Genomic DNA, 52,023 nt, shown 5'->3' on the forward strand with positions numbered 1-52,023 from the left:
CGCACAGGCGAACGCCGCCCTGGCCGCCGCCAGCGCCGTGCTGCGCCCCTTCGTCGAGGGCCTGCGCCGCCCCAGCGGCGGCACGATCCCCCTGTACACACCCTCGGCCGGCGAGCACCCCGTCCTGCTGTCTCCGGGCCGGGTGTCGCCGGACGTACGCCGCTACCTGCCCGACGAGATGATCGAACGCATCAACAGGCCCCGCCACCCGCGCGCATGATGGCCGACATGAACGACCTCGTTGAGTTCCTTCTCGAACGGCTCGGCGAGGACGAGGCGGCGGCACGGGCTTGGCCAGAGGATCAGCAACTCTGGGAAGAGCGCGGCCCACGCCACCTCAGCTACGCTTCCGGCAGCGGAGAGCAGGTCTCGGCGGTCAGCGTGGGCGGGAATGGCCCGCTCGGCTGGGAACGGATCTACATCAAGCGCGATGGCGTAGGACTCGCCGCCCACGTGGCCCGCCACGCTCCGGCCCGCGTGCTCGCCGAGGTCGACGCCAAGCGGCGGATCGTGCAAGGGATCGCCGACGCCGACCCGTACGGCGCGCACATCACCGGCGTCTTCACCGCCTGGGACGCGCTTCGTCTGCTGGCCCTGCCGTACGCCGACCACCCCGACTACCAGGAGGAGTGGCGGCCCCGATGACCTACCACCCGGTGATCTACCTGCACTGCGCCGCCCCCGTCGGCCAAGACACCGCCCAGATCCAGATGCCCGTCTCCCGGGAGCTGTGGGAATCCGGCGCCGAGATGCAGCAGACGCTGCGCGACCGGGCCCGAGCCGAGCTCGAGAACTTCGTGTACTCGGAGACCGGTATACGCCTCCCGGACGACCACGTCGCGGCGCTCGATGTCACCGTCGACGACCCCGCTGACCGACCGCCACCTCCGACACGCAGCACCGTCGAACTTGTGGGCGGCCCGGCCGATGGCCAGCGCATGGGGTGGGACACCTACCCGCCGCCGCCAGCCATTGAGCACTACCAGACAAGCGGGCTCGACATCACCGACACGGAACCTCGACCCCTCCGCAGGCTCTTGTACCTGCCCATCCTCGACGACATGGGCTTTCAGAGCCGCAGCGACGACGGAGCCTGGTTCTACCGCTTCCGCCCCGACAGCGCCCGGGGATAGCGGCCCGGACAAAGCCGGTTGAGCACGAAACGATGGTCATGCACGGCCCGTCCCGCCCCCAGAGGTCCCCCGTTCCTCTCCGCGGGCAGGGCGGGCCGTGTCACCTCCGCCCACCGCCGAGGAGCGACCACCGTGCGACCCACCCACCCCGCCCCCGCCGACACCCCGGCCGACGACTACGAGTGGCCCACCTGCACGACCCCCACCTGCCGCCGCCCCCTCTGGCACGAAGAACTTCATCGCCACGCCTGCCGGCCCTGCCAGATCAAAACCCGCACCCGGCTCACCGAACTCCCCGCCCTGTTCACCCAGCTCAACACCACCACCCAGCACATGCGCGGCACCCGCCCCGGCTCCGGTACGCCCAGCGGAACGAAAACCCCGCCCCTCCCGCTCCGCCTCGACGTCGTCAACCTCACCGGCCCCGGAGGCATAGCCGCCCGCCTCCAAGCCATCGAAGACGCCTGGCGCCACGCCCTCGGCCGCCGCATCGGCACCTGGCCCGGCTCACCCGCCCAGGCCATACCCATCCACATCGACTTCCTCGTCATCAACCTCGAACGCGCCTGCGAAACCTACGACAGCGTCGGCCAGGACATCGACGACATCCGCCGCCTCCACGCCGAAACCCTCACCGCCCTCAGCGGCGAAACCCGCCCCGGCCGCATTGACATCGGCCCCTGCCCCACCCCCGACACCACCGGCACCCCCTGCGGCCAGCCCCTCACCGCCGCCACCAACAACCACCGCATCCACTGCCACACCTGCGGAACCCGCTGGGAAACCCTCAACGACTGGCGACGCCTCCGCACCGACCAGCAGAACCTCACCGGAGCCGCCGCATGAAGACCACCGCAAACCCCGCCCACCTAGAACCCTCACCGGCCCTCACCGCGGCCCGCGCCCTCGCCCAGCACGGCAACCACGTCCACTACGTCGCCGACAGCGAAATCCGCTGCCTCAGCCGCCACTGCCGCCGCCGCGGACGCCCCACCACCGCCCTCAACCGGCACGGCCTGCTATGACCGGCCCCGGCCGCACCCCCGCCCGCCGCCACCAGCGCCTCGCCGTCCCCCTCGACGAACTCTCCGCCGCGATCATCCGCCGCTACCGCCGCGAAGGAACCGACGCAGACACCATCCGCCGCGCCCTCCGCCTCCTCGCCCAAGCAGACGGACACCTCACCCCCGCCGGCCGCCTCATCGCCGACCGCGCCCAAGGACAGCGCCCATGACAGACCCCACCCGACTCAGAAGCCTCCTCGGCCAATGGGTTACCGTCACCAACCCCCACCGGCCAGCCTCCTGGCACGGCAAGCTCATCGGCCTCGCCGACGACCCCAGCGTCATCCTCCAAACCCCCACCGGCCAGCAAGCCTGCCTGCCCCAGTCGTTCACCATCGAACCCGCCGAAGAACCACCCCCACCACCCCCGAACGACCTTGCCGCCCAAGTGGACCTGTTCACGAAACAGGCGGCCGAGCTCCGAGACCTCCGCGCCCAGCTCAAGGCATCCAAACAGCGCGAGTGCGACGCCCTCTGCCGCGACGCCCAGGACGACCGAGACGACCTCCAGCGGAAGCTCACCGAAGCCCAGAACGAACTCGCCGCCCTCCGTATCGAACACGGCCACCTGCGCGAGCAGCTCATCCGCACCTCCCAGCGGGCACACCGCTGGTGGAACGCCTGGCGCTCCGCCCGAGCCCGGGCCCTCACCCACGCTGACCAGCGCGACGCTTGGCGCCACCTCGCCCGCCAAGACGGCCCCACCGACGACACCTGCGTCCGGCACGCAGACCTCCTGGCCGGCATCGGCTACCCCGTCCGCTGCCCCCACTGCCCACCCGACGCCACACCCATCCCGCCCACCCACTGGACCAAGCACATACAGCGCCACCACCCGGAAACCCCGATGCCCGAGCCCACCCCCGCCGAGCACTGCGGCGACGTCGTGGACCTTCCCGTCAGCGGCGGCACCACCGAATGCATCCTCCGCCCCGGCCACTCCGGTAGTCATGCCGACGAGAACGGCACACGCTGGCGGCGCCACACACCCGCCCCCACCACAGCCGACCTCCGCGGCCAGGTCGCTGAGTCGATCGCCACATGGGCCGACCACGACAGCGCCGACATCTTCCAAGCCGTCACCGCCGTGCTGCGAGTGCCCGCCATCGCCGAAGCCCTCACCGCCGTCGACCGGATGCGAGCCCTGCACCAGCCCGTAAAGGACTGGAGCTGGAACATCTTCGGCTGCAAGCACGACGGCAAACACGACCAGCTCTGCGCATGCTGCCGCACCTGTTACCCGTGCCCCACCCTCGCCGTTCTTGACCCGCAGGGGCCGTCGTGACCGACCTCCACGGCTGGATCACCCAGCAAGTCGACCAGGTCGAGCAGCTCCTCGCCGAAGGCGAATGGCCGCCGAGCCAGGACGACGGTGTCCGGCTCCGCTGTGAAGCCGACCGGCGCATCCTCGCCCGGCACCGCCTCGCCACCGAATGGTCGTGGGCCCACGGAGCCCCATGCCACGGCTGCGGCACCGAAGGCGACTGTGACGACCCCGTCACCGAGAACCTGAACGACTGCCCCGAGCTCCTCGACCTGGCTCACGCCCACGGCATCACCGACGAGATCCTCGCCAGCCTCGACCGACCCCAGCCGCCGGAGCGGCAGGTGCGCGACAGTGACCTCCTTGGACCCCAGTGGCGCCTCATCGGCACCCCCATGGCCGACGTACCACCCACGCTCCGCGGCCCCAACTGGAAGGCAGACCAATGAGTGAGACCGTGGAGGGACTCATCCTCAGCGCGCTGGTCCTCCTCCTGGTGGCCATCGTCTGCCGTCAAGACCGACGCATCCGCTACCTGCAGCACATCGCAGGCAATCGCGACGACTGGAAGACCCGCTGCCACCACTGCGGCAAACCCATGCGCGACACCGCAGCACTCGTCAGATCCCAGCCCGGGCCCGACAGCACCACCCGAGCCGTCTTCCACCTGGAACGCCCCGCATGTGCAGCCGCCGCCAACACGACTGAATGACCGAATGACTTGACACATGGCAGCTGTAACGGTATTCCTTGATCGTGGCACTCTTGTCACACCACGCTCCCTCAACTCTCACCGACTTCATTCCGGTGGGGGTTTTCGCATGCTCGGGGGAGGTGACGTGGTCGCCTTCCCGAACCCCGACACGCTTGAGCTTCACTTCGACCAGCTCGAGCACGGCAGCCAGCTCGGTGACCGCCACGAAGCCGCCCGCGCCGCCGGCGTCAAGCCCGGCACCATCAGCGTCTGGGTCAGCCGCGGCAAGATCGAGCCCGTCATCGCTGGCCCTGAGCCGCTGTTCCACATCCCCACCGTCCAAGCCGCCGCCCGAGCCGGCCGCAAGTACACCCCCAGCGACCCGGCTGCAAACAGCCGGCGTCCCCACAGGCACACAGCGGCCTGACCCTCAAGCGCCTGTGCTGGTGGGCACAGGCGGGGCCTCGACGCGCCCACCGCGCTCGGCCCCACGTCCGCCCGGTAAGGGCGTACCGGGCGGACACAAATCCTTCCCCACCCCGCACCAGAAGGGAGGCCCAGCATGGCGCTCGTCGAGATGACCGTCGCCGACGAACTCCTCCCCGACCTCCCCGACGTCCTCCTGCTGCTCCGCGCCCGCGAACGAGACCGGCACCCCGCCACCACCAGCGGCTGCACCATCGTCACCCTCGAAGTCGACAACGCCCCCGACGGCTGCCGCCGCGTGAAGCCGACGTTCCAGCGCACACCCCACGGCGTACGACTCATGTCCGTCACCTGGTACACCGACTAACCCCCACAGGCTCCGGTGCCGGACCAGCGGCGCCGGCTGTCTCGCAGCCTCTCCGCACCCACGCCAGGCAGCGAGACACCCGCTCCGGCCAGACCTGCCAGCGCGGCCGGAGCGGCCCCCAGCACCCACACGCATCCACCAAGGAGGGCCCGCCGTGGCATCTCTCAGCGACACCGCCGAGGACCGGGCCCTCAACTGGCTCACCGGCAACTCCACGACCGCCCCGACCCTGCCCCTCAAGGTCGCACTCGTCACCGCCAACGGCACCGACAGCGCAGCAGGCACGGAGGTGACCGGCGGCTCCTACGCCCGCCAGAACGTCACCTTCGCCGCCGCCTCCAGCGGAGCCACGGCCAACGCCACCGACGTCCTGTTCACCGGCATGCCCGCCGCCACGATCGTCGGCGTGGAGATCTGGGACTCCGCCGGCAGCCCCGTCCGCTGGTGGCACGGAGCGCTCACCGCGAACCGCACCACGCAGGCCGGTGATGAGCTCAAGCTGGCCGCGGGTGAGCTGGATCTGTCCTGCTCCTGACGACGCGAGGTGAGGTGAGCGATGCCCGGCTTCGACACCCTCACCGACGACTTCAACGACGGGACTCTCGACACCACCAAATGGTCCCAGTCCTACGGTGACCCGATCGAAGCCGACGGCCGGGCAAAGATTCCCTGCACGACCGGCTACGCGGGCCTGCGCTCCGCCAGCAGCTACACCCTCACCGGCTCCAGCGCCTACATGCGGATCTACCCCCCGGCCGCCGCCGGCGCCGCGTCCGCCGCCGCGAGCATCTTCGTGCAGACCAGCACGGGCGGCACCGACGCCGGGTTCCTCATCGACACCGCAGGCAACGCCGTCGGTCTCTACCTCCGCGAAGGCTACGCAGACCCTGGCGCGATCTTCCTGACCTACGACCCGGTCGCCCACGCCTGGATCCGCATCCGCGAAACCGCAGGCACCCTCTACTGGGACACCAGCGCGGACGGCCTCACCTGGACGAACCGCCGCACCGCGACCAGCCCCGCCTGGGCAGGCAATAGCGACTTGTCGATCGTCATCGAAGGCCACCGCGACACCGGCACCGACAACTACGTCGAAGCCGACAACTTCAACGTCCCGCCGTTCTCGACGATCGAGGCGTCCGCGTCCCTGACCGCGACGAGTTCCCTGGCCGCCGACGCCACCCGCACCGCCCTCACCGCAGCAGCTTTGACGGCCGACAGCACCGCGCAAGCCGCCGCCGTACGCACCGCCCGGGCCTCAACCACCCTCACCGGCGCCAGCGCCCTAACAGCGGCCGCAACCCGCACCGCCATCGCAAACAGCACCCTCACCGCGATCAGCGCCCTCACCGCGGCCGCCCTGCGCACCACCAACGCCACGGCGACGCTCAGCAGCGGAACCAGCCTCACCCCCACAGCCGTACGCACCGCCCGCGCCACCGCGGCCCTCACAGCCGTCAGCAGCCTGACCGCAGCCGGCGCCGTCACCGTCCCCGTCGACGCAGACGTCACCATCAGCGAGCCCTTCAGCCGGTGGAAGGTGAGCAAGCCGTGGATCTAGCCGCCTCCAGCAGCGAATACCTCCACATCACCGTCACAGCCACCGCCGACGGCGACCCCCTCACCCTCTCCACCCCGCCACAGATCGCCGTCATCCCCGGCAACGCCAACCCCGACAGCGACGACTGGCAGACCGCGACCTGGGCCGGCAGCAACGCCCGCCTCCGCCTCGGCCCCTCAGGCCTGCAGCTCACACCCGGCACCTACTGGGCATGGGTCAAGTTCACCGCCGGCTCCGAAACCCCCGTACGCCGATCAGGCCGCATCCGCATCTACTAGCCCAAGGGAGCCCGCGCCATGGCCAGCGACGACCTGCTGATGATCGTGCCCACCCGCGGCCGCCCCGACAGCGTCCCCGCCATCCTCGACTGCTGGCGACAGACCGGCGCCACAGCCGACCTGCTGTTCGCCGTCGACGACGACGACCCCACGCTGCCCGGCTACCGCCAGCACATGGAGACCCTCAACGACCCGCGCGTCCACTGGACGACAGGGCCACGGCTCCGCCTGTGCGGCACCCTCAACCAGGTCGCCGTCGACATGGCGCCCCACTACCGGTTCCTTGCCTTCATGGGCGACGATCATCGCCCCCGCACGGCTGGCTGGGACGAACGCTTCCGGATCTGCCTCTCCGGCGGCCCCGGAGTCGTCTACGGCAACGACCTGCTGATGGGCGAACGCATGCCCACCGCCGTCGCCATGACCAGCGACATCGTCCAAACCCTGGGGTACTTCAGTCCGCCGAGCCTGGTCCACCTGTGCCTCGACCTCGTCTGGCTCGACTGGGGCCGCGGCATGGAGCGGATCACCTACCTGCCCGACGTGGTCCTCGAGCACATGCACCCCGCGAACGGCAAAGCCCAGCTCGACGCCGGCTACCTCGAGTGCAACAGCTCAGAACAGTCCACCGCCGACGCGACCGCCTACTACGACTACCGCGACAACGGCGGCCTCGAAGCCGACCTGGCCAAACTCCGAACCCTCGTCGACTACGCCCACTACCAGCCCCGGCACGTCATGGGCATCGAGGAGGGAGCAGCATGAGCGCCGACGACATCATCGCCGCCTGGAACGAAGCCGACCCCGCCGCAATCCACCCCACCCGCAGCGTGTCCGAAGACGCCTACCGGGCCTCCGGCGAAGCACAGGCTGACCTCCTCGCCACCGTCCTCCCCAAGGGCTGCAAGGTCGTCGACTTCGGCTGCGGAGACGGCCGTGTCGCCATCCCCCTCCGCCAGCTCGGCTACGACGTCACCGCCGCCGACGCCTCCCCCGCCATGCTCACCCGGCTCACCGACCGCGACCCCGACATGCCCACCGTCCTCAGCGTCGGCACCGACCTCGCCCAGCAGCTCGGCAAGAAGACAGACGCCGTCGTCTCCCTCGCCGTCCTCATCCACCACGACTACGACGCGTGCGAACAGATCATCGAAGGACTCCGCGCCGCAGTCAGGGCCAACGGGCTCCTCATCCTCGACTGGCCCGAATCAGACCAGCCGGCCGAGGCAGGATCGTGGATCGGCGTCACCACCTGGTCCCGCGAACAGCAGGACACCATCTGCAAGCGCATCGGACTCAAGCGCCTCGACACCGACCTCCCCTGGCCGGTGTTCCGCGCGGTCAAGGCGGGCTGATGCGCGTCCTCCTCACCGGCGCCTCCGGCTTCGTCGGCCGCCACCTCCACCGCGCCCTCCTCACCCGAGGCGACGACGTCACGGCGATCGACATCAAGCCCTCCAAGGACGTCCAGTACACCGACGCCCTCGACTACTTCCGGAACGCCGACAGCCGCTACGACCTCGCCATCCACTGCGCCGCCCTCGTCGGCGGCCGCGCCAGCATCGACGGCTCACCGCTCGGCGTCGCCACCAACCTCGCCCTCGACGCCTGGTACATGCGCTGGCTCGCCCGCAACCACATCCCCCGCGCCGTCTACTTCAGCTCCTCCGCCGCCTACCCCGTCGCGCTGCAGCAGCCCGGACCCATCCACCGGCTCACCGAGACCGACATCGACTACGCCCAGCCCGGCCGGCCCGACGCCACCTACGGACTCGCCAAGCTCACCGGCGAACAGCTCTGCCAGCACACCGCCTCCGAAGGCACCCGCATGACAGTCCTTCGCCCCATGTCCGGCTACGGCGAAGACCAAGACCCCGCCTACCCCTTCCCCGCCTTCATCGAGCGAGCACTCGACCTCAAGGACCCGTTCGAGATCTGGGGCCACGGAGACTCCACCCGCGACTGGATCCACGTGAGCGACCTCGTCGCAGCCACCCTCACCGCCGTCGACCAAGGCATCACCGGCCCCGTCAACCTCGGCACCGGCCGCGCCACCAGCTTCGACGAACTCGCCCACCTCGTCACCCAGGCCGCCGGCTACACACCCGAACTCAAGCACCTCGCCACCGCCCCCCAAGGCGTCCACCACCGCGTCTGCGACCCCACCCTCATGCACACCTTCTACGAGCCCCGCATCACGCTCGAAGAGGGCATCGCACGCGCACTCACCACCTGACCGAGAGGCCCGCGCCCATGGCCCGCATCCAGATCCTCGAGCTCCCCGAAGGCGCCGGAGACGACCGCCCGCCCTTCGTCCTTGTTATCGACCAAGTCGACGACGAACTCGCTGAAGACATCACCCGCTGGCCGGAGGACATCGCCACGCGAATCGGCGCTCGCCAGCTCCTCTGCTTCCCCGGCACCATCAACATCCCCGCCAACGAGGTCCCCGTCGACCCCGACGGATACCCCCTCAAGCTGCGCATCGAGCCCGACTTCGAAACCTTCCGCGAGCAGGTGCAGCAGGAGATCCACACCGCCCAAGAGAAGATGGCTCACGCCATGCGCGACATCCTCCGAGCCCAGCGCCAGGCACGGAGCGCAGACCATGGCTGAACAGAAGATCGGCCAGTTCCTCGACTCCCTCGGAGTCACCGCCGACCTCGACGACGAAGACATGGTCGCCGACGCCCTCGTCATCCTGAAGGTCATCCAGCCCGACGGCTCCATCGCCATGTCCATTGGCGCCACCGACAGCCAGGACTGGATCAACCAGCGCGGGCTCATCCACAGCGCCCTCGAAGCTACCCAAGGCGGCTTTACCCGCAGCGCCGACGAGGGAGACCGATGAGCGGCGGATGGAAGGGCTCCAACCGCGTCCAACGCCTCCCCTCCAACTGGCGGCGCATCAGAGCCCGCGTCCTCGAACGCGACCCGATCTGCAGGATCTGCGGCGTGCGACCCTCCACACACTGCGACCACATCAAAGCCAAGACCGACGACCACACCGAAGCCGGCCTCCAAGGCGTCTGCGCCGAATGCCACGCCCAGAAATCCAGCGCCGAAGGTCACGCCGCCCGGCAAGCGAACCCCCGCCCAGGACGCGCCCGCCCCGAAGAAGACCACCCCGGACGCAGGTGACCCCATGCCGGCCTACCTCATCCAGCACCCCGCCCAACAGCGCCGCGAAGACATCCTCGTCGAGGACCCCAACCTCACCCTCACCTTCCACGGCGCATGGGCAGTCTTCACCGACACCCACGGAACCTGCCTTGCCATACCCAGCGCGCAAGGAGCCCACATCCAGCGGGTAGACGAACACCAGGACCACGAGCCCGCGCCACCGAAGGAGTGATCAGCGTGGCCAAGGCACGAGGCAGTCGGGGCAACGCCAGCACCCTCAAGCGGTACTGGGGACAAGGCGCCGGCGCAGCCCGCATCCGATGGGGCACACCCGGAGACTTCACCAGGTGCAGCCGGCAGCTCGCCAAGTACCTGGGACCCAGGGCCAAGGGGTACTGCGCACAGCTCCACCGACAGCGCACCGGAGTATGGCCTGGAGACCGGAGGAACGTCGGCCGGCGCCGACGCTAGCCACCACCCAGGGCAGCCAGCACGCCAGGAGGGAGGACAGTGGCAGCCACCAGCACACTGCATGTCCACTGTCCCGAGTGCGACCAGGTCATACCGATCACCATCCAAGCCGAGCTCGCACGCGACCAGGACAACGCGCTCACCGTCAGCGTCGAACCCGACCTCACCGAACTGGCCGCCCACGCCTGGACCCACGCCAGCGACTGACCACCACCTCGCAGGCCAGCGGCCGGCCAGCGCCCCGAGGCTACCCGGGGGTGTACCCCCCTCCCCGCCGGCCTGGACATCGGGGCCGTATAGCACCTGAGGATCCGCCCGGGTTTCCAAGGCCCTGACCTGCGGCTTCTCGCGACCCCGCCCGGCCCGCTCCCGCCGTATCCGACCAGTCAGTCTCATTTCGCCTGGTCAGAAGCTTGTAGCCGTAACACGTGGGCCGGTAGGATGGAGGCATGCCCGCCACCCAGACCGCCCGCCGCACCCGGTGCGAGCGCTGCGCCGGCCCGCTGCCTGTGCTGGCTCGGGCCGACGCGCGGTACTGCAGTGGCCCTTGCCGCCAAGCCGCCTACCGGGAGCGCCGTGCCGAGCGGTCGTCCCGTGTGAAGGCCGAGCAGGTGGAGCGGATCCCAGCCGAGCTGACTGGTCGTGCGCGGTGGGTGCGGCATGCCGCGAAGCGCCCGATGCGTACGGACGGCAAGTGGGCGTCCGTTACGGACCCGTCCACCTGGTCCGACTACGCAACCGTCGCGGCTTGCCAGCTCGGTGAGGGCGTCGGCTTCGTCCTCACCGCTGGGGACCGGATGCTGGTGGTCGACCTGGACCACGCCGTCGAGGACGGGCAGGTGCTGCCCTGGGCACAGCGGATCATTGACGCGCTGCCTCCGACATACATGGAGCGCGGCCGCTCTGGTAGCGGCTTGCACCTGTGGTTCCGCGGCACCCTGCCGGCCGGTCGCCGGGTCCGGCGCGGAGAACTGGCGGTCGAGGCGTACGCGGACGGCCGCTACATCATCGTCGGTGACCGGGTTCCGGGTACGCCGCTTGAGCTTTCCGAGCTGCCGGATGCAGCCGGTGTCATCGCCTCGCTGATCTGACGCCCGGGTGGCGTCGCAGCAGGCATTCGTCTGTCTGCGGCGCCCTGGAGGCGCTGCGTGTTCGCGCCTGAAAGACCCGGGAGGTCGTCATGGGTGCTCGAGGTCCCATCGGGAAGCGTTCCGAGGAGCGCATGGGGCACCGGTCCAAGGAGGAGAAGGACTCCATCACCAAGGTCCCGGCAAACGTCGACATCGACTTGCCGGATCTTCCGGAGCCGGAGTCGACGTGGCATCCGATCGCTATCGACTGGTATCTGTCGCTGCGGCAGTCGGGTCAGGCGGTGTTCTACCAGCCGTCGGACTGGGCGACCGCGCGGTATGCGGCTGAGCTGATGTCGCGGGCCCTGGACAGTGAGAGGGCGCCGAACGGGCAGCTGATCGCCGCTCTCAACAGCGTCATGGGCAGTCTGCTGACGACCGAGGGAGACCGTCGTCGGGCCCGGGTTGAGCTGGAGCGGAGGAAAACCAAGCGGGACTCGCCGGCGAAGGTGACGGCGCTTGATGACTACCGCTCCGCCTTCGGTGGTTGACCGGGGGACGGTCGAGGAGGTCCCGGAGAAGGTCGAGCCGTTCGTCATCGGCCCGACGTGGACCCGCGGGGACGACGGCCTGTTCGTCCGCCCGGCGTTCACGCTCGGCTGGCATGTCCTGGTGTGGACGTCGAAGTACCTGCAGCTTGGGCGAGGCAGGCCGTGGCGGTACACCAACGAACAGGTCCGCCTGATCCTGTGGTGGTTCGCGATCGATCCGGACACGGGCGAGTTCCTCTATCGGGACGCGGTGCTGCAGCGCCTGAAAGGCTGGGGGAAGGACCCGTTCGGGGCGACGCTGTGCGCGGTCGAGTTCGTGGGCCCGTCGCGCTGGTCGGGTCAGACAGCCGGCCCTGACGACGAGGACGGCATTCCGGAAGGGCAGCCGGTCGGGCGGCCTCACCCAGACCCGTGGGTGCAGGTAGCGGCGGTCTCCAAGGACCAGACCCGCAACACGATGACGCTCTTCCAGTCGCTGTTCACCCCGGCAGCGTTTGCCGAATACGGCATCGACGTCGGCAAGGAAATCGTCTACGCCCACAAGGGCCTGGCCCGGATCGAAGCGGTCACCTCTTCGCCCCGAGCGCTTGAGGGTGGCCGTACGACCTTCACCCTCCTGAACGAGACGCACCACTGGATCGAGGCGAACCAGGGCCACGAGATGGCCGCCACGATCGAGCGGAACGCCACCAAGTCCGCCGACGGCGCGGCCCGTACCTTCGCCATCACCAACGCCTTCGAGCCGGGCGAGGACAGCGTCGCGGAGCAGACCCGTGACGCCTACGAGGCTTTCGAAGCTGGCCGAACCGAAGACCCGGGCATCCTCTACGACTCGCTGGAGGCGCCGCCGGAGGCCAAGCTGACCAAGGCGTGGATCCCCAAGGTCCTCGAGGCGGTCCGCGGGGACTCGGTGTGGCTGAACATCCCCCGCATCATGAAGTCCATCCTCGACGTGCGGAATCCGCCGAGCCGCTCTCAGCGGTTCTGGTACAACCGCGTGGTCGCCGCGGAGGACTCGTGGATGGCCCGCTACGAGTGGGACGCCTGCAAGCGGGAAGACCTGGCCCTGGCCGACGGCGACGAGATCGTCATGTTCTTCGACGGCTCCAAGTCCGACGACGCCACCGGGCTTGCGGCCTGCCGAATGTCCGACGGGCTGGTCGTCACGCTCGGGGTGTGGCAGAAGCCTCCGAACTGGCCGGCGCCGAACACGCCGGGCTACGTGCCCTGGTCGGTTCCCCGGGACGACGTCGACGGCGTCGTCGATAACGCCTTCGCCCACTACCGGGTACTGGCGTTCTTCGCCGACCCAGGATCTGGGCAGGACGACGACGGAGAGCTGTACTGGGACGCCTACCTCGATCGGTGGGGCCAGACCTACGGCAAGAAGCTCCTGCAGCGGGCCGTCACCACCGGCCCGAAGCAGCACGCGGTCCGCTGGGACATGCGCGCCAAGACGCACCAGGAACAGTTCACCGACGCCGTCAAGCGCACCCACAAAGACGTCCTCGAACGGACCCTCATCCACGACGGCAACCGCGTCATGCGGACCCACGTCATCAATGCACGGCGCCGCACCAACCAGTGGGGCATCACGATCGGCAAGGAGCACCGCGAGAGCGCCCGGAAGATCGACCTGGCCGTGTGCATGATCGGCGCGCGGATGCTGCGCCGCCTGGTCCTGAACTCCCCAAAGCACGCGAACCGGCCGAAGGGCCGCGGTAAAGGACGGGTGGTGGTGCTGCGGTGACTGTCTCCATCCCCGAGCTGCCGCTGGTGACGCTGTCGGACGACGAGCTGGCGCTCATCAGCGTCCTGCGCGCCGACATGCTGCAGGACCGGTGGCGCCTTCAGCTGCTGGACGCGTACTTCAACGGCGAGCAGCTGGTCCGCGATCTCGGAATCAGCATCCCGCCGCAGCTCAAGAGCCTCCACACGGTCATCGGCTGGCCGAGGATCGGCGTGGAGTCCCTCGAGGAACGCCTCGACCTGGAAGCGTTCCGGTGGGCGGACGGCCGTTCCGCGGCCGACCTGGACGAGATCTCCGCGGCGAACGACCTGTTCGACGAGTCGAGCCTGGCGCATCTCGACGCGCTGACCTACGGCCGCTCCTATCTCACCGTCGGTTCAGGCGAGGACGACGGCCCGCCGCTCATGTCGATCGAGTCCCCGCTCGACATGACCCTGCTGTGGGATGCGCGCCTGCGCATGGCACGCGCTGGGCTACGCGAGTGCCAGCCCGACAGCCTGGCGGAGTCGTGGCCTGATGACCGGATGGTCGTGCTGTACCTGCCCGACCAGACGATCCAGGCGATCCCTACGGATTCGGGTGGCTGGGAGGTCGTGGACCGGGACATGCACGGCCTGGGCGTGGTGTCGGTGCTGCGGCTGGCGAACCGGCAGCGCGCCGCTGACCGGGTCGGCCGGAGCGAGATCACCCCGGAAGTCATGTCCATCACGGATGCCGCATGCCGCCGGCTGATGGGCATCGAGGTGGCAGCCGAGTTCTTCGGCGCGCCGGCCCGCTACATCCTCGGCGCTTCCGAGTCCGCCTTTCAGGACGCAGAGGGCAACGCAAAGAGCGCGTGGGAGACGTACATCGGCCGCGTCCTGGCGCTGGAGCGGGACGAGGACGGCAACGTCCCCACGGTCGGCACGTTCCCCGCGCACGACCCGTCCGGCCAGACAAAGATCATCGACCTGTACGCCAGGATCATGGCGACACAGTTCGGGCTGCCGCCGCACATGCTCGGCTACACCACGGACAACCCGGCCTCCGCGGACGCGATCCGCTCGACCGAAGCCAAGCTGGTGAAGAAGGCTGAGCGGCGGATCCGCCGGTTCGGGGCCACGTGGCAGCAGGCGATGCGGCTGGCGCTGTGGGTCCGTGACGGGGAGCCGCCGGACAAGTCCCGCCGCATCGAAACCGTGTGGCGTAACCCTGCAACCCCGACGCTTGCCGCTCAGACCGACGCCGCCGTGAAGCTGGTGGAGGCCGGTGTCCTTCCCAGAGACAGCGACGTCGTCCTGGAAATGGCAGGCCTGACCGAGGGACAGCGGCGCCGGGTGCGCGCCGAGCGACGTCGCGCCGCCGGCACCGCGCTCCTGAACCGTCTGGCCGGCCCGGACAACACGACGGCGGACAGCGCGCCAGGACCGGAGGCTGCCGATGGCCTCGAGGGTCTCTGACAGCGACGACGGCGCGGCCCGTCTGCGCCGAGCCCAGCAGCAGGTGGGACGCAACCTGGTCCGCGACATGCGGGCCCTGCGCCGCCTGATCCGGCCCGGCCGTCTCCAAGCGTCCGTCCCCGCCTGGATAGAGGCGGTCCGCGCGCTGGTGGGGGAGTACTCGACCGCCTCAGCGACGCTGGCCGCCCAGTTCTACGAAGGCCAGCGAGACGACGCAGGCATCACCAGCCGCTTCACCGTCCCCATCCCGGATCCCGCGCCGGACGAGCAGATCGACCAGACGCTGCGCTGGGCCACCAAGGACCTGTGGCCCCGCGACCCTGAGGCGTCGACAACGACCGACGCGCAGCGCCAGACCCTGGAGGTCCGCCTGGACCAGGCAGAGAAGAAAGCGGAGGGCGCCATGGAGCGCCTGGTGCTGAACTCCGGACGGCAGACCATCCGCGAAGCCGTCGACCGTGACCCCGGCGCGGTCGCCTACGCGCGGGCCGCTGCCCTCGGCGCCTGCTCCTTCTGCAAGGTGCTCGCGTCCAGAGGCGCCGTCTATGGCGATCTTGATCGGGCTGGACGTGACGCTAACGAGCTGTTCACCGGCGACGACAGCGTCATCAAATTCCACAATTCGTGCCGGTGCCAGCCCATCCCGGTCTTCCGCGGGCAGCGCTTCGAGCTGTCACCGCACGCTGCGGAGTGGGACCGCATCTACCGCGAGTACGCCGCCCCCTACCCCGGCGAACAGCTCCTGCGGTTCCGGCATGCGCTCGCCGAGCACGACCGGCACCCGCTGCCGGCCGGCCACTGACTGACCCCCTTTCACGGGCCGCCCTGGTGGCGGCCCTTCGTCATTCCCAGCCCCTGGAGGGCCGCACCGTCATGCCCGAAGAGACCGAGACCCACACCAGCGAGCACACCGACGCCGAGGAGACCACCACTGCCGTGGCGGCCGCCGAGGACGACGCCGGCACAGACGAGCCCACCGAGACCGAGGACGACGCCCAGGAGGCGCAGCCCGAGGCCACGGACGAGCCGTTCGACCCGAAGCGGTTCGAGGCGGAGCTTCGCAAGAAGAACAGCGAGGCCCAGAACCTCCGGCGCCGCCTGAAAGAGCTTGAGCCGCTGGCTCGGAAGGCCAAGGAGCTCGAGGACGCGCAGAAGTCGGAGGCCGAACGGCTCGCCGACCAGCTGCGTGCCGCCCAGGAGCAGATCGCGTCTACTCGCAAGCGCCTTGTCCGCAGCCAGGTGACGGGCCTGGCTGTCGGTTTCGCCGACCCGGAGGACGCGGTCGGCGCGCTGGACCTGGACTCCTACATCGACGACGAGGGCGAGATCGACGAGGCGGCCATCCAGGCAGACCTCACAGCCCTTCTCGAACGCAAGCCGCACTGGGCCAAGGCCCAGCCCCAGGAGGGCCCGCGGCGCCCCGCACCGGACCGCACTCAGGCATCCGGCGCCAAGCAGACACGGACCCTCACCCCGGAAGACGAGTTCTCGGGGTGGCTGAAAACGCAGCTGAAGTAGCTGCGGGAAGGACAACCCATGGCGGTCACCGCCCCCCTCAAGCTCAGCGACGTCAATGACGCGCTACTGCCCCGGACCATCACCGGCCCGATCTTCGAGAAGTCGGTGGAGCAGTCGGCCGTCATGTCGCTCGCGCAGCGCGCTCCGCTCGCGATCGACGCCAACACCTCCGTCCCGATCCCGATGGACGTGCCGACCGCCGACTGGGTCGGCTCGGCGCAGGCCAAGCCGCTGAGCTCCGGCTCGGTCGGTATCAAGACGATGCAGCCCCGCAAGATCGCTGTTCTCATCCCGGTCTCCGAAGAGGTCGCGATGACGAACGCGGGCGGTCTTTTCACCCAGCTGCAGCGGGACCTTCCGACCGCGTTCGCCCGGGCCTTCGACATGGCCGCCATCCACGGCAAGACGATGAAGGGCGCCGCCGGCCCCTTCTCGGACTACCTGGCGATGACGACCAACGCTGTCGCGCTCGGCACGGCCACCCAGGCGCAGGGCGGCGTGTGGGCGGACTTCGTCAACGGCATGGGCCAGGTCGTCGACCAGGACTGGGACTACACCGGCACCGTCGCCGACCACCGGCTCAAGCCGACCCTCCTGCTGGCCACCGACACCACCGGCCGGCCGATCCTCGTCGACACCACCCAGCCCGGCAACCAGATGGCGTCCGCCGGCACCCTGATCGGCGAGCCGCTTGCCTACTCGCGCAGCGTGTCGGGCAAGCAGCGCCGCCAGTCCACCTCCTCCGACACCGGTCTTCGGGCCATCGGCGGCGACTGGTCCCAGGCGGCGTACGGCGTCGGCATGGACATCACCGTCCGCATCAGCAAGGAAGCGACCTACATCGACGAGGAAGGCGGCGTCCACTCCGCGTTCCAGGAGAACCTGGTGCTGATCCTCGCCGAGGCGTTCTACGGCTACGTCCAGGGCGACGCCGAGGCCTTCGTGAAGTTCACCGGCACGCCGTCCGGGTCGGCTTCCTGATGGCGGGGGCTGTCCCGGCTTCCGCGCCGGGCGGGACGGCCACCCCGCTTCGTATCGTGGTCCGTGTCCACGCCATGCCGCCCGAGCACAACGCGGGGGCCGAGCACATGCTCGTCTCCATGCTGCGGCCCCTGGCAGAGCGTGGACACCACGTCTCGGTGTGGCTGTCGCGGTACGGCAAAGCCCGCGAGGACTACACCTACCGCGGTCTGCAGGTCGTGCCGCTCGAGGCACGCCTGGACTTCCCCACCGCGGTCCGCAGGGCCGACGTGCTCGTCTCCCACCTGGAGTGCGTGCCGTCGACAGCGGCGCTGGCCCGCGGCTACGGCAAGCCGGTCATCGTCGTTTGCCACAACACGCACGCCGCCACGTTCCGGAACGTGGCCGCCGGCGACACCGCGCTGGCGGTCTACAACTCCCAGTGGATGGCCCGTGAGGCGGAGCTGTTCTTCGCCGAGTACCCCAAGGGTGTCCGGCCGCGCAGTGAGCTGATTGTGCGGCCGCCGGTGTTCGCCGCCGAGTACGCCACCAAGCCGGGCAAGAAGATCACCCTGATCAACTGCAATCCGGAAAAGGGCGGGCACGTTCTCGAGCAGCTCGCCCGGCGGATGCCCGACGTCGAGTTCATGGCCGTCACCGGGGCCTACGGACAGCAGGTCCTGCCCGACCTGCCGAACGTCGAGATCGTCCAGCACGTCGACGGGCAGCAGATGCGGGAGCACGTCTACGGCCGTACCCGGATCCTGCTGATGCCGTCCTCCTACGAGTCGTGGGGCCGCGCCGGCGTCGAGGCCCTGGCGAGCGGCATTCCAGTGGTGGCTCACCCCACCCCGGGCCTGACCGAGTCCCTTGGCGAGGCCGGGATCTTCGTCGACCGGAACGACGTCGACGGCTATGAGGCCGTGCTGCGCAAGCTGCTGACGGCACCGGAGTACCGGCTTGCCGCCAAGCGGGCCAGAGCCCGCAGCGCTGAACTGAACCCGGCCGACGAACTGGCCGCGTGGTGCGACGCCGTGGAGGGCCTCACCGGCCGATAGGAGGTGCGCGATGGCGTTCCAGTCCCCGACCGCCGAGGACCTGGCTCTCTTCCTCGACCTTGAGGAGATCAACGGCGCCAGGGCCGACCTCCTCATCGCGAAGGCGATCGAGCTGTGCGAGACCGTCGTCAAGCCTCTTCCCGACGGCGCCGGCGCGGTCGTGCTGTCCGCCGCCGGAAGGGCCTACGTCAACCCCCAGTCCGTCTCCTACGAGACCATCGGCCCCATGTCGGTGCAGCGCCCCCAGGGATCCGGCGGCCTGTATCTGACCAAGGCCGACAAGGCTGCGCTGAAGTCCCTGGCCGGCAGAGGGGGAGCGTTCACCGTCGACCCCACGCCGGCGACAGCTGACCCGTCCCCGACGTATCCGGTCGACGCCGACTACGGCTACACCGAGGAGTACGAACCGGGCTGGGGGTGGCCGTAGATGCCGGCCCCCTACCCGTTCGGCGTCACCGTCCGCGTCCTGCGCACTGGCCCCTCACCGGGCCGGGACCCGCGCGGTCAGCCGCTGCCCGGGCCGGACGAGTCGTTCGACGTGCCCGGCTGCGTCGTCACTCCGCGCGAGTCCTCGCCCCAGGTGGGCGGCGACCAGCAGCAGGGCCGCGACACCGTCATCGTCGGCATCACCGTCTACGCGCCGCCCGGCACCGACATCCGCACCACCGATGAAATCCGGGTCAGCGAGGGCCGCTACCAGGGCGTGACCTTCAAGGTCACCGGCGAGCCCGGCGACTGGGGGAGGAACGTCTTCACTGGAACCAAAGGCCCCGTGCAGTTCGCGGCCGACCGCGTCAAGGGCTAACCGCGCGCCTGCTCCACGGCCGCCAGCAGCTGCTCGGCAGCCTCGTTGCTGCGGCGCGGGATGGACAGGCTGTGCGGGTCGCTCTGCGGCGGCCTGCCGCCGGCGACCAGCCCGGACTGCTCCCGGGCAGGCAGGCTCCCCGGCAACAGGAACTGCACATAGCCGTGGAACAGACGGCTCGCCGGTTTCATCCGCGTACCGGTCACGTCCGCTGCGCGCAGCCGGAACTCCTGCGGCCGCTGACCAGCAGCCTTCTTGGTGATGGTGATCCATTCGCCGTCGAAGCTGACGCTGCCCTGCACGCCTCGCACGTCCATACCGCCCCCAGTAGTGAAGAGGTGGTCATGATGCCCGCAAAGTTCAAGATGTCCAACCGGGGTGTCGGGCAACTGCTGCGCAGCGACATGGTCCTTGCGGAGATGATGCGCCGCGCCGAGATCATCAAGAACATCGCCGAGGCCATCGCCCCGGTCGACCGCGGCCAGTACAAGACCAGCTTCTACGTGCAACCCGTACGCCGCGGCGGGCGCCGCAAGGACCGCGCGGTCGCCATCGTCGGTAACCGCGCTCCGCACGCCGCGCACGTTGAGTACGGCACCGAAAAGGTCACCGCCCACCACGTCCTGCTGCGCGCAGCACAGGCGGGAGGACGCTGATGGCTGATGTCGGATCGGTCGACGTCGAGCTTGAGCTGATCGGCTGGACCCAGGCCCGTCTCGGCGCCGGAGTCGTCGTGCGCGACGAGCTCGACAACAACCTCCTTGAGGAGCTGCCCACGGTGCAGATCGAGGTCGTCGGCGGTGACGACGACGGCTTCCGCCTGGACCGGGCCCTGGTCGACCTCAACGTATACGCCGCGACCCGCGCCGCCGCTATCCAGCTCGCTGCCCAGGTCCACGGCCTGTACCTCGCCGACCTTCCCGGTTCGAAGACGACGAGCGCGGTGTTCGGCCGGGTCACCACGATCTCCCGGCCGGCGATCCGGCCGTACGAGAACACCGGCCTCCGCCGCGTCGGCGGCACCTACGCCATTCACAGTCACCCGGTCGCCTGACCGGACCCGAGGGTCCGCGCCAGCCCCTCAGTTCCCGCCCGAGCGCGGGCTCCCTTCCATGTCTGGAGAGACATCATGGTCAACATCACCCGCGCCGCCGACCTCACCATGGTCGGCGCCAATGGCGGGGCCTGGGTGGCGCCGGTGGGAACCGCCGCCCTCGCCGACCCGACCACCCAGCCGCTTTCCCCGTGGAAGGCCCTGGGTGCCATCTCCGAGGACGGCCTGACCAACGGCTGGGACGAAGAGTCGCAGCAGTTCACCCCCTGGGGGCTGACCAGCCCGTTCCGCACCCAGATCACCCAGTCCATCCGCACGTTCGGCCTCACGGTGTGGGAGACCTCCCGCCTGGCGGTCATGTCCCTGCACTACCGGCTCGACGAGTCGGAGTTCACCCCCACCGGCGGCATCACCCAGTACGCCGAGACGGCCAGCCCCGTCCCGGACCGCCGCGCGTTCTGGTTCCTCGTCGTCGACGGCGACAACTACCGCGGGTTCTACGTCCCCGAGGGCGAGATCAACGACCGCGGTGACGTCACCTACAAGCAGGACGAAATGTCTGGCTTCGAGTGGACGGTGACCACCTACCCGGACGCCGCCGGCAACACGGTCTACCACGTCGACAAGATCCCGACGACACCGTCCGACCCGCTGAGCTAACCCCTCCGAGCTGGATGGGCGGGTCACATCTGCTGGCGCGGGCCCGGCCCGCCCATCCTTCACCCCTCACACCCGCGCCGAAGGAGTCCGCGCATGCCGCCCGCAGTCAGCGGGCCGTGCTTCGACGACCTGCACGACCTGTGCTCCTGGCCCACCACGCCAGGAACCGCCCTGTTCCTGTACTGCTCATGCGAATGCCATCAGGAGGCCCGCGCCATGGCCGACAAGCCCCGCGCCACCACCCGCCGCACCACCACATCCCGCCCCGCGTCACGTAGCCCGCGTGACCTGGCTCCCGCTGTCCAGGAGCCGGACGACACCCTCGACGCTGATGCGGCCGAGGCCCAGGAGCTCGAGGCCGAGGGTCACTACGTGACCGCCGAGCTCGACGGCGAGGAGCTCCGCCTGGTCCCGCCCGGTGCTTGGCGCCAGTCCTGGCAGAAGGCACTGGCCAACGGCCAGTTCGACTATTTCGCCGAGCAGGTCATCCACCCCGACGACCTCGACCTCTACCAGGAGATCGACCCCACAAACGACCAGTTCGAGGAGTTCGTAGCCGAGGCGGCCCGCCGGTCCGGTGAGAGCCTGGGGAAATCGCGTGGACCCGCTCGGTCGTCCAGGCGCACCCGGAGGCGGTAGAAGCCGACCTCCTCGAGCGGGGATTCGATCTCCTCGACGTCTACCGCGGCGACATGACGTGGCGGCGGCTGCGGGTCATCATCCAGCACCTGCCGCCCGAGTCCCACACCATGACCGCGCTCCGCAACGCCATGAGCGCCGAGGACTTCGACAAGCAGGCCACCGCAGGCGAACCGTCGGAAGACCGCTGGTCCAAGCAGGAACAGCTCCTGGCCGGCATCTACGACGCGCTGCGGGACCTGCAATACATCACCGTCGTCGCCAATTCCGACGGCAAGGGCCGCAAACCCAAGCGGCCCGCACCCCTGCCCCGGCCCGGCGTCAGTAAGCCGAAACGCCGTGAGCCGATGTCGGAGCAGGCCGCGAACAAGCTGTTCGAGCTGATCAACGGAGGCGCGGCCTGACGCGCGAGAGGGGGTCCTCTCGTGGCGATCCAGGTCGGCTCCGTCGAGGTCGATGTCGTCCCCAACACCCGCGGCATCTACGCCCGGCTGCGCTCCGGTCTCGAGCCTGCCGCAACCCGGGCGGGCCGCGACGCGGGTGAGGCCGCAGGCCGGTCCTTCGGCCCCGCCATGCAGGGCCAGGTCGACGGCATCGGCCTGCAGATCGGGCAGCAGATCGGCCGGCAGATAGCCGCCCGCATCACCGCCGAGATCCGCAGCGCGATGCGCGACGGCATCACCCAGGGCGGCGGCCCAGCCCGTACCGCGGCCGCCCGCCAGGGACAGCAGAGCGGCTCCGCGTTCGCCCGCTCACTGCGCACCCAGCTCCAGGCCGCGCTGCAGGCGCTGCCCGAGGTACGTCTGCACGCGAACTCCACCGATGCCCAGCGGGAGATCTACCAGATCCGCTCCCAGCTGATGGCCATCCAGGACGCCCGGATCGGCATCGACATCTCGTCCGCCGACGCGGTCGCCGCCCTGTCACACATCGAGGCCAGGCTCGCCGCCCTGTCGGCGTCCGACGCTGACGTCGCCATCCGGGTAGATGCGGCCGCAGCCGCGACCCAGCTCGCCGCGATCCAGGCCCAGGTCAACCGCCTGGACGGCGACACCGCCCGCGTGGACGTCGACACCTCCGGCGCACTGGGCGCCGTCCTCCAGCTCGGCGTCGCAATCGCCGGCCTCGCGGCGATCCCCGCAGTGCCGGTCCTGGCCGCAGGGATCGGCGCCATCGCCTCTGCCGGTGTGGCGGCCGCGGCCGGTGTCGGCGCGATCGCCGCCGTCGCGGCCCCGGCATTCGTCGGTATCGCCGGCGCGCTGCAGGCACAGAAGGCCGCCCAGGACGCGGCGACGGCATCGACCCTGAAGGGCGGCCAGGCCGCGTCCCAGGGAGCGTCCCGCGCCCTGCAACTTGCCGGCGCCCAGCAGGCCCTCTCCACCGCAGAGCGGAACGGGGCCCGGCAGGTCGCCCAGGCCCAGCAGCAAGTCCGCCAGGCCAGGGTCGCGGCCGCCGACGCGGTCGTCCAGGCCGGGCAGCGCAACGCCGCCGCAGCCCGCGCCATCGAGGACGCAGAGCGGTCCCTGGCCCGATCCCAGCAGGACGCCAAGCGCGCACAAGAAGACCTCACCCTCGCCCGCCGCCAGGCGGCCCTCGAGCTGGAGGATCTGAACACCCGTCTGGCTGGGGCCGAGCTCTCCCAGCGGGACGCCGCCCTCGGGGTGCAGGAAGCGCAGGCCGAGCTCAACGCTGTACGCGCTAAGGGATCCAAGGCGACCCAGCTCGACATCGACCGGGCCCAGCTCGCCTACGACCAGGCCGTCCAGCGCCTGAAGGAGCAGACGACCGAGACGACCCGCCTGAAGGCGGAGACGGAGGCCGCGAACAAGGCCGGCGTCGAGGGGTCGAACACGGTGCGCTCCGCGCAGGACCGCCTGGCGCAGGCGCAGGAGCAGGTCGCCGACCGGTCCCGCGCCGTACGCGATGCGCAGGAAGAGGCGGCCCGTACGCAGGTCGAGACGGCCCGCCAGATCGCGCAGGCCCAGGAGCGGGTCGGGGAGGCCACCGCGAACGTCGCGGTCGCTCAGCAGTCCGCCGCCGACGCGGTTGCCTCCGCGCAGCGGCAGATCGCCTCCGCGTCGCTGTCAGCGGCCGGGGGCGTCGATCAGGCTGCGATAGCGCAGGGCAAGTACCAAGCCGCCCTCGCCAAACTCAGCCCAGCGGCCCGCGGCACGTTCAACGCGTTCCAGTCGCTGCGCACCGCGTTCACCGCCTGGTCCACGTCGCTGCAACCGGCTGTGATGCCGATCTTCACCCGGGCGCTTAACGGCATCAAGAACAGTCTGCCTGGCCTGACCCCGTTTGTGCTGGCCGCCGCCAAGGCGATCGGGGAGCTTCAGGACCGCGTCTCCCGAGGCTTCAAGTCCCCGTGGTGGATCCAGTTCCGCACCGAACTCGCAGGCGCCGTGTACCCGGCGATCATCGGTCTCGGTGTCAGCTTCGGCAGGATCTTCAAGGGCATGGCGGGAATCGTCGATGCCTTCCTGCCGCACATGCAGTCCATCTCCACTCGCATGCAGGAGATCACCGGCCGCTTCGCGAACTGGGGCACCAGCCTCAAGGGCTCTGAGCGGTTCGAGCGGTTCCTGTCGTACTCCTCGCAGCAGGGCCCGATCCTGGCGAAAACCCTCGGCGACATCGGCAACGCCTTCTACCAGATCGCCCGCGCGGCGGCCCCGCTCTCGGGGCCGGTGCTGAGCGCGCTCGGCGCGGTGTTCTCGGCGATCGCGTCGATCGCGGAGACCTTGCCGTGGCTGATCCAGCTGTTCTACGCCGCCTGGATCGCGACGAAGCTGTGGACGCTCGGGATGATCGTGTTCAACGCTGTCATGGCCGCGAACCCGATCACCCTGATCATCATCGGGATTGTGGCGCTGGTCGCCGCCGTGGTGTACGCCTACCAGCGGTTCGGCTGGTTCCGCGACCTGGTGCAGACCGTGTGGGGTGCGATCCAGACCGCCGCCATGTGGGCCTGGACCAACGTCTTGCAGCCGGTGTTCTCCGGGATCTGGACCGCGCTGCAGACCGTCGGTCGCTGGGCCATGTGGCTGTGGTCCAACGTGCTTTCCCCCGTCTTCTCTTTCATAGAGACGGCGGCTCGAATTCTACTGACGGTGGTCGTGGTCGCCGTCCTCCTCCCGATCATCGCAGCCATAAAAATTCTGGGCGCAATAGCGTCATGGCTTTGGGATGTCGCCATAGGTCCCGCATTTCGCGCAATAGCCGCAACTGCGATCTGGCTGTGGCGAAGCGTATTTTCCCCCGTGTTCTCCTTCATAGGAGACAAGGCCGAGTGGCTCTGGTCCAACGCGATCCGCCCTAGCTTCGAACTGCTCAAGCAAGGCCTGCAGTTCGTCGGCGACAAGGCGAAATGGCTCTGGGAAAAGATCCTTTCGCCGGTCTTCTCGTGGATCGGCGACAAGGGGAAGTGGCTCTGGGATCACGCGCTCCGGCCTGCGTTCGACCAGGTAAAGAAGGGTATCGACAAGGTCGGCGAGTCCTTCGAAGACGCGAAGAACTTCATCTCCCTGGCCTGGTCTCAAGTCCAGGAAATCGCGAAGAAGCCCGTCCGGTTCATCATCGACAAGATCTACAACGCCGGGATCGTCCCGACCTGGAACCTGGTCGCGGGTGCGTTCGGCGCCCCGAAGATCGAGCGCATGGAGACCAAGGGCTGGGCCACTGGTGGTGTCCTGCCCGGCTACAGCCCCGGCAAGGACATCCACAAGTTCGTCTCCCCGACCGGTGGCGGCCTCGAGCTGTCCGGCGGCGAGGCCATCATGCGGCCGGAGTTCACCCGCGCGGTCGGCGCCGGATTCGTCAACACCATGAACAAGATCGCCACCACGAGGGGAGCGGACGGCGTCAAGGCCGCCCTCGCCCCCGCGATGGGCGGCAACCCCGCCACACCCGTCCAGCGGTTCGCGTCCGGCGGCATCTTCGGCTGGATCGGCAAGACCGTCGCCGGCGTGGGCTCCAAGGCGTGGGAGACGGCGAAGAAGGGGGCCTCCTGGATCAGCGACACCCTCGAGTCCTCCGCCCGAGCCGGCCTGAACAACGTGGTCGACCCGCTGCTGAAGGTCTTCCCCGGCGCCGAGACCAACTTCGGCAAGATGATCCGCCGCATCCCGCACCGCATCCTCGACGCGATCTTCGGCTACACCAAGGAGGCCGACAAGCGAGGCGGCGGCGGGTTCGGCGGCCCGCGCATCCAGGCCGCCCTGAAGTGGGCCAAGACACAGCACGGCCTGCCGTACCAGTGGGGCGGCAACGGAAACCCCTCCTGGGACTGCAGCGGGTTCATGAGCGCCATCGAGAGCGTCATCAGGGGCCAGAAGCCGCACAGGAGGTGGTCGACGCACGCGTTCAACGGGGGGACGCCTCCCGGTTGGGTGAGGAACGGCAACAGCCCGTTCCGAGTCGGTATCACCCACGCCGGTGTGGGCCACACCGCCGGCACCATCGGCAAGACGAAGGTCGAGTCTCGCGGCGGGGACGGCGTGGTCGTCGGCCCCCGGGCCCGCGGCTACAACGACGAGCTGTTCACCTCCTGGTACGGCTTCCAGCCGGGCAAGTACGACTCGGGCGGCTACCTCCAGCCCGGCCTGAACCTGGCCTACAACGGCACCGGAAGGCCAGAGCCGGTCTTCACCACCCAGCAGGCCAACGCCCTGGTCTCCAAGGCGGCAGTCCCGTCCGGCCTGCAGCCCGGTGACGAGGTCTGGTTCGTCGTCGACGGCGAACGCTTCTCCGCCTACGTCGACCGCAGGGCAGACCAGCGCGTGGACACCACGCTCAGGCCGATAGCGAGAGCGATCTCCGGCAAGAGGGGGTGACACGGTGGCGATCCCCGGGAACATGTTGTCGGCGACAACCGAGTCGGTCGACCCGAACACCAGCGGATGGACAGCGAAGCTCAACTGCGCTATCTCGCTGGGTACCGGCGGCCGCAACGGCGACGGCACGCTGCGCCTGACCAGCACAGCCGCGGGCGAGATGCAGGCCCGCACCGTCGCCTCCTACCCGGTGGTGGCGCTGCAGGAATACCAGGCACTGGCAGACGCCAGCGGTGCCACCGTCCCCGAGCGGATCGGTATCCGCTGGATGGCAGGGACCACGGAGATCTCTATCTCCTGGTCCCTGACCACCCTGACCGCATCCGCTACCTGGCACCGGATCGCTGTCGCGGCCTTCGCGCCCGCGACAGCGACCCACGCACAGGTCGTGGTCTCGTCGATGACCCCCGCGGCAGGCGGTGTCGTCCACAATTTCGAGAACGTCTACTTCGGCTATCCCCTCAGGACGACAGGGAACCTGCTGTCGTCGAACACCGAGACCGTCGAGCGGGACCTGACCGGCTGGGCAGTGGAGGCCAACTGCACCCTCTCCCGCCAAGTGCCGATGGTGCAGTGGAACGTCGACTACTACCTCGGCGGCGCGCACACCGCCGCCCTGACGGTGACCGCGGGCGGCAACGCCTCCATCATCAGCACCGAGAAGCCAGCGGCGACCGCGGGGGTGGAGTACCTGGCGTACTGCTACCTCAGCCCGCCGACCGCCGGCAGCACCGTGTGGGTGGAGCTGCGGTTCTACAACTCCTCCGACGTGCAGCTCCAGGCCACCCGCGCCAACCTCGCCGCCCCCGGAACCGGCGTGTACCGGCAGCGGGTCAGCGACGTCGCCCCCGCGGGCACCGCCTACGCGCGCCTGGCGGCGGGCATCACCGCCGGCACAGCAGCGCAGGTGGTGCGCGTCGACGGCGCCGTCATCATGGTCGCGCCGAAAATGCGCGAGGGCAGCGTCGTCCCCTACTCCCAGGGGTCATTCGAGAAAGACACCGGATCCTGGACCGTCGTTTCCGGCGCGGCGACCCTCGCCCGTCTGACGCCGTGGGGCACGGACGCCCTGGACGGCTCCTACGCCATGCTGATCACCTCGGCGACCGCCACGACCAGCGTCGTCCGCTCCACGCGGTTCCCGCTCGGGACGGCGGACGGGCTGTCGTTCACGGCCGAGTTCGGCATGCGGGTCATGAGCGGCGGTTTCACCCTGACCCGGACCCTGCGCTGGTACGACGCCGCCAACAACGACATCGGGACCTTCTCGTCGACGCCGGCGGCGATCCCGTCGCCGAACTGGTGGCTGTTGACCGTCGCCGGCACCGCCCCCGCGGGCGCCACTCAGGCGGCGGTGGAATGGACCCTCGCCGCCACAGCCGCCCCCTCCACTCTGAGGGTCGACAAGGTCTCCCTGTGGGAGTCCCTGCCGCTCACCGAGATCACCACCAGCGACGAAGAGGCGTATGTCACCCTGACGCTGCGCGAGCTGACCGTGGACTCCACGATCACCGTGTGGCGGGTCGACCAGCAGGGCCAGCGAACCCTCGTCCGCGGCGTCAACGGCCTCATCAGCGGCGAGACCGTCACCTCCGACGTCCTGGTCGTCGAGGACTACGAAGCGCCGCTCGGTGTGCCGGTCTACTACTACGCCGAGGCTAAGGACAGCTCCGGTGTCACCATAGCCACCCGCACCAGCGCGACCGTGACCCTGGCCGCCGGCGACCCCAACTACGCCTGGCTGAAAGACCCGGGCAATCCTCTGCGTAACCGCCGGGTGATCGTCGCCAAGGGCCCGGACTGGCAGCGGCCGATTCACCAGGCAGAGCACCGTATCCGCGGCCGTAAGCGGCCGGTCATCCTTTCCGACGTGCGCGGAAGCCTCGAAGGCGATCTGACGATCTTCACCTTGTCCGATGACGAGCGCGAGGCCATGCATTTCCTGCTGGACTCCGGAAGCAGCCTGCTGTGGCAGGCCGCCCCCGGGCACGGCGTCAGCGACATGTACGTCGCCGTCGGCCAGATCACCGAAGCCCGCGGCGGGGGCGTCGCGACCGAGCAGCTGCGCACCTGGACGCTGCCGCTCAAGGAGGTCGACATGCCGACCACCGTGGGCGTTGCCTCCTCGGCCGGCCGCACCGGCTACGACGTCCTCGCGGAGAACGCCACCGGCTACGAGGTCCTCGAGCGCTACGCCACCGGTGAGGATTTGCTGTTCGGCCGGAGGAGCTGATGTACCCCAACCTCTCCGAGAGGTTCCTGCCGTCGCTGGTGGAGTCTCATACCCCGGTCGCCACCGCGGACCTGTTCCGCACCGACGGCCGGGTCGAGGCCCTCACCGACATCGTCGGCGGGAGCGTGCAGGTCGACCGCGGCCAGCAGTGCCGCCGTACCTGCACCCTCACCCTCCCCGACCCGACACTGATCCCCCGCACCCCCACAGACAGCCTGTCGGTGTACGGGGCGCGGCTGCGTATCTCCCGCGGCATCGAGGTCGGCACGTACCGGGAGCTCGTGCCCGTCGGGGTGTTCCGGGTCGACTCCATCGAGGGCGACATCGACGACGGCCCGGTCACCGTCACCGGTAAAAGCCTCGAATGCGTGATCGCTGACGACAAATTCACCGCCCCCTACCGGGCCTCCGGGACCGCCGTGGCCGCTATCACCGCCCTGATCCAGCGGTCGATACCCGACGCGGCTGTCATCTCCACCGCCGCCGACGCGGCGATCGGCCCGCGCACCTGGGACATCGAGGCCGACCCCTGGGCGGCGGTCACCGAGCTGGCGGCCGCGATCGGCGCCGAGTGCTACACCGACGCCGACGGCGTCTTCCGGATCGCCGAGCTCCCCGACCTGCTGTCCACGCCGCCCGTGTGGACCGTCTCCGTCGGCGAGGGCGGCTCCTACATCTCCGCCGCCCGCGGCATGACCTCCGAGAACGTCTACAACGCGGTTCTCGCACGGGGTGAGAACACCGAGTCGGGCACCGCCCCGGTCTCCTCCCTCGTCGTCGACGGCGACCCCGGATCCCCCACGTACTGGTCCGGGCCGTTCGGCCGGCGGCCGATGTTCTACAGCAGCAGCACCCTGATCACGACCGGCCAGTGCACGGCTGCCGCCACCCTCAAGCTCCGCGCGGCCCAGGCCCCGAACGCGACCGCCAACCTCGTGAGCATGGCCAACCCGGCCCTCGAGCCGGGCGACGTCATCCGCGTCGTCTACATGGACGGCTCCGCCGAGCTCCACCAGGTCGCTGCCTTCCCGATCGACCTGGTCGGCGGCGAGATGGCCATTCAGACCATTTCGGCGAAGGAGGGCACGTGAACACCTCCTCCCAGAACACCTCCACTCTGCCGCTCAGCGAGGTCATGGCCGCCGCTGTACGCGACCAGGCCAGGAGCGCGGGATCGGAGTCGCCGGCAGTTCGCGGCAGCGACTGGCGCCTGGCCGTGGTGTCGGTCGTCGGCACGGACGGCACCATCACCACCGCCGACGGCATCGTCGCCCGCCGCCTGGAAACATACGTATCCCCGGCAGTCAGCGACCTCATCGTCATCACCCAGTCCGGCTCCGGCCAGTGGCTAGCGTGGGGCCGAGGATCCACCGGAGGATTCGCCGTCGGCGAGGTCGTCGGCGTACGGAAGTCCGTCTCCACCTCCCGCGCCTCCACCACCACGATCACCGCCGACCCCCACCTGGCGATCACCGTGGTCCCCGGCACCTACCTCGTCGACTCGCTGATCATGTACGACGCGGACACAGCCGCCGACCTCAAGCTCGGCTGGACCGCGCCGGCCTCCACCACGGGCGCCTGGTGGCCCTGCGGAAGCGACTCCGGCAACATCACGCTGGCCGCCACCGCCAGATGGGGCGCGACCTCCGACTTCACCACGACCACGCTCCCGGTGGCCGGTGTCGGCTCGGGAACCATCGTGGCCTGCCGCCCGACCGGAACCGCCGTCGTCACCGCCAGCGGCACCCTCTCCCTGGCCTGGGCGCAGCAGGCGAGCTCCGCTACCCCCACCGTCGTGCGCGGTCAGTCCTGGCTGCAGCTGAGGAGGATCGCCTGATGGCCACCGACGCCTACGGCCAGTCCGTCACCGTCTACCAGAACAGCGAAGCGCCGAACCTCGAGGCCCTCGCCACGAACCTGGCGACCGGCATCATCCCCCGCAGCGTGATGCGGTTCGCGTCCGCCTCCGCCCGGGCCGCCACCCTCACCAGCCCGGTCGAGGGCATGGTCACCTGGCTGCAGGACGTCAACCGCCTCTACGTCTACGACGGCTCCACCTGGCAGGAGATCCCCTACAACTCCCGCCAGTTCGCCTACAAGACTGCGAACACCTCCCGCGCCTCGACCACGACCGCCACCGCAGACCCGCACCTGACGGTCACCCTCGAAGCGAACACCACCTACACGCTCAGCGGGCTCCTCGTCTACGACGGCGCCGACACAGCCGACCTGAAATTCGGCTTCACCGCCCCGGCCGGCACTACCGGCAGCTGGTGGCCCGGCGCCGCCGACAGCTCGATGAACGCTCTCGCCTTCAGCCCCCGCTGGGGCGCCATCACCGACGTGACCACCACCGTCATGGCCGTCGGCGCACAGGGCGCGGGCACGATCATCGCAGCTCACCCGACCGGCCTGGTCATCACCGCCGGCACACCAGGCACTTTCGCCCTGGTCTGGGCTCAGAACTCCTCGAGCGCCACGGCGACGATCCTGCGCACCCACTCGTGGCTGAAGCTCGAACGCATGTAGCCCGCGCCCTCACCCGCAGCCCCGGACCGTCGGGGCGTTTTTCATGTCCGGAGACCTTATGATCCGCGCCGGTTACCGGCTCGTCACCGATCTGCCCGACCACATGCGGCCCTGGCGTGACAGGCCCGTCGCATGGGAGAACGTCTCCCCATCCACGGGCGCCTACCGGCTGAACACCGCAGGTGAGTACCTGTACTACCCCGACGGCGGCACGGCCGGCTACGACCACCCTGTCGGGCAGGCCCAATTCGGGCTGGGCTGCATCACCAGCTACCGCACCGAGACCGACCCGGCCCGCCGAGCCCTGTTCCTGACCAGGGCCAAGGCGCAGGCGGACCGGCTCATCGACCGGCACGTCGAGGCCCGCGGAGCCTGGTGGTTCCCCTACGGTTTCGACTTCGCGCACTCTGTCCACTCCGGCGTCGACTACACCGCACCCTGGTACTCCGGCATGGCCCAGGGCGAGGCCATCAGTCTGTTCGTGCAGCTCGCCGGTCTGGACGAGGTGTGCGCCGAGGACCGCGCCCGCTACATGGCCGCTGCCGACGGAGCTCTTGCGTCGCTGCAGGTGCTGGACGACGGCTACCCCTGGTGCGTCAATGTCGACGGCGCCGGCTACCTGTGGATCCAGGAGTACCCCGGCGCACAGCCTGGGGCTGGGGACTACACCTACAACGGCATGGTTTTCGCCATGTTCGGGGCGTACGACTACTACTGCGCGACCGGAAGCCAGGCGGCGGCGGACCTGTACGACGCGTGCGCCACGACGCTCGCCCAGTATTTCCCTCTTCTGCGGAACGCGCGCTGGCACTCGTACTACTGCCAGACGCACCGGATCCCCGCCCCGACCTACCACCAGCACCACATCAACCTGCTGCTCCAGATGCACTGGCAGACCGGATCCCCGGACTTTGCCGAGTGCGTGGACCGGCTCGTCGACGACTTCCCCGCGCCGGGCGTGTCCGGCACGGTCGCGTTCGAAGCAGGCAGCCACGTGCTGTGCCGGTTCGACACCGCAGCCTCAGGCGCGTGGGTGTCGTCGAAGGCGGACGCGCTGCTGGAGTCGAGGACCGTGTCGTTCACGCAGGACACGGCCGCCCCGGCGTCGATGCGGCGCCGGATCCAGGGCCGAGGGGTCTACTACCTGATCTCGGCCGGGGCCTATGCCGGCTGGTGGGTGGGCGAGAACTGGGCCAAGTCGTTCCTGCGCGGGACGCATCTGACCGCTGCCTACCGGCCGACGCGCACAGTCACCTTCCCCGGCGGCAGCGTGCCCGTTCAGGCGTTCAAGGTCGCCCCTGACGGCACCGTTACCAGCGTGAAGACGGTGAGCTTCGTGAGCCCGTCGAACGCTCCCTGCGACCGCCGGGCGATCGTCAACGGCAGGCCGTGCTTCCAGATCACCGCTGGCGGCCTCACCGGCTACTGGGTACCGGCCGCCTCCGTCACCGTCGACTCCGCACCCGCCGTGGGCTGAGCCGCACCACCACCCACCGCCCCGCCAACCGGGGCCACTCACGCCTGGAGCCCCCATGGCCTGGTGCCCGTTCGCCACCAAAATGGAACTGCAGCCCGAATCCGACAGCCAGCCCGCGATCCGGCCAACACAGTTCATCCTCCACAGCATCGCCGCCCCCTGGACCGCGCGCCGCATGTACGAGTACTGGCGCGACAGCACCAACTTGGACAGTCATTTCGGGCTCGGCTTCGAGGGCGACCTCGCCCAGTACATCGGGACCGAGACTCGCGCTGACGCCAACTACCAGGCGAACCGGCGCCCCGACGGAACCGGCGCCGTGTCCATCGAGACGGCGTCCAACCTCCAGCACACCGACCCGTGGACAGATGCGCAGGTCGAGTCCCTGATCCGGCTGGGGGTGTGGCTGCACCAGAAGCACGGCATCCCGCTGCAGGTCTGCCGCACCGCGTCCGATCCCGGCTTCGGCTACCACCGGCTCCACTCCGCATGGGCCGTCTCCGGTACCGCTTGCCCCGGCGACGCCCGCGTCCGTCAGTTCCACCAGGTCGTCTTCCCCGCCATCGTCGCCCGCGCCTCCGGCCAGGGGACCGACCCGAGCACCGACCCTCAGCCCACGCCCGCCCCTGCGGAGGACTCCATGGACTACACGTCGCTCGCCTGCACCAAGCCCGTCCCGATTAAGGCCGGTACGCGGACCAAGGTGTTCTGGGACGCCGAGTACCAGGACGGGGCCGACGATCACGCCCCGTTCGGCAAGGTCATCCTGTCCGGCAACCACTACACCGGCACCGCCAGCCTGGCATTCAGCGGGGCTCTCCCCGACGGCGTGGTCGCCCGGATGGTGCAGGAGTTCACCGGCGGCACCTCTGGCGAACCGGCGAGCGAGCTCAAGGCCGGGGTCCGCCTGGACAGCGTCTCCGTCACCGGGCGCGTCCCCGCCGACCGGGCCCTGACGTTCGAGGTCGAGAACGGGTCCGACCAGGACATCACCCTCACCTGGGCGGGGCTCCGGCTCGCAACCTGGGCGCTGTGAGCGCCAAGCGGGCAGCCGTCGCCCACTACAGCCTCGCCGGCGTGTGGGCACTGATGATCGTCCCCACTCTCCTGTGGTGGTCGGAGAGCGTCCTTTGGGTGGCCTCGATGTCGCTATACGCGAATTTCGTCGGCCACCTCAGCGCAGCCAAGGCCTCCCGGGCCGAGGAAGAAGCCGAGAAGTAACCCTCGGAGAAACGAGAACCCCATGAAGATCTTCGGCCGTGAACCGGCCCTCGTCATCGCCGCGGTCAGCGCGTGTCTGTCGCTGATCGTGTCGTTCAATTTCGGCTTGTCCGCCGAGCAGGCCGGCGCCATCGTCGCCGTCGTGTCCGCGGTCTTCGCTGCGGCCACCGCTGCGGTGACCAGGCCGATCGCGCCCAGCGCGTTCACCGGTCTCGTCGCCGCCGGTGTCGCGCTGCTCGCCGCCTACGGCCTTGAGGTCTCCGCCGAAACCGTAGGCGCCCTCAACGCGGTCGTCCTCGCGGTCCTCGGTCTCATCACCCGCGGCCAGGTCTCGCCTTCCGGCAGCCGCACCCTGTCTGGGGTGTAGGTGCGATGCAAGCGGCTGCGGCGGCTGAGACGACAGCTCGGCCGCCGCGGCGCCATCCTCTCCTGCTACGGCCTCGTCTGGATCCTCTACGGATTCGCGCAGATCACCACGCCACAGCCTGACCAGCGCGGCCTCCACATCCTCCTGAAGGTCATGCCGCTCGAAGGGTGGGGATGGGCATGGATCGTCGCCGGCCTCGTAGCCGTCGTCTGCGCGTGGGCCCCGCCAGGCCGTGACGCCGCGGCGTTCCTCCTGCTGCCGCTCATCGTCGTGCCATGGATGAGTTCCTACCTCATCACCTGGCTCCTCGGCGACTACCCCCGCGGCTGGGTCGCGGCAGCCGTCTGGGCGGTCATCACCGTCCCCGTGCTAGTGGTCGCGGGGTGGCCCGAGCCGCCCCGCTGCAAGAAGGCGGAACCCCCCTATGAGTGCTGAGACCTGGGCATCGATCGGCGTTTCGGTAGCGACCGGCCTCTGCGGAGTGTGGGCGGCACGCGCCGCCCGGCGCACTCCGAAGCAGGAACGCCGCGACGATTTCACCCTCATCCGGGACAGCCTGAACGATCGCATCGGCAAGCTCGAGCGGGACGCCGCCACCCAGCAGGAGCAGATCACCGGTCAGGGCGTGGCCATCAGCTGGCTCGTCTCTGACCGGCACAGCCTCGTCGGGTATATCCGCAGGTCAGGGCTGGAACCTCCTGCGGCCCGGCCGATCCCGGCGCGCGCCAGGCCGTACCTCGAGCACATCGACATGTGAGAACTGGAGTGCGAATGGGTGACGTTCCTGCCGAGCGCCGGGCAACTCGCCGTCTGGATCCCGGCTCTGCGGACCTGGACACCCAGGTCGAACTCGGCTGGCAGGAGCCTCCTCCAGAACCGCCTGCCGAGGACCAGACGCCGGGGGATCCTCCGGATGCTGCGTAGCCATGGGCCTGCCTCTCGCCTCCGGGCGGGCGGCAGGCCCCTTCTTTGCGTCCACCCAACGCTCTTGTCCTACAGGAATTCACACTAAATAAGTTGATCTTGCTCACGCTGGATCGCTCCGCCCCCACCCTCACCGTGTTCCCCTGCGGGTCCGTGCTCCCTGACCAAGCAGCGGGGGCAGCAACAAGAACTAGGCGACTTACGTTTGCCTCGTGCTGCTCTCCGATACCGACATACGCGCCGCCGTCTCCACGGGTCGACTGGCTCTGTCGCCGTGGGATCCGGACATGGTTCAGCCGGCCAGTGTCGACGTGCGTCTGGACCGGTTCTTCCGGGTGTTCGAGAACCACAAGTACGCGTGCATCGATCCTGCGGAGGATCAGTCCGACATGACGCGGCTGGTGGAGGTGCCCGAGGGCGAGGCATTCGTGCTGCACCCAGGAGAGTTCGTGCTGGCCTCGACCCTGGAGCGGGTGACGCTGGCGGACGATCTGGCCTCCCGCCTGGAGGGCAAGTCGAGCCTCGGCCGGCTGGGCCTGGTGACGCATGCGACGGCGGGGTTCATCGACCCGGGGTTCTCCGGGCACGTCACGCTGGAGCTGTCGAACGTCGCGACGCTTCCAATCAAGCTGTGGCCAGGCATGAGGGTCGGGCAGCTGTGCCTGTTCGCCTTGTCGTCGCCGGCAGCGGCGCCGTACGGATCGCCCAGCCTCGGCTCCCGGTACCAGGGGCAGCGGGGGCCGACGGCATCCCGGTCTCACCGTGCCTTCAGCAGGACGTTCTCCTTGTAGTAGACGAGGCCCGCCACCATGGGGGTGACGGGCCGGTCCGTGGATCTTTGTGCCGTCAGAAGTGGTTTTCGACCCAGAGGACGAGGAGGCTGACGGCGCCGCTGCCCAGGCCGTATGCGACGCCGCGCATCAGGTCGACGTGGACACGGTGTCCACGCTTTGGCAGCCATTTCCGCAGGTAGCGGCCTGCGCGGGCAGGTCGGCTGTCCACGCAACCGCTGTCCTTGTTACTCTGCATCCGGTGTTTCCTTCCGTTTCATAGCGTGTCGGATCACCGCGCAGGGAGCCCTCCCGACCGAGGCCTAGGAACCGGTGTCGGGGTAGCAGGGCTCCTTTTGCGTGCTGGTCAGTTTACGTGCCCTGACTGCCAACTCCGGTGTCCGTACCACTACCTGTGGTGCGATGGTAGGAGCCAGCGCCCAGCAGCAGCCCTTACATGGGCAAGGATGCCTACGTATGAGCACACGTTGGCCACGCATCAGAACAGTCTGAGCACGCGTGTGATCTGGGACACACCGAATGCTAGAGACCGGGTCCGGGAAGACCTTCTCGATCTGACGAGCTGCTGAGATACCGAAGCCCCGCACGGAGGCGGGGCCGGGACTGATGGCGGACTAGAAGTACGGGTCGCGGCGCGGGCACCTCTCGTGATGCTCGTCCGCGATGTAGGTGGTCGAGCTGACCTGGGCGCCGCAGTAGGGGCAGCCGTCATTGAGGACCATAGCCTTGATGTCGGCCTTGTCCTTGCTGGTGCTCGTGGCGACGTCCAGGTCGGTCACGGTGTCGCGGACGGCGAAGACGTAGCCGATATTCAGGACCACGTAGCGGTGTTGAACGGCCTCCTCCTCGATGTCCGCCTCGATGCCGATGGCGACCAGGCCGGCGTCGGTGATGACCCACCCGTGGCCGTGCTCCCAGCGGATCAGCCCCATGCGGTTGAGGGTGTCGCGGGTGCGGGTTGACCGGTAGAAGCCGACGGTTTGACCGGCGTGCAGGTTGCGCAGCGCTTCGGCCTGGACCTTGCTGGGGGTAGTGGAGGTGATGGTCATTGCTTTCTCCCCTGCTCACGGGTGGCTTGCCACCTCTAATATGGCACACCCCTTTGACGGGTGGCAAGCCACCTGAGAAGATTCCGGCATGGCGAACCAGCACAAGTACAAGCAGCGAGTCATCCGCGGAGTCCCGGACGAGGAAGTGGAAGCTTTCGACGAGGCGGCACAGAGCGCCGGCGGGGACCGGTCAGCCGTCACGCGCCAACTGTGGGCCTGGTTCTCGGGACAACCTGGAGCGGAACTTCCCGAACGGCCCGCAACGCAGAGCCGCCCCGCCTGACTGTCCGAGCCGTGCGGCAGGATAAGCGCGGCGCGACGTCCTCGGCCCGGCGTCCTCGGCCCGGTGAGAGCTCGCGCTTAGGATCGTTCTGGGGGATACGCATAACCAGGACTTAAGCGCGAGCATTTAGACTCGGATCATGGCGAAGACGACGAGCCGCACCGGCCGGCACCTGAGTGACCAGACGTGAGCACCGGCCTTGAGCCCAGAGCGGGCAACACGGTCGACCGCTCCGTGGAGCAGCAGCTCCTTCACCTGCGAGACGTCCTCGGCCAGGTCGCGCCGCGCGACCCCCGCACCCGCCGTCTCGGACCGCGCCGGTGGCGCCTTGAGCTCCTCGCCGAGCTGTGCACCCCGGAGACGTTCCGGCACATCGTGTCGTGGCTGTCGTCCACCCTGATCACCTCCGCGGGCGCGAAACGGGACTACGCCGACGACATCCGCCACTGGGCCGTCTTTCTCCAACACGAGGAAGGGCTTGCCCAGTTCGCCCTGGAAGACGTCACCCCGTTCGCCGTACGTGCCTACCGAGAACGTGAAGAAGACCGCCGCAGCGCACCGCGCACCATCAAACGGCGCATGGACTCGCTGTCCTCCCTGTTCAACTTCACCGCCTGGGCCAACCCCGACCGCGACCTGCGCAACCCGGTCACCAAATTCGACAAGCCCAAGGTCGACCCCAACGACCACACCACCGCCACCCCCGTCCTGGAAGTGCCCGAGTTCCAGGCTGTCGTGGAGGCGGCCGCCACGCCCCGCGAAGCCGTCGTGCCCGTCCTCATCTACACGCTCGCCGGCCGGGTCTCCGAGTGCTGCACCGCAAGCCTGCACAACCTGCAGCAGGAAGGCGGGCAGCGAAAGCTGGACCTGCGCCGCAAGGGCGGCAAAGGACGGGTATTCACCCTCCCGCCGCGCCTGTGCGAGCTCCTGGACGTCGCCATCGCCAGCCGCACCACGGGGCCGCTACTGCTGGACGACCAGGACCGGCCCATGGACCGCCACGCCATCGACTACCTGCTGACCCGGCTTGGACGACAGGCCGGCGTACTGCCCGGCCGGGACCTCACCCCACATGTGCTGCGCGCCTCCAAGCTGACCCACATGCACGACGAAGGCGTCCCCCTGGAGGACATCCGCCAGTTCGCCGACCACGCCCACGTCCAGACGACCCTGCGCTACATTCGCCAGCGCGACGACGAAGCGCTGAAAGCCAAGCACGCCGCAGCCGCGGTGAAGGTCTACGACCACCTCGTCGACCGCTTCACCACCGTGAGGAGTAGCCCGTGACAAACCTATGCGGAGTCGTCCTGTGAGTACGGCCCAGGGTGGCGGCGAGTTCGTGGTGTGGCTGCGTGCTGCGGCGCGGTCGGCGGGATTCGACGTGCAGGGGACCCGTGGGAGCTCGGCGCGGCTGGCTGAGGCTGCGGGTGTGTCGGAGTCGGTGATGTCGCGGCTACTGAACGGCGGGGCTGTGCCCGGGCCTGTGACGCTGAAGCGGCTGGCCCCGGTACTGGGGGTCAGTGAGGTGGAGTTGTTCACGATCGCCTACGGGCTTGATGACCGTCGGGTGCCGGCTTCTGCGGACGTGAGCGTGGACGCGGCCCTGACATCCTGGGGGATTACGGACATGGGTGACCGTGTGCTGCTGTCGTCGCTGGTGGAGAGGCTGAGGCGCAGGTGAGCGGCCGTCAGTACAGCGCTTCCTCGGTGCGGCAGCTCGCGGCGGTGGTGGAGCGTATCGCCCCCAGGGACAAGGCGCGGTGGGAGGCACGGGAGCCGGTACCGGGCGCGGGCGGGGTGCCGGTGCGGGTGTCTCGGCAGCGGGCGGACCAGCTGTGGGCGCTGGTCGGCATGTTCGACCGCGCAGTTGGGCGGGAGGAGATGCCGGCCCGGGCTGTGAGGACTGCTGCGCAGTTGTTCACGTGGGCGGCGCTGCGTCCGTTCTGGGATCTGGTGGCGGCGGGTGAGCTGCGCTGGCGGGTGCAGGATGTCGGGAGGCCGTTGCCGCTGGCGTCGCTGCGGATCGTGCGGGACTGCCTGGCGATGCTGGCCCGGGTGGTGGTGCCCGGGCGTCGGGTGGCGCTGCCTGTGCTGGAGCAGCCGGAGCTGAAGGACACGGTGGACGACCGGTCACGCGCGGCATTGTTCCGGGGGCTGGCGGACCTGGCGGCGCAGGGGCCTTTGGAGGGTGGTGGGCTGGGGCTGTCGGCGCAGGACCGGGCCCGGGTCTTGGCGATGGTGGCGGTCGTGCTGGATTCGGGGGCCAGGTCGGGGGAGCTCGCGGCGCTGCGGATGAGCGATGTGGCCGTGGGGGAGGCTGCGGTGGGGATCCGGCGCAGGCAGCAGAAGGCGCCGCCGAACCGGGTGGAGGAGATCGCGGCACTGGCCCAGGTACACCCGGGCCGCGTGACCGAGGTGCTACTGGGGCGGCTGGATCAGGTGTCGGAGGCGACCCGGCAGCGGGTCCTTGCGGCGATCCGGGAGCTTCCGCCGGCGCCGGAGGTGGAGTGGTATCCGCTGCGGGAGGGGTCGCGGGTCGCGCTGCGCCGCTGGCTTGAGGTCCGTGAGCAGGTGGTGGGGGCGCTGCCGGTGGAGGGCGGCCGGTCGGCTTTGTGGGTGACGCTGCATCCGTCGAAGCGGGGCCCGGCGGGGATCACGATCCAGGCTGGGGGGCTGCGGAACGCGTATACGCGGGGGATTGTGGCGCTGAATGCGGTGATGGCGGGGGCGTATGGGTGGTCTCCGCTGCCGACGACGATGGAGCAGCTGCGCCGGGCGGTGGACGCGGTGCCGCTGGCGGAGCCGCCGTCAGGTGCCGGGTAGCGGATCCTGCTCCACCTCGTGCGGGGCGGCCGGTGCTGGCCGGCGGTTCGGGTCGCAGTCCGGCCCATACCCGGCGAGGCGTGATTCGGGGCTGGTGAGTTCACGGTGGCAGCGTCGGCAGTAGCGGTGGCGGTAGCCGGTTATGGGGTCGTCGACGAGGGTGGGCTGGGTGGCGGGGTGTCGGGCCATGGGTCCAGTGTCCGCTTCCTAGTGCGGGTCTTGTGGTGTCGCGGGTTGGGCGGCTACGCTGCGCGTGCGCGACTCGTGTGACTGATCAAAGGCCACCACCCGGCAGGGGCGGTGGCCTTCGTCGTTACCGGGTCAGCGGCTGACCAGCAGGTACAGCTTGCGGGACCGAGGGCCTCGGCGAGTGACTGTGTACCCCGCGTTCTGCAGGGTCTTGGCGTAGGCGTTGACCATGCGGTGCCGGGCGGCGGCCAGCTCGTCGTTGCTGGGGCGGTCGGGGTCGAGCAGGTCGGGTTGCACGGTGGTGTGCGAGATCCTCGCTTTCCCGTCAGGCCCGTTGGTGACGGTGAATCCGGCGGCGATGGGGCGTCCGTACTCGTTGCAGGTAACCGGCCGGTGACTACGGCTGAGGATTTGCACGACGTCGGTGAGCGTCGGGGCGGTCGTCATGGGGCTCCTATGCGGCGAGTGCGTGGGCTGCCCGCTCGAAGCAGTGGGCGGCGGTCGGGTCCTTGGGGCGGTAGGTGGCAAGGCGCGTGGCGAAGGCTGCCTGGTCGTAGAGCTTTACGGCCACGGTTTTGCGGGTGCGTCCCTTCAGCTTGACGGTGGTGTTGGCGGTTGTCGTGGCTGCTGCGCCGCGGGAGAAGGCGGGGGCGTAACGCTTGGCGGTGGTGTTGTCGATGCCGGCGGCGACGAGGTGGGTGCGGGCGGTCTGGGGGGTGGTGGTGGCGACGGCTTTGCGGGCTCGTCGGGTGGCGCGCTGCTCGCGGATGCGGTTGCGGAGTGCCTGGCGCTTGAGGTGCTTGTTCGTCATGGGTGCCCCCGCTGGTTCGTGGTGTGTCTCCCACACTAGCCAAGATGTATTGCGTGCGCAATATGAACGGGGGTATGGTGTTCTCACTACCCCCCACCGGACCACCACCGGCGGACACACCCAATTGCGTACGCATCACACGAAGGAGGAGACTGGCGTGGCCAACGCCCGCACGCGCCCGCCGAACCGACCCAGGAACGAGCGGCGCTCCCCGAGAGGACACCGCCCCGTGCCCCGCAAGGACAGCTCGCTCCGAACCCGCCTGACCGAGGCTGCCACCCAGCTCCGTACCGACGGACACACCCGCCTCGCCGAAGCGGTCGACGAAGTCCTCGCCCCGAACGGCTGGGGCAAGCTCCGCCGGACCGACCCCATCGCCACGGAAAACCTGCCCGCCAACATGCCCCTGCGCATGCCCGACACCATCCGCACGGCCATCAAGGAACGCGCCGCCGGCCGACGCCTGGCCGACGACGCCAACGAAGCCCTGACGGCATTCATCGCCGGCGACTTCGAGCCGGTGCAGCCGGGCCGCGGCGGGAACTGGGTCAAGGGACTGCCCCCGCAGACCGGCATGGTCAACCTCAACGTCCGGCCCGACGAGGACCTCAAGCGGCAGGCGGACCTGCTGTGCGGGCCGGACCACCGGGAGGAGTGGGGCTGGGACATGCGTTCCTCCCACGTCGTCCTCGGCTGGCTGATGCACAAGTACGGCCTCCTGCCCGCCGTGCAGGCCCCGGCCGGCCGGCCGTTCGGCTTCGGGCTGCCCGAGGCGCAGCGCAAGGCGCTGAAGCTGAAGTAACCCCGCGGGCCGGCGGTGCGGGGCTGGACGCCGACAACCACCCCGCCCGCCACCGCGTGACAACCCCATAGGAGAGACCTCATGGCACCCGCCACGCAGGCCGCCGCGAACGCGGGCGGTCCGACCTCGCACACCCAAAATCAGGATGACGGGCTGGACTTCGAGGACGCCACGCGTCCCGCGACCAACGCCTTCATCGCGCTGACCGGCCCGGCCAACGCCGGAAAGACGTACACCGCCCTGGCCATGGCTACCGGCATGGGCACGACCATCGGAGTCTGCGACACCGAGCGCGGCCGGGCCAGCCACTACGCGAGCCTCTTCCCCTTCAAGCACCTGCGGATGCCGGACTTCCGTCCGCAGACCCTGGTACGCGCCCTGGCGGTGGGCGCGCGGCGCGGCATCGACGTAATGATCATCGACTCGGGCACGCACTACTGGTCCGGGCGGGGCGGTGTCCTGGAGCAGGTCGACCGAACGACAAGCGCCTCCCAGTCCCGTAACGCGTTCACCTCGGGCTGGAAGTCCGTCAAGCCCGTCGAGCACGAGATGTGGGACGCGGTCATGGCCTACCCCGGGCACGTCATCATGACGCTGCGGGTCAAGACCGCCTACGAGCTGGTGACCAACAAGAACGGCGGTGTGGAGCCAAAGAAGGTCGGCCTCAAGCCGGACCAGCGGGCCGACGCCGAGTACGAGTTCGACTTCGTCGGCGACCTCGACATGGAACACACCATGACCGTGTCGAAATGCTCCTACCCGGGACTCTTCGCCTCTGGTGAGCGGATCGAACTGCCCAACACCGAAACCGGCCACAAGATCGTCAAGTGGCTCAGCGAGGGCACCCCGATGCCCACCGTGCAGGACTACGTCGACCGGGTCATGAAGCCCGACACGACATACGAGCAGCTCCTCGCCCTGTACCGCGGGGAACTGTCCCAGCGCGGCCTCCTCGGTGCGGCCCTGTTCGCCCCCGACACCGGAGAGCAGACCACCCTCGGCGGGCTGATCGCCCGCGTCGGCGGAACGCGCAAGGCTGCCACCGAGGGCGGCACACAGGAAGGAACCGCCGCCCAGGGCGGCAACGAGAGGAGCGCCGCCTGATGACGGGGGCTTCGCGGCGGAGTCACGGGTACGCCCGGGCCAAGCTGGACGGGTGCCGCTGTTATCCGTGCAGGTTCGCGGTCTCCCAGTACGACCAGGCGCGGGAGCGGGCCATCGCTTACGGCACGTGGCAGTCGTTCGTCGACGCCGAACCGGTACGGCAGCACCTGCAGAATCTGCAGGCCTGCAAGATCGGTCTGCGGCGCATCGCCCAGGAAGCCGGCACCGACCGCAAACGCCTTCAGCTGATCCTGACCGGGCGGCCCGAGCAGGGGATAGGACCGCAGAAGAGGGTCCGACCTCAGCTTGCAGCTGCCGTGCTGGCGATCCAGCCGTCGCTCGACCTGCTGGGCGCGGCAACAGCCATCGACGCCACCGGCACGCACCGCCGTCTGCAGGCACTGGTGGCAGCCGGGTGGCCGCAGCACCACCTGGCCGCCGCACTGGGCTGGACCGACACGAACTTCAGCGCGCTGCTGCAGCAGCAGCGGGTGACCGTCCGTACCGCCCGGGCCGTCCGGGCGTTGTACGACCAGATGTGGCGGCTCGACCCGTCCGAGCACGGCGTCGACAACCGGGCCTTCAGCAGGGCCCGCAACCACGCCGCCCACTGCGGCTGGGCGCCAGTGGGCGCGTGGGACGACGACACCATCGACGACCCGGCGGCCCGGCCAGACACAGGCGCATCCGTCCCCAAGGGTCTCGCGCTGGTGGAAGACGCCACAGAGCTGATCACCAGGCAGCAGTACACGCGCGAGCAGGCCGCAGCCCGCCTCGGCGTCACCAAGAAGGCTCTGGATCAGGCGTTCTCCCGCTACAGCAGGACGGAGGTATCAGCATGAGCCACTCCGGCAGGCGCCACGGCACCACCGCGAAGTACCACCTGGATCGCTGCCGCTGCTATCCGTGCTGCCACGCCAACAGCCAGTACGAGACCGACCGGCGTCGGGCAATAGCGTACGGAACATGGCAGCCCTTCGTTGACGCGGAGCCCGTCCGGGCCCACGTCAGGATGCTGGGCGAGTTCGGCATCGGCTGGATCCGCGCGGCAAAGCTTGCTGGCGTCGCCACCGGAACCGTCTCCAAGCTGCTGTACGGAGACCGGCCACGGAACCTGGCCCCCACGAAACGGATGCGACCCCAGGTAGCTCGGGCACTGCTCTCGGTAGAACCGACCCTGGAGAACATGGGGCCGGTCGTGCCGGTCAACGGCGCAGGCACCCGGCGCCGCCTGCAGGCCCTTGTGGCCGCGGGCTGGCCGCAAAAGGAACTCGCCCGGCGCCTGGGCATGGAACGGGCAAACTTCGGCCGGACGATCGTCAGCAACATGGTCCGGGTGGAAACCCTCCGCGCTGTCAACGCCCTGTACGACGAGCTATGGCGAGCCGATCCCCGCGCGCACGGCGTCGCGGTGCGCTGGTACGCGAAATCCCGAGCCATCGCTACGGAGCACCGTTGGGCGCCGGTGGGGGCATGGGACGACGACACCATCGACGACCCATCTGCGTTCCCTGACTGGACCGGCCACTGCGGGACCCCCAACGGTCCCCGCTTCCACTATCAGACCGGAATCCCTGTCTGTGACCCGTGCAGTTCCGCCCGGGCACGCCACCGCGCCGAACAAAAGGCCCTCGCCGCATAGCCCCATCTTCCGCGGGGCCGTCCACCACCACCCAAGGGAGGCCCCCGCTATGGGCGACATCGCGCTGTACCTCTTCACCCTCATCATGTCCGCCTCCGCCGTCTACACCGTCGCCCGCAGCACCCAGCGGCGCCTGAACCAGACCGCCCAGGAGCGGGCCGTACGCACCGCAGAAGCGATGGTCGCCGACACCTACACCCTCTACGAGGACTTCTACGACACCCCCACCCCGTCGCCCGCCCGGCCGGGCCGGCATCCATGACCCCCACCCCGCCTCACCGTGTGGAGGTGAGCACCGTGCACACCCTGTATCTCGCGGCCGCCCTGGTGCTCACCACGGCGGCCGCCGCCATATCCGCCCACCGTCTCGCCGCCGCACGCCGTGCCCTGCGCGCCGCCCAGGCCACCGCCCGGCTCACCTCCCGCGTCCAGCACCGCGACAACACCGCCCTCGCAGACAGGCTCCGCGACCTGGCCGCCGAGGCGGAAGTGGTCGCGGCGGCCGAGCACCTCATCGACACCGAGCTCACCCGCACCCGCAACCCGGAAGGGGGCCACCCATGAACACGAGCAGGACTATGACCGCGGCGACCCTCGCCTACCGCGCCCTGACCGAACACCCCCACTACCGGTACAAGGGCTGCGCCCCCGACCCCGACCACCCCACCCAAGCCGCCGGCAACCTCGACCTGACAGTCGACGCGTGGGGCCCGTGGACCGGCGACGGCCCCGAACCCCAAACCGAGCGTCACGCCCGGGAAAAGGCCGCGATCGCCGTATGCGGACGGTGCCCCGTCCAGGCCCTGTGCGCCGCCTACGCCAACACGGAGCTGACGGAGACCGACGAGCAGGGCCGGGTCACCGTCCGCCTCGCCGAACCCGAAGGCATTTTGGGCGGGCAGCGGGCCCTGGAACGCCACCGCGCGCTCATCGCCCGCCGCACCGCCCACACCCCCGACACCCTCCCCGCCCCGGCCCGTACCGAAGCCGGCACCCCCCAGAAACAAGCCGTCCTCCAAGCCCTCGCAACCGAGCTGTACGAAGACCGAGTCGCCGCACGCGCCCAGCAGATCCTGCGCACCCTCACCCGCGACCGGCACGCCACCGTCGACCGCCGCACCGCCAACTGGCACCGCGCCTCCCTGTGCACCCTCCTCGGCCTCGACAAAGAAACCGCCTCCCGCGACGACCTCATCCTCACCGCCCTGCGCCACCAGCTCCTCCCCCCCGGCACCCGCATCGTGTGGGACGGCCTGTGGCCCATCGCCGCCGCCCCCAACAGCGACGGCTCCCGCCAGCGCCGCATCGCACCCGACCAGCCCCTCGACCTCCTCACCCCCCGCCCCCGGCCCCGCACCGGCCACCACCCCGCCCGCCGCAAGACCGCACCCCGGCCCCTCCGCCGCAGCCTGCGCCTCCTGCCCACCCGCACCGTCCCCGCCCTGATCCCCACACCCGCCCTGGAGCCCGCAGCATGAAAACCGCCCGCACCCCCAACGACCTCCCCATCTCCCGGATCGTCGCCGCCAACATCGCCGCGCACCGCGCCCACCGCGGCTGGTCAACCCGCGCCCTCGCCCAGGCGACCCAGGAAAGCGGCAATCCCATCGGGCCCAGCACCGTCTCCCGTATCGAGAAATCCGCACGCCCCGGCGCCATCCCGGTAGTCGTCTCCGTTGATCAGCTCGTCGCCCTCGCGGAAGCGTTCGGCGTTCCCCTCGACAAGCTCCTCAAGGCGCCCACCTGCCCTGCCTGCATGGACAACCCGCCGGCCGGGTTCGCCTGCCGCACCTGCGGAGCCACCGCATGACCACCCCCGACACCGCGGACACCGCGGACGTCGACGCCCAGCTCGCCGACCGCGCCCAGACCAGCGGCGACTACCTCGCCGGCATCATCGCCGCCGCCATGCTCGACACCGTCGGACAACCCGCCAAACTCGCCCAACTCCTGTGGCCCGACACCGACCCCGACACCGTCCAAGCCATATGGCAGGCCGGGCTCACCACCGGATACCGCGCCGCGAAACTCGCCCTGCAGCCCGACCCCCGCTGGACCGCCGACGGCCTCGACCGCCTCCGCGCAGCCCTCACCGCCTACGAACAACTCCAAGCCCTGACCGCCCGCTCCGCCAGCACCCTCCGCCCCGCCACCCTGGATCCGGGTGTGCTGTGGCACCCCGCCGACGACGAACAACCCGGCATGCACGACGGGGGACACCCATGACCCCCACCACCTGGCGCGGCCGCGGACGCCCGATCGTCTTCGACCAAGCCCTCCAAACCGCCTACCTCGCACACATCGCCGCCGGCACCCGCCTCGGCGACGCCGCCACCCTCATCGGCATCAGCATCAACGTCCCCCGCAACCACGCCCGCACCAACCCCGCCTTCGCCCAGAAGCTCGCCGCCGCCCGCGCCGCCGGCAGGAAAGCCCGGGCCAACCAGCGGCCCCACGGCGAAACCCACTACAACCACGACCACTGCCGACACCCCGACTGCCGAACCGCCGCCCGCGAAGGACGCGCCAAACGACGCCACCAGCAAGACGAGACGGAGCAGAACACCAGGGCCGTCGTCGTCGACCTCCCAGCACCCCATCCCGGGCCGGACCCCTGCGTGCTGCTGCCATGCGCGTCCTGAGGGAACCGACCCAACCGAGCAAGATCACCTTATTTGCTGTGACTTTCTGTAGGACAACACCCCAGCACTCACGGGCCCGTACGGATGTCCGATGACATGCCCATCAGATGACAACCCGTCAAAACGACACGGGAGAGACGAGGGAGAGGACAAGTGGCGACTTCAAGCGGTAGGCTCAGCCTCGCGCCAGACGACCACTCAGGTCCACGGCGTAAGCAGAAAAGCAGAACGGCCTCGCTCCCCCGGCTGGTAACCGGGATCGACGCGAGGCCGGTGCCGCAGGCAGTCCCTTACGACTCCTACGGCCGGCCGCCACACTTCAACGACAAAGGCGACGACATGGCGAAGCGTACCCGCCCACCCGGGCTGACAGACAGTGGGACCCGCAACTCCGGCGTGAACATCACACCGCCGTCGAGCGAGGGCCCCGTCACCACTACCTCATCACTCCGGTGACCCGCGTCGGGCTGCGGCCGCCGTTCCCGTACTACGGAGCGAAGGGCCGACTGGCCGGACAGATCGTCGACCTCATTCCGCAGCACCGCATCTATGTGGAACCATTCGCCGGTTCCGCCGCGGTGCTGTTCGCGAAGCCGGGCTCCCCCGTGGAAGTCATCAACGACCTGGACCGCAACGTGACGACCTTCTTTCGCGTGCTGCGCGATGAGGAGGCAGCACTGACCCGGGCGCTGCGATTCACGCCGTACGCCCGCGACGAGTTCGCGGCCGCGGACCTGGACGAGGACGGCATCACCGACCTCGAGCGCGCCCGCCGGTTCTTCGTGCGGACCACTCAGGGCCACAACGCCGCCGGGTCCGGCGGCCGGGCCGGCTGGTCGAACGGGATAAGGGCGCGCCACACCGACGCCACCGCGACGACGAACCTCGTCGAGCGGCTGTACCTGCTGGCCGAGCGGCTGCGCACGGTGGTCGTCGACAACCGGGATGCACTCGAGCTGATCGGACTGCACGACGCGGCCGACGCGGTGTTCTACCTGGACCCCCCGTACCTGTCCGGCACGCGCCAGTGCGGCCGCGACTACGCGCACGAGGCTGACGGCGAGGAGTTCCACCGGCAGCTCGCCACAACCTTGCAGGCGGTACAGGGAACCGTGCTGCTTTCCGGCTACCCGTCCCCGCTCTACGAGGTGCTGTACCGGGGGTGGGACCGCCTCGAGATCGCCGTGCACCGCGCGGCGACGAACCACCGCGGGCGTACGGACGTACCGCGGGGTGTCGAGGTGATCTGGTCTAACCGGCCACTGAGCCGGCAAGTTGCCCTGTTCGAGGAGGTCTCGTGACCTAGAACGTCCTGGGCGGGAGGTCCGTGGGCCCCTTGGCGGGGGCTCATCCTCTACCGCCGGCCGCTGGTGTTGGCGCACCGTGCGCGGCCACTTCCTACGGCTCGGTTTGGCGACCGAGCTAAGGCCCGACCTTCGAATCCGGTTTGGCGACCGGGCCCGAGCGTTCGAGCGATCTAACGGTTCTCCCCAGAACCAGACCCACCAACGGGGGCCTTTTGCGTCCCTCTCTAACAAGAAGGTCGGGTACATAGTGCAGCACCGCACGCCTGCTTGTCAGCTCACGCACGACCCTTCGGGCGTTTCGTCCCCTATTTCCCCCACGGTCGACGGCATTGAGTGCCGTGAAACCGCCTTCCAGCCGGTACGCGGTGCCGCCCAGGAAGTCGCTCACACCGCTTCCCGACGCACCGGTCCGCGCCGCTGGCTCCGCTCCGTCGAGTGGCTCGTCGCTGCCGGCCTCCACCCGAAGGCCAACCAGACGACCGTCCGCGTCGCCGAGGACCTCGCCGCGCGCATGGACTACGACACCGGCCACGCCCGCTACTGCCTCGACGAGATGGTCGCCCGGCTCGGACTCAACCGGGCCACCATCAAGCGGCACATCGCCGCCCTGCGCGAGCTGGGCGCCCTCGCCTGGGTGCAGCACGGCACCCGCGCCAACATCCGCCGCGCCCTCGGCCTGGGCGGCTACGCCGGTACCGCGACGGTGTACGCGGCGGTCATCCCGGCCGCCTACGACCACGCCATGGGCCACCGAATCATCGGCACCGGGTACGACGCCCGGATCGTCATCGACCAGCGGGGCCAGGCCCGGACTCCTGTGGACAACCCGCCTGTGGACGACGAGGGCTCAACTCCGTGTGCGCCCCCTTCCCTTACCTGTGATGAGGAAGAGGGAAAGCTGAAGATGGTGGGTGGTAGGAACTACACCCCGCAGGCGGGTCGGCAAACCGCATCGATCCCCCGCCAGAAGACCAGCAGCAGCGGCAAGGGGACGGCTGCGCGCCGCAGCCCGCTGCAGGTCGCCCGCGACATCCGCATCGCCCGGCAGGTCCGGCCCCTGGTGAACTGGACCCAGTCCGAGGGCCTTCGCCGCCTCGCGTACTCGCTGCGGCCGCTCATCGACCGCGGCCTGGACGCCCTGCAGATCGCCGACGAACTGGCAGGCATGTGCCTGGGCTGGCGGCCGAAGCAGCCCGCGAACTTCATCCGCGCAGCCCTCGCCCAGGACGCCGAGCGTCTCGAGGCCCAGGCCGCCGCCGAGGAACTCCTCGCCGCCCAGACGTGGACCACGGCCGATGAGGACGACGTGGACTCCCTCGCCCGGCTTTTCGGCATCCCCTCCACCGGCGCGGACGAGCTGGCGCCGCGGACCGACCACGACCGGTACCTCGCCCGCCGCGACTGGAGCATCTGGCCCGAGGTCGCCGCCCACTACGACGACGACCCCGACGACGCGCTCGACCTGTACGGCGAGCAGCTCGTCACCTACGCCATCCGCCGCGACGCCCACGCCAAGGACCGGGAGGCCCGCTATGTCTGACCAGCCGCAGCAGCATTCCGGGCGGGACCTCGCCCGGCAGGCCCTCGCCGCCTACAAGGCCAACCGCTCCACCGCACCGGCCGGCAAGAGCAGGCCCAGGGCCAAGACCCGCGTCCGTGACCGCAGCAGCGGCCGGGACCCCGTTGCCTTCGGCGCTCTCATCGACCGCCTCGGCGGGGAGCAGGGCTGGGACACCGCGCTCAAGGGCGGCAGCATCACCGACCGGTGGTCGACCCTCTGCCCCACCCAGTACGCCGACAAGCTCCGGCCCACAGCTTTCGACCCGGACACTGGGACGCTGCGGCTGGTGACGGACTCCCCGGCGGTGGCCACCGACCTCCGCATCCTCGGCAGCATGCTCATCCAGCACCTGAACAAGCAGCTGCGCACCGGCGGCGGCAAGGGCCCCGTCCGTCGCCTGAATGTCCAGCTCGGCAACCTCGGCGGCCACCCGCGGTCCGCCGAACCCGAGCCGCCCACCTCGGCGCCGGAGCCGGGCCCGGTCCGCACACGGGAGACCGCCTCACCCGGCTACCGGCGCGTCCTCGAGCTGGCCCGCACCCACAAACCCGCCGCCCCGCCGGAGAGCCCGCTCGTCGCCGCGGCCCGGGCCGAGCTCGATGCGTTCCTCGCAGACCCTGCGAACAGGGAAATCGAAGCCGCGTTCGCCGACGCGGTCGCCGCACTCGAAGCAGCACAACCCCCGGACACCGACCCCGTCGAAGCCAGCCGGCAAGCCGCGATCCGCTACAAGCGCAGCGGTGAGCCAACGGTCCGGCGCCTGTTCGAGGCGTCATGAGCAGCCTCGCCGACTACGCCCGGATCGGGCTCACCGGCTCGCGTACGTGGACCGACCGCCGACTCCTCGAGACAGTCCTTATGAACGTGTGGCACGACGCCACCCAGCTCGGCTACCCCGGCATCTACCTCACCCACGGCGCCTGCCCTGACGGTGCCGACGACATCGGCGACGACTGGGCCTTCGCCCACGGCGTCCCCCAGGACCCCCACCCCGCCGACTGGGACGGGCCCTGCGCTCCCGACTGCCGGCCCGGCCACCGGCGCCGACGGCGAAACGGCGCGGAGTACTGCCCTCTGGCCGGCCACCGCCGCAACCAGAAGATGGTCGACCTCCGGCCGGTCCTGTTCGTCGCCGCGCACCGCGGCAACTCCAGCGGCACCGCGGACTGCATCCGCCGCGCCGAGGCAGCCCTCATACCCGTCCTCCGCATCACCGCGTGACCGACCGGGGGCAACGGCCAACCGGTTCTGCGGCAGCGTGATCCACGATCGACAGGCCCCGCCTGAACGGAGAAGCGCCCATGCCCCACACCCTGCAGTACCCCGACACCTGGCACGACCGTGAGGCGGCCGAGGAACGCGCCTGGCTCGACGAATGGGCCCGCACCCACCAGGCCGAGCTCGACTTCGCAGACTTCTTCCGCCTGGCGGAGACGGTGCTGGCCGCCCCGAGTATTACGCCGTAATGAAGCGTGCGCGTCTGGGGCGAGCAGCGGACCGGGACGTCGGCGGTGTATACCGCGGTATACACCCGGGCCCTCGGCGACC

The 52,023-nt window shown here is 69.7% G+C and carries 72 protein-coding genes (1 of these 72 running past the window's edge); 66 read left to right on the top strand and 6 right to left on the bottom strand.

Going from position 1 to position 52,023, the window contains the following annotated elements; translation table 11 throughout:
• The 31 genes from ACY34K_RS24435 to ACY34K_RS24585 form a co-directional block, all read left to right on the top strand.
• Positions 1-220, top strand: the 3' portion of a protein-coding gene (locus tag ACY34K_RS24435) for a hypothetical protein (protein ID WP_462750656.1). The gene continues 98 nt to the left of window position 1, outside the view; 220 of the gene's 318 nt are visible here — the last part of the coding sequence; its start codon lies beyond the left edge, outside the window; the stop codon is at positions 218-220.
• Between the two features lie 8 nt (positions 221-228).
• Positions 229-645: a DUF6221 family protein gene (locus tag ACY34K_RS24440; RefSeq protein WP_462750658.1), complete on the top strand. Its 417-nt coding sequence runs from the start codon at positions 229-231 to the stop codon at positions 643-645.
• Positions 642-1,133, top strand: coding sequence for a hypothetical protein (locus tag ACY34K_RS24445; RefSeq protein WP_462750660.1), 492 nt, complete (start codon positions 642-644; stop codon positions 1,131-1,133). Before ACY34K_RS24440 ends, ACY34K_RS24445 begins: the two co-directional genes overlap by 4 nt.
• Positions 1,134-1,265: 132 nt before the next feature.
• On the top strand, positions 1,266-1,979 hold the full coding sequence (locus ACY34K_RS24450) for a hypothetical protein (RefSeq protein WP_462750662.1): 714 nt from the start codon (positions 1,266-1,268) through the stop codon (positions 1,977-1,979).
• Entirely contained in the window at positions 1,976-2,158 is a 183-nt protein-coding gene (locus tag ACY34K_RS24455; protein ID WP_462750664.1) for a hypothetical protein, read from the top strand. Before ACY34K_RS24450 ends, ACY34K_RS24455 begins: the two co-directional genes overlap by 4 nt.
• On the top strand, positions 2,155-2,367 hold the full coding sequence (locus ACY34K_RS24460) for a ribbon-helix-helix domain-containing protein (RefSeq protein ID WP_462750666.1): 213 nt from the start codon (positions 2,155-2,157) through the stop codon (positions 2,365-2,367). The genes ACY34K_RS24455 and ACY34K_RS24460 overlap by 4 nt, the downstream gene beginning before the upstream one ends.
• The gene (locus tag ACY34K_RS24465; RefSeq protein WP_462750668.1) at positions 2,364-3,482 is read left to right on the top strand and encodes a hypothetical protein; all 1,119 of its coding nucleotides are present in this window, start codon (positions 2,364-2,366) and stop codon (positions 3,480-3,482) included. Before ACY34K_RS24460 ends, ACY34K_RS24465 begins: the two co-directional genes overlap by 4 nt.
• The gene (locus tag ACY34K_RS24470; protein ID WP_462750670.1) at positions 3,479-3,910 is read left to right on the top strand and encodes a hypothetical protein; all 432 of its coding nucleotides are present in this window, start codon (positions 3,479-3,481) and stop codon (positions 3,908-3,910) included. The genes ACY34K_RS24465 and ACY34K_RS24470 overlap by 4 nt, the downstream gene beginning before the upstream one ends.
• Entirely contained in the window at positions 3,907-4,173 is a 267-nt protein-coding gene (locus ACY34K_RS24475; protein ID WP_462750672.1) for a hypothetical protein, read from the top strand. The genes ACY34K_RS24470 and ACY34K_RS24475 overlap by 4 nt, the downstream gene beginning before the upstream one ends.
• Before the next feature lie 127 nt (positions 4,174-4,300).
• A complete protein-coding gene (locus ACY34K_RS24480) occupies positions 4,301-4,582 on the top strand; it encodes a hypothetical protein (RefSeq protein ID WP_462750674.1) in 282 nt (93 codons plus the stop codon).
• A gap of 135 nt (positions 4,583-4,717) precedes the next feature.
• Entirely contained in the window at positions 4,718-4,948 is a 231-nt protein-coding gene (locus ACY34K_RS24485; RefSeq protein ID WP_462750676.1) for a hypothetical protein, read from the top strand.
• A gap of 154 nt (positions 4,949-5,102) precedes the next feature.
• Positions 5,103-5,483: a phage tail fiber protein gene (locus ACY34K_RS24490; RefSeq protein WP_462750678.1), complete on the top strand. Its 381-nt coding sequence runs from the start codon at positions 5,103-5,105 to the stop codon at positions 5,481-5,483.
• Positions 5,484-5,504: 21 nt separating this feature from the next.
• Positions 5,505-6,509, top strand: coding sequence for a hypothetical protein (locus ACY34K_RS24495; RefSeq protein WP_462750679.1), 1,005 nt, complete (start codon positions 5,505-5,507; stop codon positions 6,507-6,509).
• A complete protein-coding gene (locus ACY34K_RS24500; protein WP_462750681.1) occupies positions 6,500-6,787 on the top strand; it encodes a hypothetical protein in 288 nt (95 codons plus the stop codon). Before ACY34K_RS24495 ends, ACY34K_RS24500 begins: the two co-directional genes overlap by 10 nt.
• A gap of 18 nt (positions 6,788-6,805) precedes the next feature.
• Positions 6,806-7,552 carry a glycosyltransferase family 2 protein gene (locus tag ACY34K_RS24505; protein ID WP_462750683.1) on the top strand — a complete coding sequence of 249 codons (747 nt, stop codon included), beginning with the start codon at positions 6,806-6,808 and terminating at the stop codon, positions 7,550-7,552.
• Entirely contained in the window at positions 7,549-8,142 is a 594-nt protein-coding gene (locus tag ACY34K_RS24510; RefSeq protein ID WP_462750685.1) for a class I SAM-dependent methyltransferase, read from the top strand. The genes ACY34K_RS24505 and ACY34K_RS24510 overlap by 4 nt, the downstream gene beginning before the upstream one ends.
• On the top strand, positions 8,142-9,023 hold the full coding sequence (locus tag ACY34K_RS24515) for an NAD-dependent epimerase/dehydratase family protein (RefSeq protein ID WP_462750687.1): 882 nt from the start codon (positions 8,142-8,144) through the stop codon (positions 9,021-9,023). Before ACY34K_RS24510 ends, ACY34K_RS24515 begins: the two co-directional genes overlap by 1 nt.
• 17 nt (positions 9,024-9,040) lie before the next feature.
• Positions 9,041-9,403: a hypothetical protein gene (locus tag ACY34K_RS24520; RefSeq protein WP_462750689.1), complete on the top strand. Its 363-nt coding sequence runs from the start codon at positions 9,041-9,043 to the stop codon at positions 9,401-9,403.
• Complete coding sequence (locus ACY34K_RS24525; protein ID WP_462750691.1) at positions 9,396-9,638, top strand: hypothetical protein; 243 nt, start codon at positions 9,396-9,398, stop codon at positions 9,636-9,638. The genes ACY34K_RS24520 and ACY34K_RS24525 overlap by 8 nt, the downstream gene beginning before the upstream one ends.
• 294 nt (positions 9,639-9,932) lie before the next feature.
• A complete protein-coding gene (locus ACY34K_RS24530; RefSeq protein WP_462750693.1) occupies positions 9,933-10,142 on the top strand; it encodes a hypothetical protein in 210 nt (69 codons plus the stop codon).
• A gap of 278 nt (positions 10,143-10,420) precedes the next feature.
• On the top strand, positions 10,421-10,588 hold the full coding sequence (locus ACY34K_RS24535) for a hypothetical protein (protein WP_462750695.1): 168 nt from the start codon (positions 10,421-10,423) through the stop codon (positions 10,586-10,588).
• Positions 10,589-10,830: 242 nt separating this feature from the next.
• On the top strand, positions 10,831-11,472 hold the full coding sequence (locus ACY34K_RS24540) for a bifunctional DNA primase/polymerase (protein WP_462750697.1): 642 nt from the start codon (positions 10,831-10,833) through the stop codon (positions 11,470-11,472).
• Between the two features lie 131 nt (positions 11,473-11,603).
• On the top strand, positions 11,604-12,002 hold the full coding sequence (locus ACY34K_RS24545; RefSeq protein ID WP_462750699.1) for a phage terminase small subunit: 399 nt from the start codon (positions 11,604-11,606) through the stop codon (positions 12,000-12,002).
• The gene (locus ACY34K_RS24550) at positions 11,974-13,752 is read left to right on the top strand and encodes a terminase (RefSeq protein WP_462750701.1); all 1,779 of its coding nucleotides are present in this window, start codon (positions 11,974-11,976) and stop codon (positions 13,750-13,752) included. Before ACY34K_RS24545 ends, ACY34K_RS24550 begins: the two co-directional genes overlap by 29 nt.
• Entirely contained in the window at positions 13,749-15,191 is a 1,443-nt protein-coding gene (locus tag ACY34K_RS24555; protein ID WP_462750703.1) for a phage portal protein, read from the top strand. Before ACY34K_RS24550 ends, ACY34K_RS24555 begins: the two co-directional genes overlap by 4 nt.
• The gene (locus ACY34K_RS24560) at positions 15,172-15,993 is read left to right on the top strand and encodes a VG15 protein (RefSeq protein WP_462750705.1); all 822 of its coding nucleotides are present in this window, start codon (positions 15,172-15,174) and stop codon (positions 15,991-15,993) included. Before ACY34K_RS24555 ends, ACY34K_RS24560 begins: the two co-directional genes overlap by 20 nt.
• Positions 15,994-16,064: 71 nt before the next feature.
• A complete protein-coding gene (locus ACY34K_RS24565) occupies positions 16,065-16,709 on the top strand; it encodes a hypothetical protein (protein WP_462750707.1) in 645 nt (214 codons plus the stop codon).
• An 18-nt stretch (positions 16,710-16,727) separates the two neighbouring features.
• Positions 16,728-17,690 carry a phage major capsid protein gene (locus ACY34K_RS24570; RefSeq protein ID WP_462750709.1) on the top strand — a complete coding sequence of 321 codons (963 nt, stop codon included), beginning with the start codon at positions 16,728-16,730 and terminating at the stop codon, positions 17,688-17,690.
• Between the two features lie 56 nt (positions 17,691-17,746).
• The gene (locus tag ACY34K_RS24575; RefSeq protein WP_462750711.1) at positions 17,747-18,727 is read left to right on the top strand and encodes a glycosyltransferase family 4 protein; all 981 of its coding nucleotides are present in this window, start codon (positions 17,747-17,749) and stop codon (positions 18,725-18,727) included.
• Between the two features lie 10 nt (positions 18,728-18,737).
• The gene (locus tag ACY34K_RS24580) at positions 18,738-19,154 is read left to right on the top strand and encodes a hypothetical protein (RefSeq protein ID WP_462750713.1); all 417 of its coding nucleotides are present in this window, start codon (positions 18,738-18,740) and stop codon (positions 19,152-19,154) included.
• Positions 19,155-19,532: a hypothetical protein gene (locus ACY34K_RS24585; protein ID WP_462750715.1), complete on the top strand. Its 378-nt coding sequence runs from the start codon at positions 19,155-19,157 to the stop codon at positions 19,530-19,532.
• Here ACY34K_RS24585 and ACY34K_RS24590 read toward each other — a convergent pair.
• Positions 19,529-19,849, bottom strand: coding sequence for a DUF4429 domain-containing protein (locus ACY34K_RS24590; RefSeq protein ID WP_462750717.1), 321 nt, complete (start codon positions 19,847-19,849; stop codon positions 19,529-19,531). The two genes, ACY34K_RS24585 and ACY34K_RS24590, sit on opposite strands and share 4 nt — an antisense overlap.
• Before the next feature lie 27 nt (positions 19,850-19,876).
• On the opposite strand from ACY34K_RS24590, the gene ACY34K_RS24595 reads away from it, so the two are divergent.
• From ACY34K_RS24595 to dcd, 17 genes are all read left to right on the top strand, one after another.
• Positions 19,877-20,188: an HK97 gp10 family phage protein gene (locus ACY34K_RS24595; protein ID WP_462750719.1), complete on the top strand. Its 312-nt coding sequence runs from the start codon at positions 19,877-19,879 to the stop codon at positions 20,186-20,188.
• Positions 20,188-20,586: a phage tail termination protein gene (locus ACY34K_RS24600; protein ID WP_462750721.1), complete on the top strand. Its 399-nt coding sequence runs from the start codon at positions 20,188-20,190 to the stop codon at positions 20,584-20,586. Before ACY34K_RS24595 ends, ACY34K_RS24600 begins: the two co-directional genes overlap by 1 nt.
• Before the next feature lie 75 nt (positions 20,587-20,661).
• On the top strand, positions 20,662-21,246 hold the full coding sequence (locus ACY34K_RS24605; RefSeq protein ID WP_462750723.1) for a phage tail tube protein: 585 nt from the start codon (positions 20,662-20,664) through the stop codon (positions 21,244-21,246).
• Positions 21,247-21,339: 93 nt separating this feature from the next.
• The gene (locus tag ACY34K_RS24610; protein ID WP_462750725.1) at positions 21,340-21,885 is read left to right on the top strand and encodes a hypothetical protein; all 546 of its coding nucleotides are present in this window, start codon (positions 21,340-21,342) and stop codon (positions 21,883-21,885) included.
• A 53-nt stretch (positions 21,886-21,938) separates the two neighbouring features.
• Positions 21,939-22,289 carry a hypothetical protein gene (locus ACY34K_RS24615; RefSeq protein ID WP_462750727.1) on the top strand — a complete coding sequence of 117 codons (351 nt, stop codon included), beginning with the start codon at positions 21,939-21,941 and terminating at the stop codon, positions 22,287-22,289.
• Positions 22,290-22,310: 21 nt separating this feature from the next.
• The gene (locus ACY34K_RS24620) at positions 22,311-26,720 is read left to right on the top strand and encodes a hypothetical protein (protein WP_462750729.1); all 4,410 of its coding nucleotides are present in this window, start codon (positions 22,311-22,313) and stop codon (positions 26,718-26,720) included.
• A gap of 22 nt (positions 26,721-26,742) precedes the next feature.
• A complete protein-coding gene (locus ACY34K_RS24625; RefSeq protein WP_462750731.1) occupies positions 26,743-28,953 on the top strand; it encodes a hypothetical protein in 2,211 nt (736 codons plus the stop codon).
• On the top strand, positions 28,953-30,044 hold the full coding sequence (locus tag ACY34K_RS24630; RefSeq protein WP_462750733.1) for a DUF5047 domain-containing protein: 1,092 nt from the start codon (positions 28,953-28,955) through the stop codon (positions 30,042-30,044). The genes ACY34K_RS24625 and ACY34K_RS24630 overlap by 1 nt, the downstream gene beginning before the upstream one ends.
• Complete coding sequence (locus ACY34K_RS24635) at positions 30,041-30,790, top strand: hypothetical protein (protein WP_462750735.1); 750 nt, start codon at positions 30,041-30,043, stop codon at positions 30,788-30,790. The genes ACY34K_RS24630 and ACY34K_RS24635 overlap by 4 nt, the downstream gene beginning before the upstream one ends.
• The gene (locus ACY34K_RS24640) at positions 30,790-31,482 is read left to right on the top strand and encodes a hypothetical protein (RefSeq protein ID WP_462750737.1); all 693 of its coding nucleotides are present in this window, start codon (positions 30,790-30,792) and stop codon (positions 31,480-31,482) included. Before ACY34K_RS24635 ends, ACY34K_RS24640 begins: the two co-directional genes overlap by 1 nt.
• A 43-nt stretch (positions 31,483-31,525) precedes the next feature.
• Positions 31,526-32,959 (top strand): D-glucuronyl C5-epimerase family protein, encoded by a 1,434-nt coding sequence (locus tag ACY34K_RS24645; RefSeq protein ID WP_462750739.1) that lies wholly within the window; start codon positions 31,526-31,528, stop codon positions 32,957-32,959.
• 55 nt (positions 32,960-33,014) lie between these two features.
• The gene (locus ACY34K_RS24650; RefSeq protein ID WP_462750741.1) at positions 33,015-33,995 is read left to right on the top strand and encodes a peptidoglycan recognition protein family protein; all 981 of its coding nucleotides are present in this window, start codon (positions 33,015-33,017) and stop codon (positions 33,993-33,995) included.
• Positions 33,992-34,180 carry a hypothetical protein gene (locus ACY34K_RS24655; protein WP_462750743.1) on the top strand — a complete coding sequence of 63 codons (189 nt, stop codon included), beginning with the start codon at positions 33,992-33,994 and terminating at the stop codon, positions 34,178-34,180. The genes ACY34K_RS24650 and ACY34K_RS24655 overlap by 4 nt, the downstream gene beginning before the upstream one ends.
• A 22-nt stretch (positions 34,181-34,202) precedes the next feature.
• The gene (locus ACY34K_RS24660) at positions 34,203-34,547 is read left to right on the top strand and encodes a hypothetical protein (RefSeq protein WP_462750745.1); all 345 of its coding nucleotides are present in this window, start codon (positions 34,203-34,205) and stop codon (positions 34,545-34,547) included.
• Positions 34,548-34,982, top strand: coding sequence for a hypothetical protein (locus ACY34K_RS24665; RefSeq protein WP_462750747.1), 435 nt, complete (start codon positions 34,548-34,550; stop codon positions 34,980-34,982).
• Positions 34,972-35,304: a hypothetical protein gene (locus ACY34K_RS24670; protein ID WP_462750749.1), complete on the top strand. Its 333-nt coding sequence runs from the start codon at positions 34,972-34,974 to the stop codon at positions 35,302-35,304. Before ACY34K_RS24665 ends, ACY34K_RS24670 begins: the two co-directional genes overlap by 11 nt.
• A gap of 379 nt (positions 35,305-35,683) precedes the next feature.
• On the top strand, positions 35,684-36,262 hold the full coding sequence (gene dcd / locus ACY34K_RS24675; protein WP_462750751.1) for a dCTP deaminase: 579 nt from the start codon (positions 35,684-35,686) through the stop codon (positions 36,260-36,262).
• A gap of 55 nt (positions 36,263-36,317) precedes the next feature.
• Here the strand turns inward: dcd and ACY34K_RS24680 are convergent, their stop codons facing one another.
• Positions 36,318-36,500: a hypothetical protein gene (locus ACY34K_RS24680; RefSeq protein ID WP_462750753.1), complete on the bottom strand. Its 183-nt coding sequence runs from the start codon at positions 36,498-36,500 to the stop codon at positions 36,318-36,320.
• A gap of 376 nt (positions 36,501-36,876) precedes the next feature.
• On the bottom strand, positions 36,877-37,311 hold the full coding sequence (locus tag ACY34K_RS24685; RefSeq protein ID WP_462750755.1) for a hypothetical protein: 435 nt from the start codon (positions 37,309-37,311) through the stop codon (positions 36,877-36,879).
• A gap of 469 nt (positions 37,312-37,780) precedes the next feature.
• On the opposite strand from ACY34K_RS24685, the gene ACY34K_RS24690 reads away from it, so the two are divergent.
• From ACY34K_RS24690 to ACY34K_RS24700, 3 genes are read left to right on the top strand one after another with little or no spacing between them, the layout of a single operon-like run.
• The gene (locus ACY34K_RS24690; RefSeq protein ID WP_462750757.1) at positions 37,781-38,881 is read left to right on the top strand and encodes a tyrosine-type recombinase/integrase; all 1,101 of its coding nucleotides are present in this window, start codon (positions 37,781-37,783) and stop codon (positions 38,879-38,881) included.
• Between the two features lie 22 nt (positions 38,882-38,903).
• The gene (locus ACY34K_RS24695) at positions 38,904-39,275 is read left to right on the top strand and encodes a helix-turn-helix domain-containing protein (protein ID WP_462750759.1); all 372 of its coding nucleotides are present in this window, start codon (positions 38,904-38,906) and stop codon (positions 39,273-39,275) included.
• Positions 39,272-40,417, top strand: coding sequence for a helix-turn-helix domain-containing protein (locus tag ACY34K_RS24700; protein ID WP_462750761.1), 1,146 nt, complete (start codon positions 39,272-39,274; stop codon positions 40,415-40,417). The genes ACY34K_RS24695 and ACY34K_RS24700 overlap by 4 nt, the downstream gene beginning before the upstream one ends.
• Here ACY34K_RS24700 and ACY34K_RS24705 read toward each other — a convergent pair.
• From ACY34K_RS24705 to ACY34K_RS24715, 3 genes are all read right to left on the bottom strand, one after another.
• A complete protein-coding gene (locus tag ACY34K_RS24705; protein ID WP_462750763.1) occupies positions 40,403-40,606 on the bottom strand; it encodes a DUF6011 domain-containing protein in 204 nt (67 codons plus the stop codon). The genes ACY34K_RS24700 and ACY34K_RS24705 overlap by 15 nt on opposite strands.
• A 132-nt stretch (positions 40,607-40,738) precedes the next feature.
• The gene (locus ACY34K_RS24710) at positions 40,739-41,053 is read right to left on the bottom strand and encodes a hypothetical protein (protein WP_462750765.1); all 315 of its coding nucleotides are present in this window, start codon (positions 41,051-41,053) and stop codon (positions 40,739-40,741) included.
• A 7-nt stretch (positions 41,054-41,060) separates the two neighbouring features.
• A complete protein-coding gene (locus ACY34K_RS24715; protein ID WP_462750766.1) occupies positions 41,061-41,417 on the bottom strand; it encodes a hypothetical protein in 357 nt (118 codons plus the stop codon).
• Positions 41,418-41,646: 229 nt separating this feature from the next.
• On the opposite strand from ACY34K_RS24715, the gene ACY34K_RS24720 reads away from it, so the two are divergent.
• The 15 genes from ACY34K_RS24720 to ACY34K_RS24790 all read left to right on the top strand — a co-directional run bounded on the left by ACY34K_RS24720 (position 41,647) and on the right by ACY34K_RS24790 (position 51,941).
• The gene (locus ACY34K_RS24720) at positions 41,647-42,219 is read left to right on the top strand and encodes a hypothetical protein (protein WP_462750768.1); all 573 of its coding nucleotides are present in this window, start codon (positions 41,647-41,649) and stop codon (positions 42,217-42,219) included.
• Positions 42,220-42,300: 81 nt separating this feature from the next.
• Complete coding sequence (locus tag ACY34K_RS24725) at positions 42,301-43,323, top strand: AAA family ATPase (protein ID WP_462750770.1); 1,023 nt, start codon at positions 42,301-42,303, stop codon at positions 43,321-43,323.
• The gene (locus ACY34K_RS24730) at positions 43,323-44,165 is read left to right on the top strand and encodes a hypothetical protein (RefSeq protein ID WP_462750772.1); all 843 of its coding nucleotides are present in this window, start codon (positions 43,323-43,325) and stop codon (positions 44,163-44,165) included. Before ACY34K_RS24725 ends, ACY34K_RS24730 begins: the two co-directional genes overlap by 1 nt.
• On the top strand, positions 44,162-44,965 hold the full coding sequence (locus tag ACY34K_RS24735) for a hypothetical protein (protein WP_462750774.1): 804 nt from the start codon (positions 44,162-44,164) through the stop codon (positions 44,963-44,965). Before ACY34K_RS24730 ends, ACY34K_RS24735 begins: the two co-directional genes overlap by 4 nt.
• 49 nt (positions 44,966-45,014) lie before the next feature.
• Positions 45,015-45,227 carry a hypothetical protein gene (locus tag ACY34K_RS24740; RefSeq protein WP_462750775.1) on the top strand — a complete coding sequence of 71 codons (213 nt, stop codon included), beginning with the start codon at positions 45,015-45,017 and terminating at the stop codon, positions 45,225-45,227.
• A 26-nt stretch (positions 45,228-45,253) separates the two neighbouring features.
• The gene (locus ACY34K_RS24745; protein WP_462750777.1) at positions 45,254-45,529 is read left to right on the top strand and encodes a hypothetical protein; all 276 of its coding nucleotides are present in this window, start codon (positions 45,254-45,256) and stop codon (positions 45,527-45,529) included.
• Positions 45,530-45,543: 14 nt separating this feature from the next.
• Positions 45,544-46,443, top strand: coding sequence for a WhiB family transcriptional regulator (locus ACY34K_RS24750; protein ID WP_462750779.1), 900 nt, complete (start codon positions 45,544-45,546; stop codon positions 46,441-46,443).
• Positions 46,440-46,775, top strand: coding sequence for a helix-turn-helix domain-containing protein (locus tag ACY34K_RS24755; RefSeq protein WP_462750781.1), 336 nt, complete (start codon positions 46,440-46,442; stop codon positions 46,773-46,775). The genes ACY34K_RS24750 and ACY34K_RS24755 overlap by 4 nt, the downstream gene beginning before the upstream one ends.
• Positions 46,772-47,191, top strand: a complete 420-nt coding sequence (locus ACY34K_RS24760; RefSeq protein WP_462750783.1) for a hypothetical protein — start codon at positions 46,772-46,774, stop codon at positions 47,189-47,191. The genes ACY34K_RS24755 and ACY34K_RS24760 overlap by 4 nt, the downstream gene beginning before the upstream one ends.
• Positions 47,188-47,607 carry a hypothetical protein gene (locus ACY34K_RS24765; RefSeq protein ID WP_462750785.1) on the top strand — a complete coding sequence of 140 codons (420 nt, stop codon included), beginning with the start codon at positions 47,188-47,190 and terminating at the stop codon, positions 47,605-47,607. Before ACY34K_RS24760 ends, ACY34K_RS24765 begins: the two co-directional genes overlap by 4 nt.
• Positions 47,608-48,059: 452 nt before the next feature.
• Positions 48,060-48,908 carry a DNA adenine methylase gene (locus ACY34K_RS24770; protein ID WP_462750787.1) on the top strand — a complete coding sequence of 283 codons (849 nt, stop codon included), beginning with the start codon at positions 48,060-48,062 and terminating at the stop codon, positions 48,906-48,908.
• A 253-nt stretch (positions 48,909-49,161) separates the two neighbouring features.
• Positions 49,162-50,454, top strand: a complete 1,293-nt coding sequence (locus tag ACY34K_RS24775) for a hypothetical protein (protein WP_462750789.1) — start codon at positions 49,162-49,164, stop codon at positions 50,452-50,454.
• The gene (locus ACY34K_RS24780; protein ID WP_462750791.1) at positions 50,447-51,253 is read left to right on the top strand and encodes a DciA family protein; all 807 of its coding nucleotides are present in this window, start codon (positions 50,447-50,449) and stop codon (positions 51,251-51,253) included. Before ACY34K_RS24775 ends, ACY34K_RS24780 begins: the two co-directional genes overlap by 8 nt.
• Positions 51,250-51,696 (top strand): DUF2493 domain-containing protein, encoded by a 447-nt coding sequence (locus ACY34K_RS24785; protein ID WP_462750793.1) that lies wholly within the window; start codon positions 51,250-51,252, stop codon positions 51,694-51,696. Before ACY34K_RS24780 ends, ACY34K_RS24785 begins: the two co-directional genes overlap by 4 nt.
• Positions 51,697-51,776: 80 nt before the next feature.
• Complete coding sequence (locus ACY34K_RS24790; protein ID WP_462750795.1) at positions 51,777-51,941, top strand: hypothetical protein; 165 nt, start codon at positions 51,777-51,779, stop codon at positions 51,939-51,941.
• Positions 51,942-52,023 lie beyond the last annotated feature (82 nt).

The organism is Streptomyces sp. STAM6, assembly GCF_054963715.1.

Excerpts from the sequence above, each read along its gene's own strand:
- ACY34K_RS24440 (WP_462750658.1), top strand. The coding sequence starts at position 229 with ATGAACGACCTCGTTGAGTTCCTTCTCGAACGGCTCGGCGAGGACGAG.
- ACY34K_RS24445 (WP_462750660.1), top strand. The coding sequence starts at position 642 with ATGACCTACCACCCGGTGATCTACCTGCACTGCGCCGCCCCCGTCGGC.
- ACY34K_RS24455 (WP_462750664.1), top strand. The coding sequence starts at position 1,976 with ATGAAGACCACCGCAAACCCCGCCCACCTAGAACCCTCACCGGCCCTC.
- ACY34K_RS24460 (WP_462750666.1), top strand. The coding sequence starts at position 2,155 with ATGACCGGCCCCGGCCGCACCCCCGCCCGCCGCCACCAGCGCCTCGCC.
- ACY34K_RS24465 (WP_462750668.1), top strand. The coding sequence starts at position 2,364 with ATGACAGACCCCACCCGACTCAGAAGCCTCCTCGGCCAATGGGTTACC.
- ACY34K_RS24475 (WP_462750672.1), top strand. The coding sequence starts at position 3,907 with ATGAGTGAGACCGTGGAGGGACTCATCCTCAGCGCGCTGGTCCTCCTC.
- ACY34K_RS24485 (WP_462750676.1), top strand. The coding sequence starts at position 4,718 with ATGGCGCTCGTCGAGATGACCGTCGCCGACGAACTCCTCCCCGACCTC.
- ACY34K_RS24495 (WP_462750679.1), top strand. The coding sequence starts at position 5,505 with ATGCCCGGCTTCGACACCCTCACCGACGACTTCAACGACGGGACTCTC.
- ACY34K_RS24505 (WP_462750683.1), top strand. The coding sequence starts at position 6,806 with ATGGCCAGCGACGACCTGCTGATGATCGTGCCCACCCGCGGCCGCCCC.
- ACY34K_RS24510 (WP_462750685.1), top strand. The coding sequence starts at position 7,549 with ATGAGCGCCGACGACATCATCGCCGCCTGGAACGAAGCCGACCCCGCC.
- ACY34K_RS24515 (WP_462750687.1), top strand. The coding sequence starts at position 8,142 with ATGCGCGTCCTCCTCACCGGCGCCTCCGGCTTCGTCGGCCGCCACCTC.
- ACY34K_RS24520 (WP_462750689.1), top strand. The coding sequence starts at position 9,041 with ATGGCCCGCATCCAGATCCTCGAGCTCCCCGAAGGCGCCGGAGACGAC.
- ACY34K_RS24525 (WP_462750691.1), top strand. The coding sequence starts at position 9,396 with ATGGCTGAACAGAAGATCGGCCAGTTCCTCGACTCCCTCGGAGTCACC.
- ACY34K_RS24530 (WP_462750693.1), top strand. The coding sequence starts at position 9,933 with ATGCCGGCCTACCTCATCCAGCACCCCGCCCAACAGCGCCGCGAAGAC.
- ACY34K_RS24540 (WP_462750697.1), top strand. The coding sequence starts at position 10,831 with ATGCCCGCCACCCAGACCGCCCGCCGCACCCGGTGCGAGCGCTGCGCC.
- ACY34K_RS24545 (WP_462750699.1), top strand. The coding sequence starts at position 11,604 with ATGGGGCACCGGTCCAAGGAGGAGAAGGACTCCATCACCAAGGTCCCG.
- ACY34K_RS24550 (WP_462750701.1), top strand. The coding sequence starts at position 11,974 with ATGACTACCGCTCCGCCTTCGGTGGTTGACCGGGGGACGGTCGAGGAG.
- ACY34K_RS24560 (WP_462750705.1), top strand. The coding sequence starts at position 15,172 with ATGGCCTCGAGGGTCTCTGACAGCGACGACGGCGCGGCCCGTCTGCGC.
- ACY34K_RS24565 (WP_462750707.1), top strand. The coding sequence starts at position 16,065 with ATGCCCGAAGAGACCGAGACCCACACCAGCGAGCACACCGACGCCGAG.
- ACY34K_RS24570 (WP_462750709.1), top strand. The coding sequence starts at position 16,728 with ATGGCGGTCACCGCCCCCCTCAAGCTCAGCGACGTCAATGACGCGCTA.
- ACY34K_RS24580 (WP_462750713.1), top strand. The coding sequence starts at position 18,738 with ATGGCGTTCCAGTCCCCGACCGCCGAGGACCTGGCTCTCTTCCTCGAC.
- ACY34K_RS24585 (WP_462750715.1), top strand. The coding sequence starts at position 19,155 with ATGCCGGCCCCCTACCCGTTCGGCGTCACCGTCCGCGTCCTGCGCACT.
- ACY34K_RS24590 (WP_462750717.1), bottom strand. The coding sequence starts at position 19,849 with ATGGACGTGCGAGGCGTGCAGGGCAGCGTCAGCTTCGACGGCGAATGG.
- ACY34K_RS24595 (WP_462750719.1), top strand. The coding sequence starts at position 19,877 with ATGATGCCCGCAAAGTTCAAGATGTCCAACCGGGGTGTCGGGCAACTG.
- ACY34K_RS24600 (WP_462750721.1), top strand. The coding sequence starts at position 20,188 with ATGGCTGATGTCGGATCGGTCGACGTCGAGCTTGAGCTGATCGGCTGG.
- ACY34K_RS24605 (WP_462750723.1), top strand. The coding sequence starts at position 20,662 with ATGGTCAACATCACCCGCGCCGCCGACCTCACCATGGTCGGCGCCAAT.
- ACY34K_RS24610 (WP_462750725.1), top strand. The coding sequence starts at position 21,340 with ATGCCGCCCGCAGTCAGCGGGCCGTGCTTCGACGACCTGCACGACCTG.
- ACY34K_RS24615 (WP_462750727.1), top strand. The coding sequence starts at position 21,939 with ATGACGTGGCGGCGGCTGCGGGTCATCATCCAGCACCTGCCGCCCGAG.
- ACY34K_RS24625 (WP_462750731.1), top strand. The coding sequence starts at position 26,743 with ATGTTGTCGGCGACAACCGAGTCGGTCGACCCGAACACCAGCGGATGG.
- ACY34K_RS24630 (WP_462750733.1), top strand. The coding sequence starts at position 28,953 with ATGTACCCCAACCTCTCCGAGAGGTTCCTGCCGTCGCTGGTGGAGTCT.
- ACY34K_RS24640 (WP_462750737.1), top strand. The coding sequence starts at position 30,790 with ATGGCCACCGACGCCTACGGCCAGTCCGTCACCGTCTACCAGAACAGC.
- ACY34K_RS24645 (WP_462750739.1), top strand. The coding sequence starts at position 31,526 with ATGTCCGGAGACCTTATGATCCGCGCCGGTTACCGGCTCGTCACCGAT.
- ACY34K_RS24650 (WP_462750741.1), top strand. The coding sequence starts at position 33,015 with ATGGCCTGGTGCCCGTTCGCCACCAAAATGGAACTGCAGCCCGAATCC.
- ACY34K_RS24660 (WP_462750745.1), top strand. The coding sequence starts at position 34,203 with ATGAAGATCTTCGGCCGTGAACCGGCCCTCGTCATCGCCGCGGTCAGC.
- ACY34K_RS24670 (WP_462750749.1), top strand. The coding sequence starts at position 34,972 with ATGAGTGCTGAGACCTGGGCATCGATCGGCGTTTCGGTAGCGACCGGC.
- ACY34K_RS24680 (WP_462750753.1), bottom strand. The coding sequence starts at position 36,500 with ATGCAGAGTAACAAGGACAGCGGTTGCGTGGACAGCCGACCTGCCCGC.
- ACY34K_RS24685 (WP_462750755.1), bottom strand. The coding sequence starts at position 37,311 with ATGACCATCACCTCCACTACCCCCAGCAAGGTCCAGGCCGAAGCGCTG.
- ACY34K_RS24705 (WP_462750763.1), bottom strand. The coding sequence starts at position 40,606 with ATGGCCCGACACCCCGCCACCCAGCCCACCCTCGTCGACGACCCCATA.
- ACY34K_RS24710 (WP_462750765.1), bottom strand. The coding sequence starts at position 41,053 with ATGACGACCGCCCCGACGCTCACCGACGTCGTGCAAATCCTCAGCCGT.
- ACY34K_RS24715 (WP_462750766.1), bottom strand. The coding sequence starts at position 41,417 with ATGACGAACAAGCACCTCAAGCGCCAGGCACTCCGCAACCGCATCCGC.
- ACY34K_RS24725 (WP_462750770.1), top strand. The coding sequence starts at position 42,301 with ATGGCACCCGCCACGCAGGCCGCCGCGAACGCGGGCGGTCCGACCTCG.
- ACY34K_RS24730 (WP_462750772.1), top strand. The coding sequence starts at position 43,323 with ATGACGGGGGCTTCGCGGCGGAGTCACGGGTACGCCCGGGCCAAGCTG.
- ACY34K_RS24735 (WP_462750774.1), top strand. The coding sequence starts at position 44,162 with ATGAGCCACTCCGGCAGGCGCCACGGCACCACCGCGAAGTACCACCTG.
- ACY34K_RS24740 (WP_462750775.1), top strand. The coding sequence starts at position 45,015 with ATGGGCGACATCGCGCTGTACCTCTTCACCCTCATCATGTCCGCCTCC.
- ACY34K_RS24750 (WP_462750779.1), top strand. The coding sequence starts at position 45,544 with ATGACCGCGGCGACCCTCGCCTACCGCGCCCTGACCGAACACCCCCAC.
- ACY34K_RS24755 (WP_462750781.1), top strand. The coding sequence starts at position 46,440 with ATGAAAACCGCCCGCACCCCCAACGACCTCCCCATCTCCCGGATCGTC.
- ACY34K_RS24760 (WP_462750783.1), top strand. The coding sequence starts at position 46,772 with ATGACCACCCCCGACACCGCGGACACCGCGGACGTCGACGCCCAGCTC.
- ACY34K_RS24765 (WP_462750785.1), top strand. The coding sequence starts at position 47,188 with ATGACCCCCACCACCTGGCGCGGCCGCGGACGCCCGATCGTCTTCGAC.
- ACY34K_RS24780 (WP_462750791.1), top strand. The coding sequence starts at position 50,447 with ATGTCTGACCAGCCGCAGCAGCATTCCGGGCGGGACCTCGCCCGGCAG.
- ACY34K_RS24785 (WP_462750793.1), top strand. The coding sequence starts at position 51,250 with ATGAGCAGCCTCGCCGACTACGCCCGGATCGGGCTCACCGGCTCGCGT.
- ACY34K_RS24790 (WP_462750795.1), top strand. The coding sequence starts at position 51,777 with ATGCCCCACACCCTGCAGTACCCCGACACCTGGCACGACCGTGAGGCG.